Source organism: Lihuaxuella thermophila, from assembly GCF_900110165.1.
In the GTDB taxonomy this organism is placed as follows: Bacteria; Bacillota; Bacilli; order Thermoactinomycetales; family Thermoactinomycetaceae; genus Lihuaxuella; species Lihuaxuella thermophila.
Map to the genome: position 1 here is coordinate 1 of NZ_FOCQ01000019.1, position 57671 is coordinate 57671.

At 49.1% G+C, this 57671-nt stretch carries 55 protein-coding genes, 1 rRNA gene, 2 pseudogenes and 1 riboswitch (1 of these 59 running past the window's edge); of the genes and pseudogenes, 33 read left to right on the plus strand and 25 right to left on the minus strand.

Going from position 1 to position 57671, the window contains the following annotated elements; genetic code table 11:
* The 4 genes from BMW55_RS16915 to treR all read left to right on the plus strand — a co-directional run.
* A 16S ribosomal RNA gene (locus BMW55_RS16915) occupies positions 1-73 on the plus strand; the annotation flags it as partial.
* A 320-nt stretch (positions 74-393) separates the two neighbouring features.
* A complete protein-coding gene (locus tag BMW55_RS16920) occupies positions 394-1971 on the plus strand; it encodes a PTS transporter subunit EIIC (protein ID WP_170839997.1) in 1578 nt (525 codons plus the stop codon).
* Positions 1972-1986: 15 nt separating this feature from the next.
* Entirely contained in the window at positions 1987-3666 is a 1680-nt protein-coding gene (gene treC / locus BMW55_RS16925) for an alpha,alpha-phosphotrehalase (protein ID WP_089972431.1), read from the plus strand.
* Positions 3667-3697: 31 nt separating this feature from the next.
* A complete protein-coding gene (treR, locus tag BMW55_RS16930; RefSeq protein WP_211663687.1) occupies positions 3698-4411 on the plus strand; it encodes a trehalose operon repressor in 714 nt (237 codons plus the stop codon).
* Positions 4412-4503: 92 nt separating this feature from the next.
* Here treR and BMW55_RS16935 read toward each other — a convergent pair whose 3' ends face one another.
* Positions 4504-5130 (minus strand): DUF6630 family protein, encoded by a 627-nt coding sequence (locus BMW55_RS16935; RefSeq protein ID WP_089972438.1) that lies wholly within the window; start codon positions 5128-5130, stop codon positions 4504-4506.
* A gap of 168 nt (positions 5131-5298) precedes the next feature.
* Between BMW55_RS16935 and BMW55_RS16940 the strand changes: the two genes are divergently transcribed.
* The gene (locus BMW55_RS16940; RefSeq protein WP_170839998.1) at positions 5299-5712 is read left to right on the plus strand and encodes a VOC family protein; all 414 of its coding nucleotides are present in this window, start codon (positions 5299-5301) and stop codon (positions 5710-5712) included.
* Between the two features lie 203 nt (positions 5713-5915).
* Here the strand turns inward: BMW55_RS16940 and BMW55_RS19540 are convergent, their stop codons facing one another.
* Both BMW55_RS19540 and BMW55_RS16950 read right to left on the minus strand, forming a co-directional pair.
* Positions 5916-6131, minus strand: a complete 216-nt coding sequence (locus BMW55_RS19540; RefSeq protein WP_089972446.1) for a hypothetical protein — start codon at positions 6129-6131, stop codon at positions 5916-5918.
* Positions 6132-6365: 234 nt separating this feature from the next.
* The gene (locus tag BMW55_RS16950) at positions 6366-7106 is read right to left on the minus strand and encodes a MerR family transcriptional regulator (protein WP_170839999.1); all 741 of its coding nucleotides are present in this window, start codon (positions 7104-7106) and stop codon (positions 6366-6368) included.
* A 256-nt stretch (positions 7107-7362) separates the two neighbouring features.
* Between BMW55_RS16950 and BMW55_RS19545 the strand changes: the two genes are divergently transcribed.
* Positions 7363-7530 (plus strand): hypothetical protein, encoded by a 168-nt coding sequence (locus BMW55_RS19545; RefSeq protein ID WP_170839996.1) that lies wholly within the window; start codon positions 7363-7365, stop codon positions 7528-7530.
* 385 nt (positions 7531-7915) lie between these two features.
* Here the strand turns inward: BMW55_RS19545 and BMW55_RS16955 are convergent, their stop codons facing one another.
* From BMW55_RS16955 to BMW55_RS16965, 3 genes are read right to left on the minus strand one after another with little or no spacing between them, the layout of a single operon-like run.
* Positions 7916-8698, minus strand: a complete 783-nt coding sequence (locus tag BMW55_RS16955) for an undecaprenyl-diphosphate phosphatase (RefSeq protein ID WP_089972455.1) — start codon at positions 8696-8698, stop codon at positions 7916-7918.
* Positions 8699-8722: 24 nt separating this feature from the next.
* Complete coding sequence (locus BMW55_RS16960; RefSeq protein ID WP_089972458.1) at positions 8723-9154, minus strand: TlpA family protein disulfide reductase; 432 nt, start codon at positions 9152-9154, stop codon at positions 8723-8725.
* A 39-nt stretch (positions 9155-9193) separates the two neighbouring features.
* The gene (locus tag BMW55_RS16965; RefSeq protein ID WP_089972461.1) at positions 9194-10042 is read right to left on the minus strand and encodes an EamA family transporter; all 849 of its coding nucleotides are present in this window, start codon (positions 10040-10042) and stop codon (positions 9194-9196) included.
* Between the two features lie 230 nt (positions 10043-10272).
* On the opposite strand from BMW55_RS16965, the gene BMW55_RS16970 reads away from it, so the two are divergent.
* Together BMW55_RS16970 and BMW55_RS16975 are read left to right on the plus strand one after the other, a co-directional pair.
* Entirely contained in the window at positions 10273-10977 is a 705-nt protein-coding gene (locus BMW55_RS16970; protein WP_089972465.1) for a tetratricopeptide repeat protein, read from the plus strand.
* A gap of 35 nt (positions 10978-11012) precedes the next feature.
* Positions 11013-11591 carry a DUF1802 family protein gene (locus tag BMW55_RS16975; protein ID WP_089972468.1) on the plus strand — a complete coding sequence of 193 codons (579 nt, stop codon included), beginning with the start codon at positions 11013-11015 and terminating at the stop codon, positions 11589-11591.
* Between the two features lie 46 nt (positions 11592-11637).
* Here BMW55_RS16975 and BMW55_RS16980 read toward each other — a convergent pair whose 3' ends face one another.
* A complete protein-coding gene (locus tag BMW55_RS16980) occupies positions 11638-11919 on the minus strand; it encodes a hypothetical protein (RefSeq protein ID WP_089972472.1) in 282 nt (93 codons plus the stop codon).
* 226 nt (positions 11920-12145) lie between these two features.
* On the opposite strand from BMW55_RS16980, the gene BMW55_RS16985 reads away from it, so the two are divergent.
* From BMW55_RS16985 to BMW55_RS16995, 3 genes are all read left to right on the plus strand, one after another.
* Positions 12146-13132, plus strand: coding sequence for an NAD(P)H-quinone oxidoreductase (locus tag BMW55_RS16985; protein WP_089972475.1), 987 nt, complete (start codon positions 12146-12148; stop codon positions 13130-13132).
* 185 nt (positions 13133-13317) lie between these two features.
* Positions 13318-15105, plus strand: coding sequence for a M3 family oligoendopeptidase (locus BMW55_RS16990; protein ID WP_089972479.1), 1788 nt, complete (start codon positions 13318-13320; stop codon positions 15103-15105).
* 170 nt (positions 15106-15275) lie between these two features.
* Positions 15276-15415: riboswitch (cyclic di-AMP (ydaO/yuaA leader) on the plus strand.
* A gap of 105 nt (positions 15416-15520) precedes the next feature.
* Entirely contained in the window at positions 15521-15997 is a 477-nt protein-coding gene (locus tag BMW55_RS16995; protein ID WP_089972483.1) for a CBS domain-containing protein, read from the plus strand.
* A 602-nt stretch (positions 15998-16599) separates the two neighbouring features.
* Here the strand turns inward: BMW55_RS16995 and BMW55_RS17000 are convergent.
* Entirely contained in the window at positions 16600-17136 is a 537-nt protein-coding gene (locus BMW55_RS17000; protein ID WP_089972486.1) for a hypothetical protein, read from the minus strand.
* A gap of 548 nt (positions 17137-17684) precedes the next feature.
* Positions 17685-18305, minus strand: a complete 621-nt coding sequence (locus BMW55_RS17005; RefSeq protein WP_089972658.1) for a LysE/ArgO family amino acid transporter — start codon at positions 18303-18305, stop codon at positions 17685-17687.
* 138 nt (positions 18306-18443) lie between these two features.
* Here BMW55_RS17005 and pdxR point away from each other — a divergent pair, with 138 nt between their 5' ends.
* The gene (pdxR, locus tag BMW55_RS17010; RefSeq protein ID WP_089972489.1) at positions 18444-19898 is read left to right on the plus strand and encodes a MocR-like pyridoxine biosynthesis transcription factor PdxR; all 1455 of its coding nucleotides are present in this window, start codon (positions 18444-18446) and stop codon (positions 19896-19898) included.
* Positions 19899-19926: 28 nt separating this feature from the next.
* On the plus strand, positions 19927-20754 hold the full coding sequence (locus BMW55_RS17015; RefSeq protein WP_089972494.1) for a CPBP family intramembrane glutamic endopeptidase: 828 nt from the start codon (positions 19927-19929) through the stop codon (positions 20752-20754).
* Between the two features lie 378 nt (positions 20755-21132).
* On the opposite strand, the gene BMW55_RS17025 is transcribed toward BMW55_RS17015, so the two are convergent.
* Positions 21133-21654: a type 1 glutamine amidotransferase domain-containing protein gene (locus BMW55_RS17025; protein ID WP_089972501.1), complete on the minus strand. Its 522-nt coding sequence runs from the start codon at positions 21652-21654 to the stop codon at positions 21133-21135.
* Between the two features lie 308 nt (positions 21655-21962).
* Here BMW55_RS17025 and sufC point away from each other — a divergent pair, with 308 nt between their 5' ends.
* Genes sufC through sufB form a run of 5 tightly spaced genes read left to right on the plus strand, consistent with a single transcriptional unit; the run spans position 21963 to position 27151 of the window.
* Positions 21963-22751 carry a Fe-S cluster assembly ATPase SufC gene (sufC, locus tag BMW55_RS17030; protein ID WP_089972504.1) on the plus strand — a complete coding sequence of 263 codons (789 nt, stop codon included), beginning with the start codon at positions 21963-21965 and terminating at the stop codon, positions 22749-22751.
* A 15-nt stretch (positions 22752-22766) separates the two neighbouring features.
* On the plus strand, positions 22767-24071 hold the full coding sequence (gene sufD / locus BMW55_RS17035) for a Fe-S cluster assembly protein SufD (protein ID WP_089972507.1): 1305 nt from the start codon (positions 22767-22769) through the stop codon (positions 24069-24071).
* The gene (locus BMW55_RS17040; protein ID WP_089972511.1) at positions 24068-25288 is read left to right on the plus strand and encodes a cysteine desulfurase; all 1221 of its coding nucleotides are present in this window, start codon (positions 24068-24070) and stop codon (positions 25286-25288) included. Before sufD ends, BMW55_RS17040 begins: the two co-directional genes overlap by 4 nt.
* Complete coding sequence (sufU, locus tag BMW55_RS17045; protein WP_089972514.1) at positions 25275-25709, plus strand: Fe-S cluster assembly sulfur transfer protein SufU; 435 nt, start codon at positions 25275-25277, stop codon at positions 25707-25709. Before BMW55_RS17040 ends, sufU begins: the two co-directional genes overlap by 14 nt.
* Positions 25710-25726: 17 nt before the next feature.
* A complete protein-coding gene (sufB, locus tag BMW55_RS17050) occupies positions 25727-27151 on the plus strand; it encodes a Fe-S cluster assembly protein SufB (protein ID WP_089972517.1) in 1425 nt (474 codons plus the stop codon).
* A 744-nt stretch (positions 27152-27895) separates the two neighbouring features.
* Here the strand turns inward: sufB and BMW55_RS17055 are convergent.
* From BMW55_RS17055 to BMW55_RS17065, 3 genes are all read right to left on the minus strand, one after another.
* Complete coding sequence (locus BMW55_RS17055) at positions 27896-28489, minus strand: hypothetical protein (RefSeq protein WP_089972521.1); 594 nt, start codon at positions 28487-28489, stop codon at positions 27896-27898.
* A 53-nt stretch (positions 28490-28542) separates the two neighbouring features.
* On the minus strand, positions 28543-29961 hold the full coding sequence (locus tag BMW55_RS17060) for a multicopper oxidase family protein (protein ID WP_089972524.1): 1419 nt from the start codon (positions 29959-29961) through the stop codon (positions 28543-28545).
* A 163-nt stretch (positions 29962-30124) separates the two neighbouring features.
* The gene (locus BMW55_RS17065) at positions 30125-30646 is read right to left on the minus strand and encodes a hypothetical protein (protein ID WP_089972527.1); all 522 of its coding nucleotides are present in this window, start codon (positions 30644-30646) and stop codon (positions 30125-30127) included.
* Positions 30647-30863: 217 nt separating this feature from the next.
* Here BMW55_RS17065 and BMW55_RS17070 point away from each other — a divergent pair, with 217 nt between their 5' ends.
* From BMW55_RS17070 to BMW55_RS17090, 6 genes and pseudogenes are all read left to right on the plus strand, one after another.
* Positions 30864-31547 carry a response regulator transcription factor gene (locus tag BMW55_RS17070; protein WP_089972531.1) on the plus strand — a complete coding sequence of 228 codons (684 nt, stop codon included), beginning with the start codon at positions 30864-30866 and terminating at the stop codon, positions 31545-31547.
* Entirely contained in the window at positions 31544-32893 is a 1350-nt protein-coding gene (locus tag BMW55_RS17075) for a sensor histidine kinase (protein WP_089972535.1), read from the plus strand. The genes BMW55_RS17070 and BMW55_RS17075 overlap by 4 nt, the downstream gene beginning before the upstream one ends.
* A gap of 81 nt (positions 32894-32974) precedes the next feature.
* Positions 32975-33252, plus strand: a pseudogene (locus tag BMW55_RS17080) (PTS sugar transporter subunit IIB).
* On the plus strand, positions 33234-33578 hold the full coding sequence (locus BMW55_RS17085) for a PTS sugar transporter subunit IIA (protein ID WP_089972539.1): 345 nt from the start codon (positions 33234-33236) through the stop codon (positions 33576-33578). The pseudogene BMW55_RS17080 and the gene BMW55_RS17085 overlap by 19 nt, the downstream one beginning before the upstream one ends.
* A gap of 85 nt (positions 33579-33663) precedes the next feature.
* Positions 33664-33800, plus strand: a pseudogene (locus BMW55_RS19880) (GntR family transcriptional regulator); the annotation flags it as partial.
* 21 nt (positions 33801-33821) lie between these two features.
* On the plus strand, positions 33822-34709 hold the full coding sequence (locus BMW55_RS17090) for an ROK family protein (RefSeq protein WP_089972542.1): 888 nt from the start codon (positions 33822-33824) through the stop codon (positions 34707-34709).
* Positions 34710-35165: 456 nt separating this feature from the next.
* Here BMW55_RS17090 and BMW55_RS17095 read toward each other — a convergent pair whose 3' ends face one another.
* From BMW55_RS17095 to BMW55_RS17115, 4 genes are all read right to left on the minus strand, one after another.
* Entirely contained in the window at positions 35166-36311 is a 1146-nt protein-coding gene (locus tag BMW55_RS17095; protein ID WP_089972660.1) for an N-acetyldiaminopimelate deacetylase, read from the minus strand.
* A 12-nt stretch (positions 36312-36323) separates the two neighbouring features.
* A complete protein-coding gene (locus BMW55_RS17100) occupies positions 36324-37538 on the minus strand; it encodes an aspartate aminotransferase family protein (RefSeq protein WP_089972546.1) in 1215 nt (404 codons plus the stop codon).
* A gap of 82 nt (positions 37539-37620) precedes the next feature.
* Positions 37621-38331: a 2,3,4,5-tetrahydropyridine-2,6-dicarboxylate N-acetyltransferase gene (dapD, locus tag BMW55_RS17105; protein ID WP_089972551.1), complete on the minus strand. Its 711-nt coding sequence runs from the start codon at positions 38329-38331 to the stop codon at positions 37621-37623.
* Positions 38332-38995: 664 nt separating this feature from the next.
* A complete protein-coding gene (locus BMW55_RS17115) occupies positions 38996-39604 on the minus strand; it encodes a DUF4241 domain-containing protein (protein WP_089972559.1) in 609 nt (202 codons plus the stop codon).
* A 223-nt stretch (positions 39605-39827) separates the two neighbouring features.
* On the opposite strand from BMW55_RS17115, the gene BMW55_RS19550 reads away from it, so the two are divergent.
* The 4 genes from BMW55_RS19550 to BMW55_RS19555 all read left to right on the plus strand — a co-directional run bounded on the left by BMW55_RS19550 (position 39828) and on the right by BMW55_RS19555 (position 41949).
* Positions 39828-39992 carry a hypothetical protein gene (locus tag BMW55_RS19550; protein WP_170840000.1) on the plus strand — a complete coding sequence of 55 codons (165 nt, stop codon included), beginning with the start codon at positions 39828-39830 and terminating at the stop codon, positions 39990-39992.
* Positions 39993-40091: 99 nt separating this feature from the next.
* Entirely contained in the window at positions 40092-40283 is a 192-nt protein-coding gene (locus tag BMW55_RS17125; protein ID WP_089972566.1) for a hypothetical protein, read from the plus strand.
* Positions 40284-40613: 330 nt separating this feature from the next.
* Positions 40614-41654: a hypothetical protein gene (locus BMW55_RS17130; RefSeq protein WP_089972569.1), complete on the plus strand. Its 1041-nt coding sequence runs from the start codon at positions 40614-40616 to the stop codon at positions 41652-41654.
* A 145-nt stretch (positions 41655-41799) separates the two neighbouring features.
* On the plus strand, positions 41800-41949 hold the full coding sequence (locus tag BMW55_RS19555; RefSeq protein WP_170840001.1) for a hypothetical protein: 150 nt from the start codon (positions 41800-41802) through the stop codon (positions 41947-41949).
* A gap of 335 nt (positions 41950-42284) precedes the next feature.
* On the opposite strand, the gene BMW55_RS19560 is transcribed toward BMW55_RS19555, so the two are convergent.
* Entirely contained in the window at positions 42285-42431 is a 147-nt protein-coding gene (locus tag BMW55_RS19560; protein ID WP_170840002.1) for a hypothetical protein, read from the minus strand.
* A complete protein-coding gene (locus BMW55_RS17135) occupies positions 42424-43743 on the minus strand; it encodes a helix-turn-helix domain-containing protein (RefSeq protein ID WP_089972572.1) in 1320 nt (439 codons plus the stop codon). The genes BMW55_RS19560 and BMW55_RS17135 overlap by 8 nt, the downstream gene beginning before the upstream one ends.
* 244 nt (positions 43744-43987) lie before the next feature.
* Between BMW55_RS17135 and BMW55_RS17140 the strand changes: the two genes are divergently transcribed.
* Entirely contained in the window at positions 43988-44815 is an 828-nt protein-coding gene (locus tag BMW55_RS17140) for a YihY/virulence factor BrkB family protein (protein WP_170840003.1), read from the plus strand.
* A 63-nt stretch (positions 44816-44878) separates the two neighbouring features.
* Entirely contained in the window at positions 44879-45967 is a 1089-nt protein-coding gene (locus BMW55_RS17145) for an AI-2E family transporter (protein WP_089972578.1), read from the plus strand.
* A 60-nt stretch (positions 45968-46027) separates the two neighbouring features.
* Here BMW55_RS17145 and BMW55_RS17150 read toward each other — a convergent pair whose 3' ends face one another.
* The 4 genes from BMW55_RS17150 to BMW55_RS17165 form a co-directional block, all read right to left on the minus strand.
* The gene (locus BMW55_RS17150) at positions 46028-47533 is read right to left on the minus strand and encodes a solute symporter family protein (protein WP_089972581.1); all 1506 of its coding nucleotides are present in this window, start codon (positions 47531-47533) and stop codon (positions 46028-46030) included.
* Positions 47530-47874, minus strand: coding sequence for a DUF485 domain-containing protein (locus BMW55_RS17155; RefSeq protein WP_244527613.1), 345 nt, complete (start codon positions 47872-47874; stop codon positions 47530-47532). The genes BMW55_RS17150 and BMW55_RS17155 overlap by 4 nt, the downstream gene beginning before the upstream one ends.
* Before the next feature lie 204 nt (positions 47875-48078).
* Positions 48079-49770 carry an MDR family MFS transporter gene (locus BMW55_RS17160; RefSeq protein ID WP_089972585.1) on the minus strand — a complete coding sequence of 564 codons (1692 nt, stop codon included), beginning with the start codon at positions 49768-49770 and terminating at the stop codon, positions 48079-48081.
* A 401-nt stretch (positions 49771-50171) separates the two neighbouring features.
* Positions 50172-50678 carry a GNAT family N-acetyltransferase gene (locus BMW55_RS17165; RefSeq protein ID WP_089972588.1) on the minus strand — a complete coding sequence of 169 codons (507 nt, stop codon included), beginning with the start codon at positions 50676-50678 and terminating at the stop codon, positions 50172-50174.
* Between the two features lie 562 nt (positions 50679-51240).
* Between BMW55_RS17165 and helD the strand changes: the two genes are divergently transcribed.
* Positions 51241-53568, plus strand: coding sequence for an RNA polymerase recycling motor HelD (gene helD, locus BMW55_RS17170; protein WP_089972590.1), 2328 nt, complete (start codon positions 51241-51243; stop codon positions 53566-53568).
* On the opposite strand, the gene BMW55_RS19090 is transcribed toward helD, so the two are convergent.
* Positions 53552-53803 carry a hypothetical protein gene (locus BMW55_RS19090; RefSeq protein WP_139179535.1) on the minus strand — a complete coding sequence of 84 codons (252 nt, stop codon included), beginning with the start codon at positions 53801-53803 and terminating at the stop codon, positions 53552-53554. The genes helD and BMW55_RS19090 overlap by 17 nt on opposite strands.
* A 353-nt stretch (positions 53804-54156) precedes the next feature.
* Between BMW55_RS19090 and aceB the strand changes: the two genes are divergently transcribed.
* Together aceB and aceA are read left to right on the plus strand one after the other, a co-directional pair.
* Entirely contained in the window at positions 54157-55764 is a 1608-nt protein-coding gene (aceB, locus tag BMW55_RS17180) for a malate synthase A (protein ID WP_089972596.1), read from the plus strand.
* 27 nt (positions 55765-55791) lie between these two features.
* Positions 55792-57072 carry an isocitrate lyase gene (gene aceA, locus BMW55_RS17185; protein WP_089972599.1) on the plus strand — a complete coding sequence of 427 codons (1281 nt, stop codon included), beginning with the start codon at positions 55792-55794 and terminating at the stop codon, positions 57070-57072.
* Between the two features lie 50 nt (positions 57073-57122).
* Here the strand turns inward: aceA and BMW55_RS17190 are convergent, their stop codons facing one another.
* On the minus strand, positions 57123-57671 hold the 3' portion of the coding sequence (locus tag BMW55_RS17190) for a L,D-transpeptidase family protein (RefSeq protein ID WP_089972603.1). Its footprint extends 102 nt past the window's final position; 549 of the gene's 651 nt are visible here — the last part of the coding sequence; its start codon lies off the right edge, out of view; the stop codon is at positions 57123-57125.

A 57671-nucleotide genomic window follows, 5' to 3' on the forward strand; every position in this document is an offset into this window, starting at 1 on the left:
GGTGGGGCAAATGATTGGGGTGAAGTCGTAACAAGGTATCCCTACCGGAAGGTGGGGATGGATCACCTCCTTTCTACGGAGTATCTTCGGATACAACAAACGAATTCTCTTCTCAGGTCGTGATGCTACTCACTCTTTAGTTTTCAGGGAATGCGGAAGATCTGGCTTTCACAGCCAGGTCTTTTTTTATTGCGTTTATGGCAGTTTTTGTAAAAATCTAGTTCGTTGACAAACCTGTATATACAGGTTAAAATGCAGGAGAAAATGAAAAGGCTTTCGTTTTTTATTTTTGCCTTTCAGCCTGTATATACAGGTTTGCTCAAGCCATCATTCTTATGCAATTGTTTCCCATGTATCAAGAGAATAATAAAGAAACAGAGGAGTGAACTTACGATGGGGAAAATCTCGTTTGACTTCTTTCAGCGGATCGGCCGGTCCATGATGGCCGTTGTTCTGATTCTTCCGCTGGTATCCATCTTGATGGGGCTCGGCGGAGTTCTTTTGAACCCGAGTGTGCATGAAGTGGTTCCCTTTCTCAGCGGACACGGATGGCAGGTGACCGGCGAACTCATGCAACGGGCGGGGCAGGCCGTTTTTAATAACCTCCCGGTTCTCTTTGCCGTTGCCATTGCCATTACGTGGACAGGCCGGGGCATGGCCGGTTTTTCCGCGTTGATTGCGTTTTTTATTATGCATACCGTCATCGGGGCATTGATCGACATCACGGGAATCCGGCTGAACGAGCGGATGCTCGGAACCGAGCTGGGCATAGAAACCATGCAGACAGGTGTGTTTGGCGGAATTTTGATCGGCTTTTTGACCGCTTATCTGTATAACAAGTTTCACAAAGTGGAGCTGCCCGATGTCATTTCGCTCTTCAGCGGGGAGCGCCTTGTGCCGATTGTCGCTTCCTTTGGTGCAATCATTGCCGCAGTTGCTCTGTTTTTCATCTGGCCGCAGATCAGCAAAGGCGTGCTGGCTCTCGGTGATTTTGTGGCTAAAAACACCAACCCTTTGATCGTCGGTTTGTATGGCGGCATCGAAAAACTGCTGATTCCGTTCGGACTGCATCATATCTACAATACACCCCTGTTGTTTACGGAAATCGGCGGGACTTACGTGACGGTGGATGGCGCTCGCGTTGTCGGTGACCAGAATGTTTACATCGCCCAGGTGATTGACAAATTGAAAAATAGTGCTGTCTCCATTACAGGCGGCCAGTATATCGCAGGGAAATTTATTCCGGTGATGTTCGGGCTCCCGGCTGCGGCTCTCGCCATGTACCGCACCGCCAAAGCGAGCAAGAAAAAGGCCGCGAAGTCGCTCTTGATTGCTGCCGGGATCACTGCATTGCTCACCGGAATTACCGAACCTCTTGAGTTCACGTTTCTTTTTGTGGCCCCTGTGTTGTACGGGGTGCATGTCGTTTTGACCGCTCTTGCTTTTGGTCTCGTGAACGCTCTCGGATACCATGCCGGTTTTGCCGGAGGGTCCGGTTTGATCGATTTTGTTCTCTTCAACGTATTGCCGAACCATTCAAACGCATGGATGGTCATCCTTGGTTTGGGTCTGGTCTTTTCCGTCATTTATTACTTTGTGTTTAAACTATTGATCGTAAAAATGGATCTGAAAACACCGGGACGCGAGGACGAAGATCAGGAAACAAAGCTGTATACCAAAGAAGAGTATCGCAGCAAAAAAGGCCTGGCTCCATCCGCAGAATCCAAAGAGAGCGAGCAGGACAGCCGGGCGGCCAAAATCCTGGCAGCACTCGGAGGCGCCGAAAACATCACAAAGTTGGATGCCTGTATCTCCAGATTGCGGGTAGGTGTCAAAGAGACCGGAAAAGTGGATGAGGCCGAATTGAAACGATTGGGTGCGTCCGGTGTCATCAAGCTGAACGACGGGGTTCAAGCCGTATTCGGAACCAAATCTTCCGTCATCAAGGCAGAAATAGAGGAACTAATGTAGGATGGGGGAGAAACATTGACGGATTGGTGGAGAAAAGCGGTTGTTTATCAAATCTATCCGAAAAGCTTTTATGATGCCACGGGGGATGGCGTGGGCGATCTCCGCGGAATCATTGAAAAGCTGGATTACTTGAAGGAACTCGGGGTGGACGTCCTCTGGCTCACCCCGATCTATCGTTCCCCGCAGCGAGATCACGGCTACGATATCAGCGATTACTTTTCCATCCATGAACCGTATGGGACGATGCAAGATTTTGAGGAGCTGCTTGCACAAGCCCATGCCCGCGGATTGAAAGTGATCCTGGATATGGTGGTCAACCATACATCAACGGAGCATGAGTGGTTTCAACAAGCCCGTTCCTCCAAGGACAGCCCATACCGCGATTTCTATATCTGGAAAGATGGCAAAGAAGGCCGGGAGCCGAACAACTGGCAATCCAAATTTGGCGGTTCCGCCTGGCAATATGATGAAAAAACAGGTCAATATTACCTGCATCTCTTTGATGTGACACAGGCCGACCTCAACTGGGAGAATGTCCGGGTCCGGCAAAAAGTGTACGAGATGATGCGCTGGTGGCTGGATAAAGGGGTGGATGGATTTCGGCTTGATGTGATCAACCTGATTTCCAAAGATCAGCGATTTCCTGATGACGACCCGTCCGTGCCGCCGGGAGACGGGCGGAGATTTTACACGGACGGGCCACGGATTCATGAATTTCTACGGGAAATGAACGAAGAGGTGTTTTCCCGATACGACATCATGACCGTGGGGGAGATGTCCTCGACCACCATTCCCCAGTGCGTGCGGTATACGAATCCCGACAGCCGGGAATTGAATATGGTGTTTAATTTCCATCATTTAAAGGTCGATTATCCGAACGGTGAAAAGTGGGCAGTCGGGGAATTTGATTTTCTCGCCTTAAAAAAAATTCTGGCCTCCTGGCAGACGGGGATGAACAAAGGCGGAGGCTGGAATGCCCTGTTTTGGTGCAACCATGACCAGCCCAGAGTCGTCTCCCGCTACGGTGATGACGGGACCTATCACAGGGAATCGGCCAAAATGCTCGCCACGGCCATTCACATGATGCAGGGAACGCCTTTTATCTATCAGGGTGAGGAAATCGGAATGACCAACCCCGACTTTACATCGATCGACGATTACCGCGATGTGGAAACGCTCAATATGTACCGAATCCTCGGAGAGCGCGGCTTAAGCGAACAGGAAAGAATGAACATCATCCGCCAGAAATCGCGGGATAATTCCCGAACGCCGATGCAGTGGGATGATTCCCCAAACGGCGGGTTTACCACGGGTAAGCCATGGATTGACCCGGCCCCCAACTTTAAGGACATCAATGTCAGGAAAGCCCTTGCCGATCCTCAATCAATCTTTTATCATTACAAGGAATTGGTTCGTCTGCGCAAAACACATGAGATCATCACAACGGGAAATTTTGAGCTGCTGGCGGAAGATCATCCGGATGTATTCGCCTATCTTCGCAGCAGTGACCGGGAGAAACTGCTGGTCGTGAACAACTTCCGCCGCCATGAAACGTCATTTATCCTGCCTGACACGGTAGAGACGGACGGTTGGCATACCGAGGTATTGATTTCCAACTACGAGGATGCGCCCAAGAACTTGACCCGGCTGAAGTTGAGACCCTACGAATCGATTGTGTACCGCCTGACGAAATAGGAAGAATCCCGTTTCATCCGGAGAGGAGACGATCATGGATAACATCTATCTGACGATCTATCATGATCTTGTAAAACAAATTGAGGAGGGCCGGCTTTTGCCCGAGACCAAGCTCCCGTCGGAAAATGAACTGGCAAAAATATACGGAACTTCGCGGGAGACGGTTCGCAAGGCCCTCCATCTCCTCTCTCAAAACGGCTATATTCATAAGATTAAGGGAAAAGGCTCTTTTGTTCTCCATGTGCATAAACTTGATTTTCCCGTTTCCGGTTTGGTCAGTTTCAAAGAACTGGCAAGGAAAATGGATAAAGAATCCAAAACCCATGTCCTCTCGCTTGACTTGACGGACCCGGAACCTTATGTAGCCAGGCAACTGAACACTTCAACCTCGGAACCCATCTGGAAAGTGGTCCGCGTGCGCGAAATCGGCGGAGAAAAAATCATTCTCGATAAAGATCATTTCCTCAAGCATGCGATCCCCCCGTTAACCAGGGAAATCTGTGAGGATTCCATCTACGAATATTTGGAACCGCGCCTGGAAAACAAGATCAGCTTTGCGAAAAAAGTGATCACCGTTGAAGAACCTTCGGCAGAGGACCGCCGTTACCTTGACTGGCGGGATTTTCCCATGATCGTGGTGGTGCGCAACTACGTCTATTTGGATGACAACACCTTGTTCCAATATACCGAATCACGCCATCGACCGGACAAATTCCGCTTCGTCGACTTTGCCCGCCGGCATTAGCATGTGTTCAGGATGAAGTCAACTTAAAATCCCAGGGAGTCGTTCGTTCATAGTTGATGATTGATCCCGGGAACCATGCTGCTTTTCATCCCCTAGGAAAACAGCGAGCATCTGAAGCCGGGATCATTTGCCGGATGAGCAGGGCAGGGCGGAAGGACGGGTTTGGCCGGGTGGGGCAGGATGTTGAGCATGCCGAAGCCGGACTCCCGGGCGAGCTCTTTGCATTGATCGGCTGTCTCCTTTTCCATAATCGTCAGGGTGAATAGATGATAGGAAGGGACCAGCTCGCATAACACATATCCCAATTTGTCCAGGTACACGGCGGCCACCTCGATAAACAGCTCTTTCAAGGCTGTGGACGGATGTTTTTCCTGCTCCCAGGCATATTCGGCAGACCAGCGCCCCTCTTTGATCACCCATGCCCGGCGTTTGGCGCGGATCGGGTGACGCGGTTCTTTCGGTGTGGGCAGATCATCACAGATATCGAAATCGGAAAATTCGAAGATCAGGTTGCGGTCATGCAAACCGTTGATCAAGGCAAGCCAGGGAAGATGGTTGGTCGGCCGGCGAAATTCCTTCCAGTCGCTCCGCTTTTGTTTGTAATATTGCAAATAGACGCGGGGATTTTGTATGCTAAACCGGACTTCCTCCACCAAGCTGGGGTCTTCAGGCAACAGACAACGGGTGAGCTCAATTAATTTTTCAGGATTGTACCTCATAAAAATCCCTCCGTCGGTCTGAATGGCGTCGGTCTATTTCCTGCTGTTCACCTCAAATTCACGAACAAATGTTCTATTATTGATTATATGGAAAGTGCGAACGGAGAGCAAGCTGTATTTTTGCTTGAACTCGGAAATATAGATGACGAGCGGATCGGAGGAGGAGAGATGATTCAAGTCAGCTTTTCCCATCTTGACTACAATGTGGCCGACTTGCAGAAAGCGATGTCGTTCTACGATCCGGTGATGGAGGTACTCGGCTTCGTCAAGGAAGCCCATCAACCCGCCTGGTGTCTGTACAATAACCAGCGATTTAAGCTCTGTTTGGTGGAGTGTGAAGATGCTTTTAAAGGTGCCGGATTTCACAGAAAGAGGCCGGGGCTGAATCATCTGGCTTTTCATGTGGAAAAGAAAGGGGACGTGGATCAGCTGCATCATTTCCTGTTGCAAAGGAAAATCCCCATTCTCTATGGCGGACCGGGACAATTTCATGATGAAATCGAATATTACGCTATCTTTTTTGAAGACCCGTTTCGCTTAAAGTTGGAAGTGGTGTACAGCCCACGGTATTTTTCCATTTAAACCTGATCCATACTGTCAAGTCCGGGTGCTTCCCGTCCATCATGGCTAAAATCGTGCGAAGTGTGATCGATTCCATGGGTCACAGAATGGCAAAAAATGAGCTATCAGACATAGAGAAAACCATATCGGAAATCGTGGCTACGTTCGATTATGCTACAAGGAAAATACCTGATCAGGAGAGGATTAAGTAAGCATTTCTCAATTTAAGCGATTGGATGAAAAAATTGCGGCTGCAAAAAAGATCCATTTTCAATTAACAAGTTTAAATTTATTTCAGTGTATGCAGAAGGGATCTGATAATAGCCTTGTTTATTTCTTTCAACGATATAGCATAAAACATAAACGAAGGCTGTTAAGATGGCCAAGTAAATGGCTTCGCCTTGAATAATGTCAAACAAAGTGCTTTTATTTTTTCGCATATATTCACCTCAATCCTTTTCTATGGTTGTATTATTTAAAACCATCCTATTACGCGCAGAGGGAGCAGTCCGTCGATTTCGGGGCCATCAATCCGGTAAATGGATGATTAACTTAATAAGCTGTCATGTAACTCAAGTCATTCGTGTTGTGAGCATTCCCATAAGAAAACCTCCCTGAATGAATCAGAGGAGGTTCATTGTTTAAATCAAAAATCGATTTTGACTTTGAGGTTTTTAAAACCATTTTAACCCTAGATGTTTTATCGCTTCACCAACATATCGGAAACACTCTTGATCACCGCAAGTTTGCACTGCAACATCTGGACTTTCTTGATATTGCTTTTGGAGAGATTGGAATATTCCTTGATCCCCACCTGTGAACATTTGGACTAACTCATGCCAACGTTTCGCTAGAGCTAGAACAGTTGGGTCAGTGGGAGGAGTCCCTTTTGCCATCTCTGCGCGTACTTTGGCAATCAGCTCAGGCCATTCATTCTCAGCCGAATGAATCGTTTCTTCTCCCAACATTTCTCTTCTTTTTTTCAGATATTCCATCTGTTCTTCGTTAAAGTACTTTTCTGTCATCTTCATCGCTCCTAATAAATGAATGAGTTGCTCTACACTCAGCTCTTGTCGACTCGTAAGGACACGCTCTAAATTCGCCAGTTGTCGATAAAGCTCATGTTGCTCCTGAATTTGCGCTTCTACTCTCTCTCGATGCATGCGGACGAGCTTTAGAGGAATGAGCTGTCCACTTTCAAGGATTTGCTTGATCTCCTCTAATGGAAATCCAAGCTGCCGTAGCGATAAAATTTGTTGTAACCGGAGAAGATCTTGATAAGTGTAAAGACGATGTCCTGTTTCGGTATGTTCAGTAGGCTTCAACAGCCCCAACTGATCATAGTACCGCAACGTTCGTACCGTGATTCCAGTCTGTTTTGCTATCTCTCCCACTTTCCAAACTTGTTTCGCCACTTGGGTACCCTCCTTTTTGAGTGGCCAATTTGAATGTACAACATGACGTAACGTAAGGTTCAAGAGAAAATTATAAAATTAGGCAGGAATCAAAAAACATAACCACTTAATATCGATACGCTCAAACCTTGCGATATCCCTGAGAATACCTGATTTGTCGAATAGTTGATATCTCATGCTTCTTTGATGTTCTCTTCCGGATTGTTCGGATAGACTCGCTCCAAAAAAAGGGCCTCGGTTATTAAAGAGGATGGCCATGGAGATCGGTTATTTCAGCCCAAGAAAGAACTTCTCAAGCTTGGTGAAAAAGCTTTGGGGGGTTACCGATCCGAGTCATGCAATTCCCGGATTAGCCGAAGAAACAGCTGATTCGATCCGCAAGGAAATCGAACTTTATGCGAGGTTATACGATGAGCATGTCTGAAAAATTAACCAGACACCGTCTGCATCCCATTTCCATCCTTTATTTTATTGTTGCTGCTGTTAAAAAATCTTTATCATTTATTTGGGTATTTCCGTTGTTAGTTTTGTTTATACATCAAGAAATAGATAAGCAGATCCCTCCTAAATTTCGTTGAACCACCTTCCGCTTGAAGAGGCAACAAATATTTATCAGTACACGCTTAAAACAAAAGAATCGGTCTGAAGATTACGAAAGGGTCACGGAAAATACCGTGACCCTTCATAAATAAAAATAAGGTTTTTGGAAATGCGAGCGGCAATTCTCCCCATTTCAACGGGCAAGAGGAAAGCGAACGTACCACAGGCACTTCCGTTGGCCGTCGGACGAGGGGCGCCCCCTAAATGCTTTAAAAACCCCCCATCCACTGGGCTCCGAGTACAAGCCCCCCCAAGATCCAAACGTAAACGGCAAAGCCTTTCAGCGAACCTTTTTGCAAGATCGAGATCATCCATTTGACGGCAATATATCCGAATACCGCGGAAAAGGCCGTTCCGATTAACAACGAGCTGAGCGGCAGCATTTCCGGGCCGCCTTCGACCAGCTTCTTTCCTTGCAGAAGAACCGCACCCGCGATTGACGGAATCGAAAGCAAAAAGGAAAAATAGGCCGCCGCCGATTTGTCGATTTTGCGGAAAAGGGCGGCAGCGATCGTCAGGCCGGAACGGGATAAAGCCGGCATGATGGCGGCTCCTTGAAAAATGCCGATCCAAACGGCGTCACTGTAGCGGATCTGTTCTACTGATTTGGTTCCCTCCCGTTTTACGGCATCGGCTGCCCACAACATCACACCCGTCGCCAGGAACTCCCAGCCGATGGTGACGCCTGTTTTTGAGATCTCTTCAAAATAATCTTTAAAGGTCAAGCCGATGATTACGGTAGGGATCGTGCCGGCGATCACCAGCAAACTGATCCGGCTCCAGGGCTTTCGTATGATTTGGAGGATTTCCCGCCAGTACACGGTGAGTACCGCCAACAGGGTTCCCAAATGGAGCATGGTGTCCAGGAAGAGACCGGCTTCATCCAATCCAAACAAATGGCGTCCCAAGTAGAGATGGCCCGTGCTGCTGACGGGCAAAAATTCAGTTAAGCCCTGTATGATGCCGAGAATGGCCGCTTCAATCCAATTCATCCACATCCATCCTGTCTGCTGGAATTAAGCAGACGAGAGAAGCTTTCCGAGTTCCCCGATGACATGAGTCAATGGGACTGTTTCATCGTAGATGCCGTGAATTTCACCCTGTGCATTGATCAGAACACTGGCAGGAACCGATGTGAGACCATATGCGTCATAGGTTTGGCGACCCTTGTCACGCAAAACGGGAAAACCGTATCCCGTCTGCTTCATCACTTCCCATACTTTCTCCGGGTCCGCTTCCCGGCCGGTGACATTTACTGTGAGAAAAACAACTCCGGGATTTTGCAGCGAACGGTAAAGCAAATCTTTTTTCGGCAAAGTTTCCTGACAGGCCGGGCACCAGGTGACCCAAAATTCCAGCCATACCACCTTGCCCCGGTAATCACTCAGGGAATGCAATCGTCCCTCTAAATCGGTTAAATGAAAGATGGGTGCTTTTCTTCCTTTCAAGGTTCAATCCTCCTCAGGCGGCAGTTTGCACCGGTAGGCTTACAGGCGGATGGAAATGAGGCCGGTAAACAACAAAATCAGGCAGATGATTTGCATCAGGGAAAGTCGTTCGCGATAAATCAGGATGGATAAGATGGCGACCACCAGGCTGTTGGTGGCGAAGATGGGAGCGACGATGCTGCCCGGCCCGTCTTCCAGGGCAATGGCGTAGATCTGCATCCCGGCAAAGGAGAAAAGCCCCGCTCCCAGACCCCAAAGCGTTCCGATCCGAATTTCCCTCGGGTGGTGAGTTTCTTTTTTCCTGAAAATCTCCACCGTAAACCAGAGAAGGCCGAACAGATAACTGATAAACAAAATGGTCGCATTCGGCAGATGCATTTCCTCTGTCACTTTTAGGCCGCCGTTGCGGAAGAAGAAAAGCAGTGTGGCCGACAAGACCAGCACGTACCAGCGGATGTCCTTGATGCGCAAACTTTCATTCGGATCGATCGGCAGCAAGGAGACGGCGACCACCAGTAAGAGCACACCGGCCGCTTCCGTGAGGGACAGCCGTTCTCCGTACAGCCACATCGATAAACCGATCGTCAGGACGATATTGCTGTTTACCAGCGGGGAGGTTAAACTGGCGGGCCCGTACTCCAACGCTTTCATAAACAGCAGGTTTCCGACGGCTGATCCAAAGCCGATCATGATTCCGGCGATCATGATGGGGATGTTCAAAACAGCCGCGTCCGTGTGGAACATCCACCATAAAAAACCGAGCGTGCCGGAAAAATAGAGGCTCCACAGCAGATGGTCCGTAGATCCCCGTTCAGCGGAGCTGATTTTCATCATAAACCCGGCCAAACCGAAGGTGAGCGAGCTGAAGAGGGCCAAGATAAACCACATGGAGTTGTTTCGATCCTTTCTGCTTCCAGGTGTGACAACTTAGTTATGATAGCGTGAATGCCTGGTATTCGTCTACCGCTGGTTGTCCGGGGTTACTTTTATATTTATGTGAATGCGGACAAATTATTTGTACAATTCGACTTCAATCGCTTTCGGAAAGTTGACACCGGTGGATGCGACACAGGCATGTTAGAATAAGAGAAGCAGGAAGCCCAAATGGGGGAAAGATGATGCAACAACCGGATCTGTTGAATGAACTGAAAAATACGGCATGGGAGCTGGTCGGCTACCGTTTGCCCAAGGAGACCTTTAACGACTTTTCCCATCCCAACAACCGTTTGCTCATAGGAGTCACCTGTTTGCGTGCCGGATATGCGGATGTGGCCTATCAGCTGTTTGATTCCGTCGCCGGGGAAGGCCCGAAAGAAAACCCCAACCACCACTTCGCTTATGTGCGCAGCCTGGTGGAGATGGCGGAGATCGATGCGGAACGGGGACAATTCGAACGGGCGGAAGAGCTGATGAAGGAAGCTTTGAAAGAGTACCCCGAGTCGATGGGCTACATGATGAGCCGTGTTCACCTGGAGGTCTATCTGGCCTACTATCAGTACCATGCAGGAAAAAAAGAAGCAGCGCATGCTTACATCCAATCGATTTGTGAACGCGAGAAGGAGCGGTTCGCCGGAATGCCCAGGCACGATGCCGTCAGCCTGGTGGGACCCGGGCTCTGTTATGCTATCCATCAATGGGCCCTCTTTTACGCTGTAGAGGGAGACTGGGCACGAGCCGTGGACAAATTCAAAGAGATGTTGCCTTATGCTGCGGCATCCGACGCTGCGGGCATTCAAGAGGCGGACGCCCTGCTGGCCGACGGTGATGCGGAGCAGGCGTTTTACCGTTATGTTGAAGCGGTTCGTTACAAAGACGGTGAATAAGTGAACAAATAAATGGACTCAGGAGGAGATGGACCATGCAAACGGCCACAACGATTGCCTTGAGAGATTGGGCGGTTACGGTGGAGGCGTTAGGAGAGGGCAAGCAAATTCTTTTGATGCGCAAGGGGGGGATTCATGAGGAAACCCGCCACTTTGAAGTGCAAAGCGACCAGTTTTTCCTGTATCCCGCTTATGAGCATCAAAAGGAGGAACTGTTAAAGCCGGAGTTTCAGGGCGAGATCGCCAAGACGCTGATCGGATGGTCGCCCGAGCAAAAAACAGCCACGATCAAATATTATGCCAAGCTTTATGAAGACGTGGAATTGATGGATGAAGAGGCTTTGCACCGTTTATATCCGCACCATATCTGGACCAATAATTTTGCCTCGGAACGGTTGAAGTGGAAGAAAAAATTGCCCCTTCATCTGCTCCTGGTGCGGGTTTACAAGTTGAATACCCCTGTGGACATCGAAATCCGCGAAGAATATACAGGCTGCAAATCATGGTTGAAGTTGCCGGACCACTTGCAAGGTCTTCCGGGCGAGCCAGTGCTCACGGATGATGAATTTTCAGCAGAGGTTCAAAAAATTAAAAAGAAGTTGCAAGGAGAATAGGAAAAAAACCGAATGGACTCCCGCTTCAAGGGAGTCCATTCGGTTTTTACTTTGACGGGATTGAGTTCATATGCCTTTCCATTTCCAACAGCAGCTCATCCGACGTCATCTCGTCTTCGATATAGTGATTCATCAGATCCAGCAAAAGAGGGAATTGATCTTCCGGAATGCGCAAAACCTTTAACATTTCCGAGAAGGGATCAAAATGGCGTGACAGAATGTGGATGCTGTTGGAGTGAAACATCTTTTCCAGCTCGGCGGTCCTTTTGTAAATATCTTTGATCATATGAAGGATGATTGCAGCCAGCTGTTTTTGCTCTTGAGTCATTAGCGCTCCCCCTTCTGATGATTTTAAAAATTTATGTAATGTAGATAATGCCGGATAACGGATATTATATCAGAGTTCGGGGGTCTGTCGCATCTTTTTTCACCGAGAAAGAATCTTGAATGTGATTGAAATCAACCCAAAACAGATTGAACAAATTAAAAAGGAGTCTCTTTTATAAAGATAGAATTTTTATGATATATCTCTAAAAGAACAGGAGGGATCGTCTGTGAGAGCCGTCCTTGTTTCCCGGCCGGGCGGAGCGGAGCAGCTCTATATCGGCGAATATGAGAAACCGCATGGTACGGCGGACGATATATTGGTGAGAGTTAAAGCAACTGCTTTAAACCGCGCAGATATTTTGCAACGGGAGGGAAAATATCCGCCTCCAAAAGGGGCGAGTCCCGTTCTGGGGTTGGAGATGGCCGGCGTGGTGGAAGAGGTGGGAGAAAACTGTCGGGAGATGTGGAAGCCGGGCGACCGGGTTTTCGGGCTATTGCCCGGTGGCGGATATGCCGAATATGCGGTGATTCCGGGCAAAATGGCTATGCCCGTTCCGGATTTTTTTACCTTTGAACAGGCGGCAGCCATTCCCGAAGCCTTTTTAACCGCTTACCAAACGCTGTTTTGGATCGGAAGACTCAGAAGGGGAGAGAAGGTGCTGATTCACGCGGGCGCAAGCGGTGTGGGGACGGCGGCCATTCAACTTGCCAAGGCGGCGGGGGCGAGTGCGGCCGTCACCGCGGGCACGGAAGAAAAAAGGAACGCCTGTCTCCAGTTGGGCGCGGATGTTGCCGTGAATTATAAAGAAGGGCCGTTTCTGGAGAAGGTCAAGGCGGCCACCGACGGGGAAGGTGTCGACCTGATCCTGGATTTTGTAGGAGCTCCGTATTGGGAGCAGAATATTGAGCTTCTCAAACCGGATGGCCGCTTGGTGCTGATCAGCAGCCTGGGGGGCAGCCGGGTGGAACAGGTATCGCTCGCGAAAATTTTGGCGAAGCGCTTGCAAATCACAGGGACCACCCTGCGGTCCAGATCCCTGTATTATAAGACGGACTTAACACAAGAGTTTGCTTCCTTTGCGCTTCCTCGCTTCGCAAACGGGGAGCTTCGTCCGGTCATCGACCGTATTTTCTCCTGGGAGAATGTGCAAGAAGCCCACCGCTATATGGAAGAGAACCGAAATATCGGCAAGATCGTTCTAACGATACCTTGAGTGCAGGAACAGGCACTCAGCCGTACATCATGCGATACATATCGAAATCATACTGTTTCATCTGTCTGAAGTTGTATGTATCGATGGTTGTATCAAATAGGTTGCTGATGCGGAAAGTTTTTACGCGATGATCACTGCGATGAACATAGATCCAAGGCGAAATGAACATCAAAGGGGGATTGTAAGTGTCTCCAAAATATGCGCAGACGTGGAATCTAGATGTATTTTTTGAAGGCGGCAGCGACTCCCCGGGTTTAAAAAAGGAATTAACGGATTTGGAAAAACAAATTCCCCGGTTGAAAGAGAAAATTTTGGCCATCGACACTTCAGGCTCCGAGGTACCGGTTGAAATTTGGAATGAAGCGTTGGAAGAACTGCAACAACTCTCCAACCGGCTGCATGAAGCTTTTTCCTATATCAGCTGTTTGAGTTCGGCAAATATGAGGGACGAACAAGCGCAAATTCTCCGCGGGCAGGCGGCTCAACTGATCGCTTCGCACAGCTCTGTACTCACGGCACTGGACAGTAAAATCACCCAGTGTTCCGAAGAGTATTGGCAACAGTTGATCGAGAGACCGGAAATTCGGCCGATCTCCTTTGCCCTCAGGGAAAAGCGCCAGCGTGCCATGGAAAAGTTGCCCCCGGAACAAGAAGAACTGGTTGGCAATCTAAGTGTGGACGGCTATCACGGATGGGGGCAAATGTATAACACGATCGTCGGCCGCATGCAAATTCCTTGTGAAGAGAATGGAAAAATCCATTATTTATCCGTTGGACAAGCGTTTAATAAATTATCCAACCCCGACCGCAAGATTCGCCGGCAAATCTTTGCAAAATGGGAAGAAGCCTGGAAAAATGAAGCGGACCTTTTTGCGGAAACGCTCAATCACTTAGCGGGCCACCGTCTCCAGCTCTATAAGCACAGGGGCTGGGACAGCGTCTGGAAAGAACCTCTGGACGACAACCGGATGCGGGAAGAAACCCTTCGGGCGATGTGGGAGGCCATTGAGACTGAGAAACATCGACTGGTTAAATATCTCGAGCGGAAGGCGAAGTTATTGCAGATTGAACGGCTCAGCTGGTATGACCTGCACGCTCCGCTGCCGGGAGTGAATAAAACGGTTCCGTATGATGAAGCAGCCGATTTTATTGTGGAGCAATTTCGTCATTTCAGTCGGGATCTGGCGGAATTCGCGCAGCACGCCTTTGAGAATCGGTGGATTGAAGCGGAAGACCGGCCCGGCAAACGGCCCGGAGGCTTTTGCGCCAGTTTTCCGGTGAGTGAACAGACACGGATTTTTATGACTTACTCCGGTACTCCTTCAAACGTTTCCACATTAGCGCATGAGCTCGGTCATGCCTATCACCAGCATGTGATGAAAGGATTGCCTGCGCTCGTTCAGGAGTACGCCATGAACGTGGCTGAGACCGCTTCCACCTTTGCCGAATTGATTGTGACTGATGCCGCGATCAGACATGCGGACAGTCGGGAAGAACGAGTCATCCTGCTTGAGGATAAACTGCAAAGAGCGGTCAGTTTCTTTATGGATGTCCACTCCCGCTTTCTGTTTGAAACCCGTTTTTATGAAGAGCGGAAACAGGGTCCTCTAACCCCTACCCGGCTATGTGAACTGATGGTAGAAGCGCAAAAAGCAGGATTTGCCCACTCGCTGGCTGAGTACCATCCTCATTTCTGGGCTTCCAAACTTCATTTTTATAATACTTATGTACCTTTTTATAATTTTTCCTATACGTTTGGCTATCTGTTCAGTACGGGAATCTACGCCCGCGCACTCGAACAGGGGACGGCTTTTGCACAAAAGTATGTCGATCTGCTGCGCGATACAGGCCGGATGACGGTGGAAGATCTGGCAGAAAAACATCTGGGTGTTGATTTGACAAAACCCGATTTCTGGCAGCAAGCCGTCGATCTGGTCCTTGCTGACGTCGATGAGTTTTTGTCGTTGACTTAAAAAAATAGCTCGAATGACAAATCCCTGGTTCTTTCGCCAGAAAGGGGCCAGGGATTGGTTTTCTTTGAGAATAAGAACTATTACATTTAGATTTTTAATGAAAACTTCGGTTGACAACCCGGATTGGCAGAAGGTAACATGAAAGCGAAACTGAATATTTACAAGACGCCATTCATCATTCGCTGAATCCACCAGGAGCGGGGGAACCAATTATCCGGGGTGAATCCTGCAGTGATATGCAGGTAGGGTCATTTTGTAATCACAGATCCGAATCCGTCAGCTAACCTCGTAAGCGTTAGGAAGAGAGTGGTGGTTATTTGGTATGGCATAAGCCGGCAGAGTAACCACTCTGGTGGTTTTTTTATGCCCGGAAGGACAAATTAACCCTATTTAGGGAGATAGGGAGTTATTGCGCATGTTGAATCGAGACCAGTACAGTTATCTCTTTTCCAGAGAGATTACCCCTCTGATCATTCCGAAAGAACAGGTGGTAGTCATTGATCCGGATTGGTCGCTGGAGCGGGCGCTCTTAGTGCTGACGAGAAAAGGCACCAATTCCGTTCCTGTGATCAACAATGAAGATCAAGTTGAGGGGGTTATCAGCAAAACGGATATTCTCGATTTCATGTTGCGGACCTCAAAAGACAGTAAGATTGACTTTACAGCACTGGCTCATTATAAAGTCAAGGAAGCGATGAACAAAAATCACTCGGGCATTCTGGCCAATTCGATTTTTTCATTTGCCTTCGAAGTGTTAATCAACCGTTCTTACATTCCGATTATCGATATCAAAGGCAAGTTTGTGGGGATCTTGACCCGAAAAGTGATGATGGAAAAAGTGATCGAGTATTTCAAAGAAGAATACATGAAGACATTGGCAGACCGGTCGTAGAGCAAAGAAAGCGGGCCGGACAGACTCCGTTCACTGTCGTGTAGAAGGCGACCAATATTGTTGATCGGGATGTTCCTGCAGGATTAATGCAAAAATATTCGGATTCGTCGGCGGCCTCATCACCATCAGACCCAGCCGCCATAAGAAACCATCGCCGCCCTGGTTTCTGACTCATCAATCCGAAGACCGGAATAAGCCAGCGGACATCGGAATATGATTCAAGGCCGCCTCAATATTCGGGCGGCCCCGGAAAGCATTCCATATGTTAAGTGATGCACAATGACATGTGTAGAAAAGGATTTGCAACCTTATGCTTCGCCTCAAGCGGCTGGGATCATATCCGGAGCTCATTCCTCCGAATCGGGAAGAAATATTCAATAAAGCAGATTCATCAGATGATAAATGCGGTACCTTCCAACACAGTCGTGCAGATCACCAAAGAAATGGGTAACAAATGAAATGTTTCACAAGAAAGGATAAGTCCAACTGAATAAACCGGATTCTTTGGGGCTTTGCATCGTTCCCGGGTGTAAGAGGGGACTCTATTGGAGATCAAAGCTGCTATTTACATTACACCGGTCACGGCAGATCGAGATGGGTTCTCATTCGCTGTACAAATCGTGGAGCAGCTCTTTTTTGGAGCACTGATGAATGAAGTTCGTCAATTCGTCCCAGTAAACAGCATCCATTTGCTTTCCGACGATTTGCGCAGTTATTTTGGAGTACTGCAACCAGCCCAATAAAGTGAACGGCATGAGAGGCAGATCAAAATCCTCGGCGTAAGACATGGAGATTAACGGTTTAAGTTTTTGGCACACATCCCGGTAAACGGTCGTTTCCAACAGCTCAGGCAACGTGGGGGCGGCTTTTACCAAGGGTCGCTGCTGTTTCCAAATGCTTATGATTTTCTTCTTCAAAAAACTGTTTAAGTACCGTTCTCGATCTTCCTTGTCCAATTTGATGCTAAAGTTGGAAGGCTGTTCGGAAATATGGGATGTGTTTCGTCGGTAGGAGGGATAGGAATGTGCTGTCCTTGAATAGTAATGGCGAAGCGACAAATTTTCCAATATTCCGAGAGGTGAACATCTTTTGGAAATAGCGGTGAGAGCCCCGGAGAGTGAATAGAGATTCTTTTTCATAGAAAACGCCTCCTACAAGATCTTGGTCCATGTTGCTGGATCTATTGGCGCTTCTGTGCTGCATGAAAAGATATATAGTTGTGATGGGTTTTTGGGTGATTGCAGTTGCGGGGATGAAAAACCTGGTAAATAGGTCTGCAAAGTCTGTTTATATGAAATGTTTAATAAAACCCATATATGAATATTCTGCCTTAAATAATAGTTAAAAGCAAGCTAATTTTAGTCATTTGATGCGAAAAAACTTGTTTAAAAAAGAATTTTTTGTGAACAGAAAAGCAATTGTCTGATTTCCGGAAGATTACATTCATCTCAAGTAAAAATTAGGGAGTCGAGCATGACTGAGAAGATAAATGTTTGCAACTGATGTTGAAAATGATTATAATTATCACTAGTTAACCCGGGTGTGTGGTGTTTAATCCGGTTGTAAGTTCACTTCCCATTTCTCTCGCAACCTCTCTGTTTTTTTCATCAGACATATCTTTCAAGAGCGTTAACACGACGGAAAATGGATCTCCCTTGCCCTGGCAAGGGAGATTTTTTTGCCACATTCATCTGAATGCTGACCAGCCTATATACACGGCTGATCCCCACATGATCAAGGCGGATATTTTACTTATCACAGCGAGAGTCCGGCCGGATGGATCGAGTGACCCGGTCAGGCGCCCGGCTAAGGCCAGCCCCGTGAACCAAAGCCAGGAGACCAGAATGCATGATAGGGAAAAAACCAGTTTTTCCACACCGTTGTAGCTGAGTGAACTTGTCCCGATCACGCCGACGGTATCCAGAATGGCGTGAGGATTGAACAGGGAGACGGAAGCAGCAAAGGCAATTTGTTTGCGCGGAGTGAAAATGTCACCCGCTTTTTTTGTTTTGTTCTCCTGGAGGGGTTCACTCTTCCAGGTGATCCAGCCCATATATAACAAAAATAAGATACCCGCCCCAACGAGAACGGTTTTGATCCAAAAGGAAGCCAGGACGACGACGGAGACGCCGAGAACAGCCAGACTGATCAATAGGGTGTCGCAAAGGGATGCGGTCAAAACAACCGGTAATGCATCGATGAAACGTTTTTGCGCAGCTCCCTGGTTAAATACGAACACATTTTGCACACCGAGGGGAAGAATCAGTCCAAAGGCGAGAATCCAGCCATGAATAAATGCTTCGGTCAACATTTAAGCCCCCCAAACACTTTGCATTTACCTCCAATCATACTCGGATTTTGCCGATTGTCTTCAACCAATTGGTTGGATTTAGAACCAACCAATTATACAATGGAGATAAAACCAGCGTGGAACGGGGGAACAGGAATGAATTGCGATTTGGGATGGAAGCCGGATCCCCGCTCTGCTGTTCCGTTATTTCTGCAGATCAAAGAGTTTATCAAAGGAAAAATTGAAAGCGGGGAGTGGCCGGTCGGGACCCAAATTCCCACTCAACGCGCCCTGGCCCGTTCGTTTGAAGTGAATCGCAGCACGGTGGTTGCGGCTTTAGAGGAATTAAAAGCGGATGGTCTTATTCAGGGGAAAAGCGGAAGCGGTACGCGGGTGGTCAATCATTCCTGGTCCCTGTTATCATCGTCTGCTCCCCCCGACTGGAATGCCTATGTCCGGGCGGGCATTCATCCCCCCAATCTGCCTGCCATTCAGGAAATCAATCGGGCCGAATTTGATCCCCATGTGATCCGGTTGGGAACGGGGGAGCTTTCTCCGCAATTATATCCACGCGAAATGATGAAACAGGTGATGGGCAGCGTCTCTGACCGCATTCACTCGCTGGGTTACGAGGAGCCGAAAGGGTTGCTTCCGCTTCGGGAACAACTGAGCGAATATTTGCGCACAATCGGGATTGAAGCTTCCCCATCGTCCATTTTGATCGTTTCGGGAGCATTGCAAGCGTTGCAGTTAATTGCGTTCGGTCTCTTACAGCAGGGATCTTCCGTTTTTTTGGAACGGCCTTCTTATCTCTATTCACTCAACGTTTTCCAATCGGCCGGGGTCCGGTTATTCGGGGTGCCCATGGATGAATCCGGAATGACAACCACAGTGATCACAGAGCAAAAAAAACGCCGGAATGCGGCTTTGCTTTATACCATTTCTTCTTTTCACAATCCGACGGGCATCACCATGTCAGCAGAAAGGCGGCAGGAGCTGCTTCGGATGTGTGAACAGGAACAATTGCCCATCATTGAAGATGATGTTTACCGGGAATTATGGCTGGATGAGCCGCCTCCTCCGCCGTTGAAAGCGCTTGATAAAAACGGTCTCGTTCTTTATCTCGGCAGCATCTCCAAAACTTTGAGCCCCGGTCTGAGGATCGGCTGGGTAACCGGGCCTGAGTCAGTGATTGACCGCCTGGCTGATATTAAAATGCAAACCGACTACGGTTCCAGTTCGCTCTCGCAATGGGTCGCAACTGAATGGCTTGCGTCGGGGAAATATTTTGAACATCTGGATCAGATTCGGCGGGAGCTGAGGATTCGAAGGGATATCGCGCTTGAAGCGTTGGAAGACCATTTGTCCGGTCTCGCCGAGTGGCCGATTCCAAAGGGGGGCTTTTATATCTGGATGCGGCTCTTTCCTTCCCTTTCCCTGCGTGAACTATTTGAACAAGCGCTCAAAGAGGGGATTTTAATCAATCCGGGAAATGTATATGACGGGAACGATTCCTGTCATCTCCGGCTTTCTTATTCTTATGCTTCCCCGGGCGATCTGCAAAACGGAATCCGGCGTCTGTCAAAGCTGATTCAAAAGCTGAGCCGTTGAGCCCATATCGGTTGAAAGGTGAACAAGAATGAAAATACTTGAAGTAGCCGGCAAAACCTTGTTGCTCATCACTTTGATCTTTATCCTTTCACTTCCGGGAATCTTTTTGATCCATCTGCCCGCAGCGGGCTTTGTCTTGCAATCTGCGGCGCTCCTCCTGGCCTCTTTCTTCCTGTATGCGCTGTTCGAACGAAACAGGAAGTGGCCGTTCGGTTTCAAACAAGCAGAGTGGCAGCGCCAGTTTCTTGAGGGGGCAGGTTTTGGGGCTGTGTTGATCAGCGTTGTATTTCTGTTGATTCTGGTGACTGGCGGAGTTCAAATTGCCGGAGTCAACAGCCCGGCCTCTTTTTGGCGTTCGGCCGTTACTTCGGCGGCGTTGTTTATCCTGGTGGCCGTCTCGGAGGAAACCCTGGCGCGGGGATATGTGCAGGGATTGATGGCCTACCGTTTTTCCGCAAGAACGGCCTGGATTGCTTCTTCCGTTTTTTTCGCCCTTTTGCACGGGTTGAATCCGGGAGTCTGGGATCAGCCGTTTTCGATGCTGAACATCTTTCTTGCTGGGATGCTGCTCGCCATTTACCGGACTGGATCCGGTGGGTTATGGGGACCGATCGGGTTGCATTTCACCTGGAACTTCTTTCAAGGAACGGTATTTGGCTTTCAAGTGTCGGGGATTCCGATCACCTCATTGTTCCGGCTGGAACCCGTTGGTGATGCGGTCATTTCGGGAGGGGAGTTTGGCGCGGAGGGGAGTCTCTTTTCGACAATGGTTTTAATCGCGGGAATTTATTACACCCACCGCAGATCCCTTCGCTCAGCCGAAGATCCGGGGGAATCCGGGCGCGGGAAAGACTGACCTTCCCTCGCCCGGAGTTGTTTCCGGCGAATTTTTGGGCGAAGTTTCTCTGTATACAGGGTGTCCGGTGGCTGCGCACTGCAAGCTTATTCTCTTTCACGCACATGCTATATGAATGAACCGTCTCTGACAGCAGTCGTTGTCTGTGGAAGGGAACAAGGAGTTCGGCTGGTCAATTCCCCTTTATAGGGAATGGACGTCAGTTGTTCTCTTCATCATCGGTGAGGTCTTGTTTGGGATCGGGCTGTTCGACCCGGATATACCATCCGTTTCCGATGTCTTTATATAGCCTGCGATTTTTCTTGTGAAGGGGACACCATTCGCAACGTCCGCCCGGACGCTGTTTATAGCACTCAATACAGCGGACGGGGGGCATGATCATTTACCGGCCAGCACGTCGCAGAATGCCTTGGCGTAAGCGGGCAGGTCGGGGGGACGGCGGCTGGAAACGAGATGGCCATCCACGACGACGGGTTCATCCACCCAGACGGCTCCTGCGTTTTCCATGTCATCACGGATGCCGGGGGTGGAGGTAACCCGTTTTCCATTTAAGATTTTGGCGGAGATGAGCACCCAGCCTGCATGGCAGATCTGCCCGATCGGTTTCCCCGCTTCATCGGCGTGGCGGATGGCGGAGAGAACTTCCGGGTAGCGGCGCAACTTATCGGGAGCCCAGCCGCCGGGCACCAGAAATCCGTCATAGGCTTCCGGGTTCAATTGCTCCAGACTGAGGTCGGCTTGAGCGGGTACCCCGTATTTTCCTTTGTAACTTTCAGCTTTGGGGCCGACGAGATGAACTTCCGCCCCTTCCTCGCGCAAGCGCAGGACCGGATACCATAATTCCAGATCTTCAAATTCGGCTTCCACAAAGCAAGCCACTTTTTTCCCTGCGAGTCGCATGCGTGATCCCTCCTTGATTTGTAAGCGGTTGGCGATTCACATCATTTGGAATGGATGGATGAGACAGGGGATAATATGAACATCTGATGAAACGTGACTTGATATAGATACCTAACTGAAGTAAAATGAAATGAGAATCACATGATAATCAATCTAAATTACTCAAAAGCGTCATGGGAAGGTCAGCATCATCGTATCATGATTGTTTGGCCCTGTAAATCAACAGGGTTGGCTTGCATATCCCCGATGATGTTTCCGGCATCTTCGGTTGATATATATGACGCACAAAATCATGGAGGAATGCAGTTATGTCAACATCACCAAAACTGACGATCAAAGATCTGCGGGTTTCGATTGATGATAGAGAAATCCTCAAAGGGGTTAACCTGGAAGTCAAAGGCGGCGAGGTTCACGCCATCATGGGTCCCAACGGAACCGGTAAGAGCACACTGGCATCCGCACTGATGGGACACCCGAGATATGAAGTCACCGGCGGCGAAGTGACTTTGGACGGCCAAGACGTCCTCGAGATGGAAGTGGATGAAAGAGCCCGCGCAGGATTGTTCCTGGCGATGCAATATCCGAGCGAAGTGAGCGGAGTGACCAACTCCGATTTTCTGCGCAGCGCGATCAATGCCAAACGGGGGGAAGGGAACGAGATTTCCCTCATGAAGTTCATCCGTCAATTGGATGAAAAGATGGCCCTGTTGGAAATGGATGAAAAATTTGCCCATCGTTATCTGAATGAAGGTTTCTCCGGCGGGGAGAAAAAGCGCAACGAAATTCTGCAGATGATGATGCTCCAACCCAGAATCGCCATTCTGGACGAAATCGACTCCGGTCTGGACATCGACGCTCTCAAAGTGGTGGCCAAAGGGGTCAACTCCATGCTCAGCCCTGAACTTGGCGTACTCATCATTACTCACTATCAGCGTCTGTTAAATTACATCAAACCTGATTTCGTCCATGTCTTTATGCAGGGGCGGATTGTAAAATCCGGAGGTCCCGAGTTGGCAGAGCGTCTGGAAGCGGAAGGCTACGACTGGGTAAAAGAAGAGTTGGGCATCGAAGACGAAACTGTGGGCCTGAAGGCGTAAAGGGGGATGGCCAAGATGAGTGTGGAAACCCTCCTTTTTGACCCGAAGGTAGTCACTGAGTTCTCCCGAAAACAACAAGAACCGGAATGGATGCTCCAATTTCGCCTTCAAGCTTTACAAGACGCTGCCAAACTTCCTTTGCCCAAAGTGGAAAAAACAAATATCAACCGCTGGAACTTTACCAACTTTATTCCATATACCGAAGAAGCACCGGTTGAAGGTTTAAGCCAATTGCCCGAAGAAATCCGGGAATTGATCTTTGACGGAGAAGAGGCCAACGTGTTGGTGCAAAAAAATTCCAGTGTCATTTTCCGTCAAGCTGCGGAACAATTGGCTGAAAAAGGAGTTATTTTCACTGATTTGGCAACCGCTGCCCGAGAGCATGAAGAGCTGGTCAAAAAGTATTTCATGACCGAAGCCGTGAAAAAAGATGAGCACAAGCTGACCGCTCTGCATGCGGCTCTCTTCAGCGGCGGTGTATTTCTTTATGTTCCCCGGAACGTTGAGCTTGAAATGCCGCTGCAAAGCTTGTTCTGGTTGTCCGGTGCGGAAACGGGGATGCTCCCGCACATTCTGATCGTCGCGGAGACGAGCAGCCGTGTGGATTTTGTCGCCAATTACGTCGCCGAGCGTGACTCTCAAGCTGCCGTCAGCAACAGTGTGATTGAGGTGTTTGTCGGCCAGAACGCCCAGGTACGTGTCGCAACGATCAACAATTTGAGCCAATCCGCCGTGGACGTTACTTACCGGCGTTCAATTGTGCATAAAGACGGTCGTTTAGAGTGGATCGTTGCCGATTTGAGCGATGGCCGGGTCATTTCGGATAACACCACTCACCTGCAAGGCGAAGGCGGTAACGTCAATGTAAAAACCGTGGCTGTCGGTACAGGCGAGATGCGGGCCAACATCACCTCCTCCATCCACCATTGGGGCCGGCATACCGCCAGTGACATTAATGCCCGTTCCGTCATGACGGACGAAGCTTCCAGCATTTTAAACAGTATTACCAAAATCGAAAAAGGCGCCAGCAAATCAGACGGACAGCAATCCGGCAAAGTCTTGATGTTGAATCCAAAAGCACGCGGGGATGCCAACCCGATTCTGTTGATTGACGAGAATGACGTGAGTGCCGGGCACGCTGCGAGCGTAGGCCGGATTGATCCACTTCAGCTGTATTATCTCATGTCCAGAGGAATTCCCAGGAAACAAGCGGAAAAGCTGATCATCTTCGGTTTCCTCGATGCCGTCATCTCCGAGATCCCGTCTGATACTTTGCAAAAGCGTATCCACCGTGTGATTGAAAGGAAATTTCAATCATGAACAGATACTGGAATGACTTCCCGATTCTCAATCAGGAAGTGAACGGGCACCCATTGGTATATCTCGACAGCTCGGCGACTTCCCAAAAGCCGTTTCAAGTGATTGAAACGGTGGAAGCCTATTATAAGGGGTACAACTCCAATGTTCACCGCGGGGTGCATACGCTGGGAACGAAAGCCACCGATGCCTACGAAGGCGCCAGGGAAAAGGTTCGCCGGTTTATTAACGCCCGCTCGATCAAAGAGATCGTCTTTACCCGTGGCACGACCACAGCGATCAATCTGGTGGCTGCAAGTTATGCCCTGCCCCGCCTTCAGCAAGGTGACGAGATTCTCCTTACACCTGCGGAACATCACAGCAACCTGATTCCATGGCAACAAGCGGCCAAAAGAACGGGCGCAGCCTTGAAATATCTTCCTCTTGAAGAAGATGGAACATTAGATCTTGAAAAGGTCAAGGAAACCGTCACGCCAAAGACGAAAATCATCGCTATTCAACATGTTTCCAACGTGTTGGGTACCGTCCACCCGATTAAGGAGATTGCGGAATTGGTTCACAAACACGGCGGTGTGATTGTGGTGGACGGCGCGCAAAGCGTTCCGCACATGAAAGTGGATGTCCGCGATCTGGATGTGGATTTCCTCGCCTTCTCCGGGCATAAGATGTGCGGCCCTACAGGAATCGGCGTATTATACGGCAGGGAAGAGCTGCTGGAAGCGATGGAGCCGATTGAATTTGGCGGTGAGATGATCGATCATGTCGATCTGTTTGAATCGACATGGAAAGAACTCCCCTGGAAATTTGAGGGCGGAACCCCGATCATTGCCGGAGCGATTGGCCTGGGAGCGGCGATTGATTATCTGGAATCCATCGGCATGGATCAGATCGAGGAGCATGACCGCAAACTGGCCCGCTATGCGGTCGAACAGCTCAGCAAAATGGACGGAATCACCATTTACGGGCCGAAAGAAAATCGTACCGGTTTAGTGACATTTAACCTGGACGGAGTTCATCCCCATGACGTGGCGACGGTATTGGACGCCGAAGGAATTGCAGTACGGGCAGGACATCATTGCTGCCAACCGCTGATGAGATGGCTGAACGTGACTGCAACGGCACGGGCAAGTTTTTACCTGTACAATGACGAAACGGATATTGACCGATTGATCAAAGGTCTACAAAAAACGAAGGAGTATTTCGGCCATGTCTTTAGATGATCTGTACCAGCGCGTCATTATGGATCATTATCAGCGTCCGCGCAACAAAGGCCGGATCGAGGAAGGTGCGGTCACGGTGGATCTGAACAATCCCACCTGCGGTGACCGCATTTCCTTACAAATGCGCGTCGAAGATGGTAAAATAGACGAAGCAAGGTTTTTGGGTGAAGGCTGTTCCATCAGTTTGGCCTCCGCTTCGATGATGACAGAAGCGGTGAAGGGTTTAACTGTGGATCAGGCATTGGAACTGGTTGATCTTTTTTCGAAAATGATGCAGGGCGAAGCGATTGATATAGAAAAATTTCCGGTCGAGGATATCGAGGCACTTTCCGGCGTAGCCAAATTCCCGGCCCGAATCAAGTGTGCCACCCTGGCATGGAAAGCGCTCGAAAAAGGGATCAAACAACAAAAACGAGCTTAAAGAAGGGGGAGTAAACCGTGGCCAAACAACTGCCCGAAATCTCGGAGTACAAGTACGGATTTCGCGATAAAGACGTTTCGGTCTATCGTGCCAAGCGCGGTTTGAGCCGGGAAGTCGTGGAAGAGATTTCCCGCATGAAAGGCGAGCCGGAATGGATGCTGGAATTCCGGTTAAAAGCGCTGGAGCAATTTTATAAAATGCCGATGCCCAATTCCCTTAACAGCAAATGGTTCTCCATTCTGCCGGGGAAATTGGACGATCTCAACTTCGACGATATCACCTATTATGTAAAACCCTCCGAGCGCCAAGGAAAAACCTGGGAAGAAGTGCCGGAAGAGATCAAACAAACCTTTGACAAGCTCGGAATTCCGGAAGCTGAGCAAAAATTCCTGGCCGGTGTCTCTGCTCAGTATGAATCGGAAGTCGTTTACCACAACATGCAAAAAGAGCTGGAAGAGCAGGGTGTCATCTTCTGCGATACAGATACCGCGGTGCGTGAATACCCGGAGCTGTTACGGGAATACTTCGGTACGGTGGTTCCGCCGACAGATAACAAGTTTGCGGCACTCAACAGCGCCGTATGGAGCGGAGGAAGCTTCATTTACGTGCCAAAAGGAGTCAAATGCGAAGTGCCTCTGCAAGCTTATTTCCGCATTAACTCCGAAAACATGGGACAATTTGAGCGTACCTTGATCATTGCTGATGAAGACAGTTTTGTCCACTATGTAGAAGGGTGCACCGCACCGATCTACAGTACCGACTCGCTGCACAGCGCGGTGGTGGAAATCATCGTGAAGGATCGTGCCCGCTGCCGTTACACCACGATCCAGAACTGGGCACCGAATATCTACAATCTGGTGACCAAACGGGCCGTCGCATACGCCGGCGCGCACATGGAATGGGTAGACGGCAACATCGGAAGCAAATTGACCATGAAATATCCGGCTGTTGTGATGAAAGGGGAAGGAGCCAAAGCCGATGTCCTCTCCATCGCCGTAGCCGGCAAAGACCAACACCAGGATGCCGGTGCGAAAGTCACCGCTCTTGCTCCTAACTGCACGGCTACCATCATCTCCAAGTCGATCGCCAAACAAGGCGGTAAGGTCACCTATCGCGGATTGACCTCCTTCGGACGCAATTCTGCGGGATCAAAAGCCAATGTTAAGTGCGACACCTTGATTCTGGACAACAAGTCCACTTCCGACACCATCCCGTACAATGAAATTAAAAACGATAACATCACGTTGGAGCATGAGGCGACCGTCTCCAAAGTGAGCGAGGAACAACTCTTCTATCTGATGAGCCGCGGTCTCTCGGAAAACGAAGCAACCCAAATGATCATCATGGGCTTCATCGAGCCGTTTACCAAGGAATTGCCCATGGAATACGCCGTAGAGATGAACCGACTCATCAAGTTCGAGATGGAAGGTTCGATCGGTTAAGCAATTAAACCCCCGTCATGTGGTACCTTGACGGGGGTTTCTTATGAGTTGAATTGAACCGGTTTGCCTCTGAAGTTTTTTATTTATGACAAAAGAATCATCTATTCGGGCCATTCGTTCATTATCGGAGTACGTGATTGTAAAAACTTCATTCTGATATGATATAGGAGTTAGCAAACAGGTTTGAATCCAACGTCGGAACAGAAAGAGGGGCTGTACCATGAGATGGATCGGCAAATACTTTTACTTTATTTTATTGGCTCTTTTGGCGGTTCTGTTTTTTGTGGTGATTGGTTCCAGATTTCTTTCATTCACCGATGGAGATGAATATGGCCGGCTTACATTCAGATGAATCGTTCGCTCTCATCTTCTCTTGTTACGCCGGACTCGTTTGAGCGATCTCGATGATGTTTTGAAAACCGAACAGCATGTAAAGAACAGACCTTAGATTACCCGATGGGCCAGGGACCAGCATGAAGAGATACCGACTGACGCGGACAAGGCTCCTCTGATGACCGAGAGCAGCGAAGACGGGCGACATCCAGGTTATATCAGAACGAGGGTTTTGTCGAAGAAGGGAGCTGAAGGGAGTGTCTGAAGGCAGGTGATCAGTATGAAACACTGATCGTCATGTCGATCTTAAGGCCATGAGTCATACATATAAACAGAAAAGCCGATTCCCGTGAACCCAAATTACAGGAATCGGTGATTGGCTTTGTTTTAAGGGAGGAAATCGTTTACCATTCACCCTTTTGATGCGTCGATCTTCCATTTCTTTCTTTTTCCCCATGGCTTTACATAGGAGATCACTGTTAAAAAGATCGCATTGGTTAAAACGAGTAAAAATCCGATGATCATCTTCTGGTTGTGATGGGAGTCGGGATTGTGCACGGGTTGAATGCTGTTTGCAGAAATGGCGGTAAAAGATTCGTGAATCCACGTATCCATGATTGTGCTTCCGAAGAGAATCGCCGTGATCGTACCCACCCATTTGACAATGACCCAATAATGCCGGGTAATTCCCCAGGCTCCCACAGCCAGCCAAAATCCAGTCATCAAACTGCCCATCATACCGGGGATAATCAAAAACCAATCGAAGTACTCGATAAACAAATGTGCGGAATGAATCACCGCGTGATCGGTCTTCCATCGTGTAAATAAGGCCAGCAGCAACGATCCCAAAATACCGCTGAAATACAGGATGACAAAAAGAATATGAAGGATCAGCCACCATTTCTTCTGTTTGGCATTCAGCTTGATGGACAACTTTTTTCCGATGGCAATCGGAATGGCACTCGCGATCCCGATAACGATTAAAATTCCCAATACGGTAATCAAGAGTCAGTCTTCCTTTCTCTAAGTTTGCCATGCCCTGTGTTCCGGATTGACTCCTAATCCGGTACATTTCCCGGTTTGGTTCCCACGCGGTACGGAGTGGTGATTCCTTCGTAATTCAGCATCATCCCCATTCCCAGCCGGGCATGAATCAGATTATGACAATGCAGCATCCAAAGGCCGGGATTGTCTGCCCGAAAGGCGATTTCATACGTTTCGTTTACATCAACGGGCAGGGTATCCATATAGATGGAACTTTTTAATGGCTTCCCATTCTTGGTTAACACCTGAAACACATGTCCATGCAGATGCATGGGATGTGTCCCTCCTCCTTCATTTACTAACCGCAATTTGACCCAGTCCCCTTTTTTAACCATCAGCGGCTGGTTGTGATGCATCACTTTGTCATTGATCGTGAATTGATCCGGCCAACTCCAATCCAATGTCAGCGTATAGACCCGGTCAAATTTGGATGGCAGCGACACCCCATCATGAGTGGGAGTGCCATATCGGGTGAAGTCAAACTCAGGCTGCCTGTCTAAGTCCGTTATTTTCCCAACCTCTCTTCCGTCTCCCAGGGTGATGGTTGTGGAAGTATTCTGTTCCTCTCCATCCAGGGTAACCAGCTTCACTTGCCCGTTTTCCGGTATTTGAAACAAAATATCATAGCGCTGCCCTGCTCCAACAGGAATGAGTTGATTTTTGACCGGTGACGGCCCGTGAATATCGTTGCCGTCGATGGAGATGACCTGGTATGGAATCCCGGCGACCGCCAGTTTTTGCGTCGTATTTCTGGCATTCACGATTCGCAAACGCACTTTTTCGCCAGGTTCTGCTTTGAGATACAGGTCCTTTTTTTGGTCAATCAACGGATGTCCATCCAAGTTGTGAAGAGTAACAGCGTAATCCTTGTCATAATCCCAATCTTTTTTCTTCGTTTCGACAATCAATCTGCCAATCAGTCCTTTTCTGGCCTGGATGGAGCTTTGTTGATGAGAATGGTACCAAAAGCTCCCTGCCTGCTTGGCGATAAACTGATACGTAAACGCTTCTCCGGGTTTGACGGCATCTTGGGTGATCCCTGGAACGCCATCCTGCGAGCAAGGAAGAATCACCCCATGCCAATGAATGGTCACTCCTGCTTGAATATTTTCGTTTTCTAAAGTGACAACGACACGATCCCCTTGCTGGACACGGATCTCCGGTCCCGGGGTGGTCCCGTTATACGTCCATGCATCCAGAGTTTTCCCGTTCTCCAGTTTCAAGGTTTCCGCTTTCGCCGTAAGATGAAACTTTTTGACCGGGGCGGTCGTAGTTGGCTCCTTGAGATCCGCACAAGAGGTAGTACCTCCTGGATGGGAAGTGCCGTGACCATGCCCCGATACATCCATCTCTTCTGGCAATTCCATTCCACATGCGGTCAGGAAAATGGATAGACTCACGCAAAAACTTGCCCAAATCCAGCCTTTTTTCACTCTTCTCCCTCCTCTTACTCAGTCTTACGTATCCCTCCGTTTTTGTGGCGTAACATCCGGCCAAACAGGTTCTTGAGTCGGGTTCATACAATTATCGCCGCTTGGATCGAAGCGGCTCATTGCGATACAGGCGGCCGTAGTGCCGTTAAAACGGGAACAGAAGTCAGCTCTCCGGATGGACATGCCGGAGTGTGATTCTGTAACGGTAGATATTCAAGAATCCTTTGAAGGAACATGCCGAAGCCGCTGCGCACCCGGCAACCCGGAACCAATGTCCTGTCTGAAATGCTTGGGCCGTCTGTTTTAGAAACACAACCGAATGGACGGTTGTGCCCTCTTCAAACATGATCGTGTTTTTGGGCCAGAAATAAGCCATCGAAAACAGATACTCGCCGATAAAAATGATCAACACACTGGACAAGATCCAGTAGCGGGCTGGCTTCACACGCCAATTCATGATCAAGGACCCTATGCCGGTAAGGAGGGCAAGTGTACCGACAGGTGGAAAGAAGTCGTGGGGACCCTTGACCACCATAAATGCCATACCGGTTTCAAAGGAGCGCGGGATATCATGAAAAATATTGGGATAGATGATTAACGTCTCAAAAAAGATGGCGCCAAAAAGGATCATTAACACCCACAGGTTCATCAGGCTGAACGCAAAGGAGATCGGTTGTTTCCGCATCTGTTTGCCTCCTCTTTGCCAATTTTTCGTATATCACACCTGTCTGCCCCTGTTTTGCTTCGGGGGATTTGCTCATAGCGGATTATGTTCATACTAACAGCGAGATGTTGTGAACTTATGACGGACGTTTACGGGTCCGATGAATGTTTGCGGGAACAGGCGGTGACGGGTTTATAATGTGTGAGAGGAGATATGCAGAAAGGGAGGGAATCACAGAGTGGCACATACATTGCTGCTGGTGGATGACGAAGAAAAAGTGCTCGAATTTATGGAAACCTTTTTGCGTCAGGAAGGATTCCGGATCATCACGGCAAAAACGGGCACAGAAGCACTGCAGAAGGCCAGAGAGAAGAATCCTTCCCTCGTTGTGCTCGACTGGATGCTCCCGGAAATGAGCGGAATAGAAGTATGCCGGGAGCTTCGCAAAATGAGCCGGATGGGAATCATTATGGTGACGGCAAAAACGGACGAAACCGACAAAATTATCGGATTGGAAGTCGGGGCCGATGACTACATCACCAAACCTTTTTCCTTGCGGGAGCTGGCCGCCCGAATCCGTTCCGTGCTCCGCCGCATAGAAGGACAGGAACACTCTGAACAGCAAATCAGGCGCGGCGAACTTCTTATTTCGGAATCACAGTGCCGTGTATGGAAACGTGACCGGGAAATTCCGCTGACGCCGACGGAGTTCAAACTCTTACTCACGCTGGCGGCTAAGCCGGGGATTGTATACAGCCGGTTGCAGCTGTTGGAAACATTGGAAGACGGAATACTGAATGACGAGCGGACAGTGGATGCCCATATCAGCCGCGTCCGCAAAAAAATTGAAGACGACCCCTCTAACCCCGTTTACATACAAACGGTCTACGGATTCGGCTATCGGTTCGGTGAACGCTTATGAGCGTCAGCCGGAAACTGTTTGTTACCTTGGCATTGTTTATCGTCGGGATGAGTTTGATATTCGCTTTTGTAACTCAGATTATTTTGAGGGATGCGCTTGTACTCATGGTGGAAGCAACCAGAAAAAAAGAGATTGAAGAACTGTCCAATCTGTTTGGCCGCTACTACCAAAAAAACAACCGCTCCTGGGAAGGGGTCGAGAAGCTCCGTGTGAGACGGGAAATTCGGGACAACGGCCGGGATGCCAGTTTTATGTTATTTTCAAGAGAACATAAACAGCTGTATGTTTCCGGAGATGCCGGCTATCCAGCAGTCACGAGGTTTGGCATTCGGAGCACGGTGCGGATCGACGGGGAAACGATCGCATTCCTGTACTACTACGATCCCGAGACCGCTTACATTTCCAAATTGCGGATGGGTATTCTCGATTCGTTGACGGTCTTGTTGATTGCAGGTGCCATCGTCTTCATTCTGATCTCTCTTGTGGTCGCATATTGGCTGTCGAAGCGGTTGACCGCACCGCTCAGGCTGCTCGTTCCCGCGATCGATCGTCTGGGACAAGGGGAATTCGGGATACAGGCCCCCGTCGTCAGCGAAGATGAATACGGGAAAGTGGCCAAAGCGTTCAACGGGATGTCCATACAGTTGCAGCGCGCCGAGGATGTGAGGAGAAATCTGGTTGCCGATGTGGCGCATGAACTGAGGACACCATTGACGATCATCCGGGGCAAGCTGGATCTTCTTCAGCAGGGGGGACGTTCGATCGAGCCGGAGAACTTGCTCCCGCTGCAGGATGAATTGATCCGCTTAACCCGTCTTGTGGACGACCTTCACCAATTATCGTTGGCGGAGGCGAAAAAACTGCCGCTCGAACGAAAGCCGACTCAGATTCCGGAACTGCTAAGGCAGATCGTCGACCGAATCACGCCCGATGCGGAGCGTAAAGGAATTGAAATCACACTTACTTGCGAAAGCAACACACCCCTTGTTCATGTGGACCCCAACCGAATGACCCAAGTGTTTCTCAATCTGCTCATCAATGCCATCCGTTATACCCCTTCGGGCGGAACCGTGAACATTACGGTTGAGCAGGAACCGGAGCGAAATGGGGAAAACGGCATACTTAGCATTACGATCGCCGACAATGGAATCGGCATCGAACCCGAGCATCTCCCCTTTCTCTTTAACCGGTTTTATCGGACGGATGAAGCGCGTACCCGCAACACTGGGGGAACCGGACTCGGACTCGCAATCGCGAAGGAATTTGTGTTGGCACATAACGGAACCATTGAAGTTGAAAGCTGCCCGGGACGGGGGACCACCTTCTTTGTGAAATTACCGGTTTAAACACAACAATTCGACTGGCGTATTAGGTCCTCCGGGGAGGCGGGTGATCAGGAATGAATTTTATTGACATGCAGTTCGGGAATGTCTACCAGTCTATGGCGACAAAGATGTTGGAATACGCCAAATCCATCGGGGATGAAGTCGAAGTTTGGGCAGTGGGCAAGACCAGGCGAAAAAAGAAATGGCCAAAGCAGATGTTGTAACAGTCGGGCTGCAGATGAGATGATTAAAAAGTACACTGGAAAAGGAAGCGCAAAAATACGGCATTCCCGTAGACGTCGAAGGAATGGCTGAGGGAAAAAAGCATATGAGCAAGCGGTAGTTTAATGGGGGATCGCGGATGGACAAGCTTCAATTAGAAAAATTAACTCCGGAGCAGATCGGGTTTCATTTGGTGCTTCACAGCGGAAATGCACGCAGTAAAATTATTCAATCCTTGCGTGAGTACCGTGCCGGAAATCTTTCACGATCGGAAACTCTCTTGGACGAAGCAGAAGAGGATCTGAGTCACGCGCAACAGATTCATTTTCATCTGATCCAAAAAGAAGCGAACGGGGATAAGGCAGCATTCTCATTGTTGCTCATGCACGCGGAAGATCATCTGATGTCCACCTTGACGATGAAAGATCTGGTGAAGGAGCTTCTTGAAGTGTTCAAAGCCAAAGATCAATCAGAAGAAAAATAGTCATGGGGAATTAAATGATGATAAACTGGGCACTGAGCAGGATTCCGGTGTCGGTTGCCGTCGTTCTTATGAGTTAGAAGCGAGATTGAAATGTGCTCCGGATGAGACTGCTCCCGAAGTCGAAAAGTGGCGTTGATCGATTCGGGCATCCCGTTTGAATACTCTTCTTCACGGCACCGTTACGACAGATTTGTGATTACAACTGTAAATATTAGACGATAGACACGGTGGGAGGGAATCGATATGTTATACGGCGGGATCGAAGCCGGGGGTACAAAATTTGTTTGTGCTGTTGGGGACGGAGACGGGAAAATCATCGACAGGATTCAAATCCCGACGACTGTCCCGGCGGAAACCATGCCAAAGGTGATTCAATTTTTCAGCAAGTTTGAACTACAGGCGGTTGGAATCGGCTCGTTCGGACCGGTTGACATCAATCTTGACAGCCCCACCTATGGGATGATTACATCCACTCCGAAGACGGCTTGGAGAGATTACCCGATTGTTCAGAAGGTCGAAGAATCATTGGGAGTTCCCGTTGGGTTTCATACGGATGTGAATGCTGCCGCCTTAGGAGAAGCGACTTTCGGTGCGGCTAAAGGGCTTGACAGCTGTCTGTATATGACAGTAGGAACGGGGATTGGCGCGGGCGCTGTCGTGCACGGAAAGCTCCTTCAGGGTCTGTCCCATCCGGAAATGGGACACATTTTTGTTCGGCGCCATCCCAGTGACACGTATAAAGGAAGCTGCCCCTATCATCAAGATTGCCTTGAAGGTCTGGCGGCAGGTCCTGCCATTGAAAAACGGTGGGGAAAAAAAGGGAACCTACTGAAAGACAGGGCGGAAGTTTGGGAACTGGAAGGCTACTACCTGGCGCAGGCATTGATGAATTATATCCTGATCCTCTCACCCAAAAAAATTATTCTGGGCGGAGGAGTGATGAAGCAGAGACAAATATTTCCCTATCTGTTTGAGTATTTAAAAAAAGCATGGAACGGGTATGTGCCGCTTCCGGAATTGACGAGCAAAATAGACGAATATATCGTCCCGCCTGCATTGGAAGATGATGCCGGCATCACCGGTGCACTTCTTCTTGCCAAACAAGCGGGTTGGGAAGGGACCCGAACCTAATCAACGAAATCTCCGTTTGAACCCATATCATGAAGTACCGTAAACAACCTGAGCCTGACCAGTTGACGTGAAGAGCTTTAATTTACTGAGTACTCCCAGCTCTGGAATCAAGGTTTATTTCATCCTTGATAACCAATTTCCAACCCCAATCTTGTTAAACAGGATGGATTCAGATAAATGGCTCACCAGCATGTGCGCTGCGGATCATCCTTTGATCAAAGATTGCAATTCCCTTGAAAGGATTCTTGTCACAGGGCCCGTTTCGGCCCATTTTTTAACTTCAACGTACAACTTATTTTCGTGCCTATTTCTGGGCCAAAACAGAACCCATAGTATGGTAGGCAAATCCTTCGATACGTGAGAGCTTTTCTTCTGATGGTAAAACTCCCACTTGCGCTGACACTAGCAAGTGGGAGTTTTACATATGATCCATCCCATTTAGGGAAAGATTGAAAATTACGGCTGAGCGGGGCGATGGTTACCTGATAAATGATGAAAGTACCTGGTCATCACATCAATGGCTACCGGAATGGCATTTTCGTTCGGTTCTATTTTCGGGTGATGTAATCCGTAGGGAGTTTCCACGCCCAGCCAGAACATCATGCCGGGAATTTCGCTTAAGAAATAGCCGAAGTCTTCCCCGGTCATCGCTTCCCGGCACTTGATGAGCTGGTATCCGGTCTCTGAAGGGAACCATTCCATAAAGGCCCGCGTGATGTCGGGATGGTTGTAGACCTGACAGTAGTTTGCCCCCCAGTCGATGGAAGCCTCACAGCCAAAGCCCACCTCGATCCCGCGGACGATGCTCTTAATTCGGTCTTTTACTTTTTCCATCGCTTCGGCCGACAAGGTGCGGATCGTACCCTCTAAACGCGCTGTTCCGGCAATGACATTCTGTTTCGTCCCCGCTTCCATTTTGCCGATGGTAAGAACAACCGAGTCGAGGGGGTCGATGTTGCGAGAGACGATGCTTTGTAATTGGATGGCGAGTTGCGAAGCGGCGATCACCATATCGTTTGCGCGATGGGGAAGGGCGGCGTGTCCGCTTGTGCCGGTCAGGTCGATGAACAGTTCGGAGGTGTTGGCAAATAAAATTCCCGGGCGGGTGGCGATGGTGCCGACGGGATATTCCGGGGCGATGTGCAGGGCGAAGATGAGATCCGGTTTCCACGCCCGAAATGGTTCACTCTCAAGCATCGGCAACGCCCCGCCCGGACCTTCTTCCGCCGGTTGAAAGACGAACAGCAGGTCGTCATCGATGGGATGGTGGACAAAATGGGTTAAAATCCCGAGCGCGATCGCCATGTGCATGTCGTGACCGCAGGCATGCATATAGCCCTCATGCCGGGATTGAAACCCGTAGGAGGTCTCTTCCCGGATAGGCAACCCGTCCATATCCGCCCGGTAGCCGATACATCGTCTCGGATTACGACCCGGGACTTTTACCAGGATTCCGGTGCGCCATGTTTTGATTTGCAAACGATGGGAGGGAAGCGAGGCCAGGTACGAAAGGATGAGTTGCTGTGTTTTCACCTCGGCAAAGCCGGGCTCCGGAATCTGATGAAATTGGCGCCGCAGCTCGATAAACGTTTCCGCAGTCATCAGCGACAAGGATTAATCCTCCTTCACCAGAAATTTTTCCGCGATATAACTGTCAAGTGTTTGAATAAAAAACTCGATATCACCAGCGGTGAGGGTGAGCGGCGGAAGCAGACGGATCACTGTCTTGGCGGTTACATTGACCAGGATGCCTTTCTTCAGCAAATCGCTTTGCAACCGGCTGACTTTTTCCGGGTTCAAATGGGTGCGAATGCCGACCATCATGCCCCGTCCGTCCATATGGCTGATCACGTGCGGGTATTTTTCCTGCAGGTGGCGTAGTTGGCTCCATAACTCATCCGCCGCTTTTTTGCCTTGCTCCAACACGCCTTCTTCCAGCAAAACGTCCAACACGGCATTTCCCATTGCCGCACTGAGCGGGGATGGGGCAAAAGTCGTCCCGTGATCGCCGGGCTGAAAAACATCCGCCGCTTTTTTGCCGGCGATGATTCCTCCGAGCGGCAAACCGCCGCCGATTCCCTTGGCAAATAAAATCACATCCGGTTGCAGCCCGAAATGCTGGTACGCAAACAGAGTCCCGGTCCGTCCGATTCCGGTCTGGATTTCATCCATGCAGAAGAGCATTCCATTTTCTTTGCAAATCTGTGCGATCGCTGTCAAAAATTCTTCGCGAAGAGAAACTACGCCGCCAGCCCCCAAAATAGGTTCTGCAAGTACGGCCGCCGGCTGGTGGTTGCGGCAGATTTCTCGCAACGCATCTTTATCGTTGGGTTCAATTTCATACACCGGAATGTCCAGTTGAGGAAAATCCTGGTAAACGCCCGGTTGGCGGGTTAATCGAAGCGCTCCGAGCGTACGGCCGTGAAAGCTGTTCTTCAGGACAACGATTCCGCTTTTCCCGTTCCGCTCTTTCACCGTCCATTTGTAAATCAGTTTCATCGCCGCTTCGGTAGCCTCAGCACCGGAATTGCCAAAATAGACTTTTCCCTCTCCCACCGTATGTTTAACCAGCCGTTCCGCCAGCCGGATCGCGGGCGGGTTGAGAAACAGATTGGAAATGTGAAGAAACTTGTGTCCCTGATCGTCCAGGGCTTGCATCAAGCGCGGATGGGAATGGCCCAGCACATTGACGGCCAAACCGGTGAACAGATCCAGGTAGCGGTTTCCTTCGGTATCGAACAGATAATTTCCCTCTGCTCTGGCAATGGCAATGGGTAAACGCTTGACCGTATGCATCAGGTAGGTTTGATCCAATGTCTGCCAGTCCATGATTGAACAACCCTCTCTTTATGTTAAAAAATGAGGCCCCACAGGGCCCTGGTGTTCGGTATATAAAATTGTTGTCCCTTGTTTATAATTGGCGCAGTTCCTGCTTGATTTCCGTTTTGGAGCGGGTTTTTTCGTCGATTTGCTTGATGATGCGGGCAGGGACACCGGCGACGACCACATTTTCCGGCACGTCTTCCACGACGATCGCACCGGCGGCCACGACAGAACCCTTTCCGACACGCACACCTTCCAAAATGACGGCGTTGGCGCCCACAACCACATCGTCCTCAATGATGACAGGAGTAGCGGAAGGCGGTTCAATGACACCGGCAATCACTGCGCCGGCACCGATATGGCAGTTTTTTCCGATCGTTCCGCGACCTCCGATCACCGCATTCATATCGATCATGGTGCCTTCACCGATGACGGCTCCAATATTGATCACTGCCCCCATCATGATGACGGCATTCTTGCCGATCTCTACGTTTTCGCGGATGATGGCTCCCGGTTCGATCCGGGCTTGAATGTTTTTCAGATCCAAGAGGGGGATGGCTGAGTTACGGCGGTCATGTTCGATCTCCATATCGTCAATCTTGTCTTGATTGGCTTCCAGAACAGGCTGGAGAACTTTCCAATCGCCAAACAGAACCCCGACGTTCCCTGAGATAAAAGTTTTTACTTCGGGGCCGAAATCAATCTCGTCCAACTTTCCTTTTATATGTACCTTCACGGGAGTTTTCTTTTCGCTTTTTTGAATGAACTCGATAATCTGGTTGGCATCCATCATTTTCATCTGGCAGCATCCTTTCTGGCAAGGTTCCTGTTCGCTACAAAGTATATCACAATAAAGAGGAACACAGCTACTTTTCAATGGACGACAAGGAATCACCCCGTGAAGAACCGCAATCGTCTAACCAGGACGTTTTCTACCCGATGAATGCTATGATTGGACGGATCTCGGAGAGCGAAAGCAGTGGGGGATTTACTCTCCCAAGATCGCCTGCCATTTTTTTGCTTCGGATTCAAAGGGTCTACACTTGGTTTCACTCCTTCAGGCAAGTCTAAGTGATAGTCATCTATTCCATCCCACTCACAGCTTCCTCCATTTGGTAAGCACGGTTCGGCGTCCGTCAGTTCTTCCGTCGTCTATGGTGATCCATTGACCAAAGTAAGAATCCGGGTACAAATTGGCGGGGTCAGAATATTTTTTTGCCCACTCTTCTTGAATCCCAACTACATCATCAACAATTTTGTCAAACCTGTGGCGCGGAACCATCCCCATGCCGAATGAAAACAATGAAAGCAATTTGAATCGCTTTGGCTCTCATCATTGTGGGTAATTTCATTTCAAAAAAATACTCTCTCCTAACCGGTATGGTAACTCTGAAAATCCATCGGAACCAAAAAAGAACAGCTAGGTGCTTCGTGCATCTAGCTGTTACTCTTCCTATTGCATTTTATACTTCACCCAAGACAGCAAAATCCGTTACCAGACATGCTACTTCGCCGTTCTTGTCAAAACCCCAGTAAGAAGCATAAAATCCATCGCCCCAACCCGATGTGAAGAGGATCACATTCAAGCCGTCTTCATTTAGTGGAATATCTGCCCAATCGTCATAAACAGGTTCAATCACTTGTTCATAGAAATCATAACCATCTTCCATGCCAACTAATATTTTCGCCGCTTCTACATCCATAAAGCAGCCTGTTCCCGCATCTACCCCGTAACCAAAGATTTCATTTTCTTTCAACGTGTTCACATCTTGCCCATGGAGTGTTGCCATTTCCCACCTAACAGGCAGGTTGTTATTAAACCGTAGAATGGCATATGCAACTCGGTAATGCTCAGGATTAAAATGGACAATGTTTAAATAAACCGGATATTGTCCTGGTTTTACTTTTAATGAAAAAGGCTCACGCTCAGGAAAAACAAGTGGGTCGCATGCGACAATCTCACCAGAGGGTACGGAAAGAATGCCGATTTGAGTGACTTCCGTAGTATATGCACCAAAGTCCTTATCCTGTCCTTCGGTACTTTGGAAAATTTGATTTGAAATTGGAATCATAACACAGCCTCCTGATGTTTGCGAATATACGTTCCCTCACCTATTATCAAATGATTACGAAGTGAATGCAATGCTTAAATTAAAAATCAGATTTACTCCAAAGTTGCCTTCCGGACGAGTGAACATCTGGCTGTCATTCGCCTTCATGAAAATTGCCTCGTCCTGAACATCATTCATTATCCGGCAGAAATAAGGGCTGAGTGAAGAAGTGGCGGGCATTGCGGTGAATGATGCTGAACTGGAAATGGCGGCCAAACTGATTGAAGAAATCAGCGGCGCATTTCGTGACGATTACAAGAGTAACTACGAGGAAGCGCTGAAAGAACTGATTGAGCCAAAGTCCAGAACAGAGAGATGGAAGCACAGGGTCAACCACGTGTCAATGTAGTCGGTTTGATGGAAGCTCTCCAACGTAGCTTGGATGTCACGAAAGACACACAGCCAGATGAGCCGGCTGAACCGGAAGCGATGGCGGCAGGAGGAGAGGATGCAACTGCAAAGACGGAGCCTGATCCCGTACCGGAGCCAAGAAAACGACACAGGAGGAGAGTATATAGGACAGCAAGTTGCTGTCCTTTTATTCTTTAAAGTCAATTTAGAATTGATCTTTATGCAAAATCCGATCGTAAGCTACCATGCACCGAGCCAGCGTCCATGTGTGTTGGAAGTATTTGAATAATACCGCAAAACCCAGTTGGGACTTAACATACTTCGCTTCAATCAATTGCTTTTCTGGTTCCAATAAAATAAAGTAGTTAATAAGTTCTTCGTTCGACCATTGTTGTTTCAACTAAGATGCAATCCTTTCTAAAGTTCCTAGAATGTATAGAGTCGGTACTTTATCGCCCACCTTAAGAAATACCAATTCCAAGGCAAAACTCAGAACAATCAATGAAATAGAGGAACGATTAGCACAAGTCAAAAAGTGCCCCTGAGAGAAACCGGGGAAAGGAGTTTATATTAGCATGTATAAAAAGGTACTGGACGAGAAGTTTGGAGAATGGTGTCCATGAGAGTTGGGTCTGCACGTGCTGCAGCGATTAACTGGGTTATGCAGTACGCCAGCCGGGAAGATGGGTTCCGGGGGGCGTTTTTCAGCGGCTCGACGATAGGGATGCCTGATGACGCGGAGTTGCCGGCCGCCTCTGATATCGATGTCGTGATCGTCACCGCACATGCCGAGCCACCGCTCAAACTTGGGAAGTTTCTCTACCATGGTGCGCTGTTGGAGGTCACGTATCTGTCTTGGAACCAGCTTACCTCGGTCGAGGAAGTTTTGACTTCCTATCACCTGGCAGGCAGCTTCCGAGTCGACACGATCATTGCCGACCCCACCGGACATCTGCGCAGACTGCAAGCACAGGTGGCTAACCACTTTGCTGAGCGGGTGTGGGTACGTCGCCGATGCGAGAGCGCTCGGCGGAAGATCGAGAACAGGCTACGGGCGATCGACACCTCGGCACCATTGCACGAACAAGTAATGGCGTGGCTGTTCCCAACCGGCGTGACCACGCACGTCCTCCTCGTGGCTGCACTCCGCAACCCAACCGTGCGGCTCCGCTACCTCGCCGCACGTGACGTGCTTATAGAATACGGCCACGCCGACCTCTACCCGGATCTGCTGAAATTGCTCGGCAGTGCTCATCTGGCCCCCCAACGCATCGAACAGCATCTCGATGAGCTCGCCCGAACATTCGACGCCGCTGCGGCCGTGGCCAAGACACCATTCTTCTTCAGCACCGACATCACCGCCACAGCGCGACCGATCGCAATCGACGGAAGCCGTGAACTCATCCGGGCCGGCTACCACCACGAAGCGGTCTTCTGGATCGTCGCGACCTTTGCACGCTGCCACACAATTCTGGCCGCAGACGCCCAAGACCTGCAACGTGCACTCGCTCCAGCCTTTGACTCCATCCTCGCTGACCTCAGCATCACCTCTACTGACGACCTTATCCGCCGAGCCGAGAACGTCATCCAGTTCCTACCTAGGCTCTGGGAGACCACCGAGGCAATTCTGTGCGCCAACCCCAGCATCGTGGCCAAGTAAGCATATTGTTACAATTAATGCTCAGCCATGTTGTGTGTATAGAGTGGGAAGTGGTACAGGAAGATAAGTGAAGGCTCAAATCCGCTTTCGCACCCTCTTCCACCACTTTTTACTTCAAATATAGGAGAGAAGGAGTTTCTATTGCATGACCGGTATCAAAAGTGAAATTATGAGTGCTGTGGACCAACTGAATGAACAAGATATGAGATTTCTTTTCGCCTTAGTGATAGGTTACATCGATGACGAAAAAATATTACAAGCAATTCTGGAACGTGCCGAGTCTATGGAGCGATGAAGAATCAAGTATCAGCGATCATAGAGGCAAACATGCTATCACCCCATTGCCATCAAGCTAAGAAAATGAGTCCCCCCAAAACGAAAATGATGTAAATGTGGATCAGTTCATTTTACTTTTCAGGAATACCTGTGAAACCAGCAAAGCAAGGAATGAACGATGCAAGGCATAAAATATTATGTAAAAAGATACACTGAAAATTGAAAAAGCGCCATTCCTTCTTGGTGTCTAAAGAAAGTATGGCATTTTGTTATGAAATTAAGGAGGGTGAACGAACCCCGGAACATGGGCATAAAAAAAGCAGGGCCTTCGAGAGAGACCCCGCTTTGATTGCCTCAGACTCCGCCCGGTTGGCTGCTGGTCGGTGCCGTGGCGAGTTGGCTACTGGATTGAACTGCTGGAGAAGAGTAGGTGACAGCAGCTAAAAATGCAAAGGCCAGCGCAACAGACATCAGTAGAATTTTGCTTGTCTTTTTAAGCATACTCTACCTCCTGGTCACTAAATTCTTTTTTCGCATTATACATATTCCTCATGCACTTCTGGAATTCCTGCTCACTTTTACCGTCCCAGCAACGGGCGAGGCTGAACCAGATCTCAAATTCTTTGTCTTTGTATTCATGTTTTCTGGCCAATTGCAGCGCTTTTTCGTAACAGAAAATCGCTTCATCCGTTTTATCAATCATTTGACACAAATCTCCCATGATCAACAGGCTGGAGCTGAGTCTCGGGGAATCATCGAATTTTTCTGCATATTTAACTGCTTTTTGAAGCGCTTTGTAAGCTTCTTCATACTTCTCTTGTTTCATATACATGATGCCCATTCGCGTATAAGCCGTGGTCAGGCGCGGGTCTTCCGGGAATTTTCCTTCCAGTTTGAGAGCCATGGTGAATGAGGTTTCGGCGAGTTCCCAATCTCCTTGGGAAGTATAGATGCTGCCCAAAACGGTCCAAAGATCGCACATGCTATCGTAAATCTGGTTGCGGCTGGCAATATCGATTCCTTCCATCGAGTATTTAATGGCTTCTTCAGTCAGACCCGATAATCTGGAAAATTCGGCTCTCAGCCAATAGAAACTGAGTGCGGTTGTTACATCGTCGATCATCGGAATGGAATCCCAGATGTCTTGAACCAGGCGCATCCCTTCCGTCACCCGGCCGAGGCGCTGGAGATAGACACCCTTGTTGCGGTATAGCAAATACTTGATGTGCTGGTTTTCTCCTTCATCGACAAAGGCTTCGATTCCGCTGTTGGTGTACTCGAGTGCCCGTTCCAGATTGTTCTGATAATAGCTGATATAGCCGAGCAGCAAATAACTGGCCGCTTCCATGTTGTTTTCTTTATACGGATTTTGTTGCGAAATTCTGAGTGCGTTGTATAGGGCTCTCTCGGCCTGTTTCCATTTTCTTTTGTCGATGTAGCACTTTCCTTTGTAGTAGTAGGCATGAGCGATATAAGGATGTGAGTCGTCCAGTCTCAATTCTTCCAGCTTATCCAGAGCCTCATCGGTATCGCCGATTTTGCGCAAGGTAGCGATCGTCAACAGTTTGAACTTCACTCGTTTTAGCTCTTCCTGCTCTTTGACCAGCATTTCCGGCAGCTTGTGCATGGGGAGGTCCAGTTTTTCCAGAAGATATGAAATTTTCTCCGGGCTGACATGAGCCACTCCGCGCTCAATATTGCTGACCGTAGCAGGCGAAATATTTTCATCAGCCAGATCTTCCAGACGCAGACCACGTTCTTTCCGAACTTTGCGGATTACTTCACCAATCTCGTGCAAAGCCAGTGTTTTCATCTCGTTCACCTCTTGTCCAATCTAATTAATATGTGAATAATATTAATATTATATTACACCTTTTTAAAAAAATTGGGAATGGCTATTTTTTAATTTTCTTAAAGCTAAAGCGGGTTTTTTGGGTGGCGAAGCCGATCCTGGCGGCACTTCGGTATAAATGAGAGTGTTTGATGATATTTTGTTTAAAATAGGCAATAAAAATAGTAGGGTACATAGAATAGAAAACACTTTCACTGGAGGAAGTATGGTCATTTTCCCTTTTATCAAAGAGTTGAAAAGACGGGCGGTCGAGGGCAGGCTGTTCGATCTTTCGGCACAACTTGCTTATTATCTGCTCATGTCCTTGTTTCCGTTTCTCTTGTTGACGGTTACCCTGTTAGGGTTTTTACCGGTTTCCAGTCAAAGCGTACTGGACATGATCCGCCCATACGCGCCGCCGGCCACTTATGAACTGTTAAAAGACAATCTGGCCGTGATTCTGGATGAACAGCGAAGCGGTGTCCTGTCTTTCAGCGTTGTTGTCACGGTTTATTTGTCTTTTGTGGTTTTTCTGTCCCTCATACGCATCATGGACGAGGCGTATCAAGTGAAAGAAGACCGCCCTTTCTGGAAAGAAGCGGTTTTGGGGCTTTTTTTAATGTTTGGTTTGCTCGTCGCGCTGGTCATTTCTTTGATGTTGCCTGTGTTCGGCCAGGTAATTGCGGAAAATGTTTTTCAGCTCTTTGGGGCCACCAGCGGGTTTTATGAAGTATGGAACTGGATTCGCTGGCTGTTCAGCAGCTTTATTTTATTCCTGGTATTTCTCAGTTTGTATAAGTTTGCCCCCAATACAAAAGTGAAGCTCCGACAGGCGTTGCCCGGAGCCGTCTTTGCCACGCTCGGCTGGCAGTTCGGCTCGCTCGGCTTTTCGTATTATGTATCACTGGACAACTATACTCTGATCTACGGTAACTTGGGTGCCATCATCATTTTGGTGGGCTGGTTTTACCTTTCCTCGCTGATTCTGATCCTGGGCGGCCTGATCAATGCCGTCTTATGCAAACTGAGAGCGGAAGCGGCCGAGAAAAGATGAGCATTGTCCATACAGATGTGTTAAGCTGGTTACGTAACGATTTAGCATAAGACGGGTGATGGTATGCCGCAAACGAGATTGTTCCGGATTGGCTACGGGATGATCGTCATCTTGTTGATCATTTTGCTTTCCAAACAAGTAAGCTTTATCTTTCAGCCTTTGGTAGTGTTTGTGCAAACGCTGTTTTTTCCGTTTCTTGTATCCGGTGTACTTTTTTATTTGTTTCGCCCTGTTGTGGGCGCCTTGCAAAAGATGGGAATTCCCAAAACACTGTCGATTTTGTTGATTTATCTGGTGTTTATCGGTCTGTTGGTCCTGCTGGGCGTGATTGCGGGCCCGCTGTTAAAAGAGCAGTTTGAGCGCCTGGTGGAAAACTTTCCGCAGATCATGGACAAGGCGAGACAGAAGTTTGTGGAGCTGAACCGCCAGCCTTGGGTCAGCCGCTATGTGGACTGGAATGAAATCTCCATCCAGGTGACCAATTATTTAAAAAACAGTTTAACGAAAATCGGAACCAATATCGCCAACTTTTTCGGGATTCTCACGAATATTCTGGTGGTGTTTGTTACGGTCCCTTTTATCCTGTATTACATGTTGAAAGAAGGGGAAAAGGCTCCTCAATACCTGTTGCGCCTGTTGCCGGACCGGGAGAGGGAACAGGGACGCCGGATTTTGTCGGACATGGATGCGGCGCTCAGCTCCTATATTAAAGGGCAGGTACTCATTAGCGTATTTGTGGGCGTGATTGTCTATATCGGCTATCTGATGATCGGCATCGATTATTCGCTCATCCTCGCCCTGGTCACCATGTTTACCAATGTGATTCCGTTCATCGGACCGCTGATCGGCACGATTCCCGCCCTGGTGGTCGGTTTTACCGATACGCCGATGATGGCGGTCAAAGTGCTGGTCGTGGCCGTGATTGCCCAACAGTTGGAAGGGAACGTGATTTCTCCGCTCGTCATGGGGAAAAACCTGAATATCCATCCGTTGACTATTATCCTTCTCCTATTGGTGGCCGGAAGTTTGGCCGGTTTTCTCGGACTGTTGCTCGCAGTTCCCACGTATGCCGTGCTGAAAGTGGTGGTCAGCCACTTCTACCGCTTGCTCCGGTTGAGAAGCGAAATGAAACGGCAAGCGCAGGAAGCATAGGATTTATGGCTAAACAAAGCCCACTCTCTGCAAGAGTGGGCTTTGTTGGCGATAGAATAACTATTCTGCACCAATTCCCGTATTGGAACGGACGTACAGTTCGGTGAATTTTTGTTCCGCTTCAGGTTCGCGGGAGAGCAGAGTTCCCAACCAGGCACCGGCAAACCCGAGCGGAACCGATACGATGGCAGGGTTTTTCAGCGGGAAGATGGCACTTTCGGGGTCCATCAGATTGGGGCTGATCAACACCAGCAAGATGGAGCTGATCAGACCGGTTAAGATTCCCGCAACTGCTCCTGCCGTATTAAACCGCTTCCAAAACAGACTGAACAGGATGACGGGCAGGTTGGCGCTGGCGGCCACAGCAAACGCCAGGGCGACCAGAAAAGCGACGTTTTGGTCTTTGGAGAGAAGGGCCAGGATGATGGAGACGATGCCCACTCCCACAGAAGCCCATTTGGCCACCCGCATTTGCTCTTTTTCCGTGGCTTTTCCTCCCCGCAAGACGTTGGAGTAAAAATCGTGGGCAAAAGCCCCGGCGGCTGAGATCACCAGCCCGGCCACCACCGCCAGGATGGTCGCAAAGGCCACGGCGGCGATAAATGCGAGGAATAAGTTGCCTCCCAATGCTTCGGCCAGCAGCGGGGCCGCCATGTTTCCTGCTTTGTCGGCCGCTTTTATTTTATCTTGCCCCACGAGGATGGCCGAACCAAAACCGAGGAAGGTGGTCATGATATAGAACGATCCGATGATAAACATGGCCCAGACGACGGATGTACGCGCTTCTCTGGCATTGGGCACCGTGTAGAAACGGATCAAAATGTGCGGAAGGCCGGCTGTTCCGGCAAGCAGCGCCAAACCGAGCGAGATGTTGTCCAGCGGGTTTTTGTATAAGAGGCCCGGTTCCAGAAACCTTTGTCCGAGCTGGGCTGAAACCTGGTTAAACATTTCCACGATACTGAAGCCGAACTGGGCGAGCACCAGTAAACTGAGCAAAATCGTCCCTGCCATCAGGAGGACGGCTTTGACGATTTGCACCCAGGTGGTGGCGAGCATGCCGCCGAACACCACGTACAAAATCATCAAGATGCCGATGATGATGATGGACAACTCAAAGTTCAGCCCGAGCAACAACTTGATAATGCCGCCTGCCCCGACCAGCTGGGCGATCATGTAAAAGGTGGAGATGGCCAGCGTGCTGAGCGCGGCCGCTGAACGCACCGGTTTCGCCCTCATCCGGTATGCCAGCATATCGGCCAGGGTGTACCGCCCGGAGTTTCTGAGGGGTTCCGCTACGATAATCAGTACGACCAGATAGGCGACCAGCCAGCCGACGGAGTAGAGGAAACCGTCAAAACCGCCCAGCGAGATCAGGCCGGCGATCCCGAGAAAAGAGGCGGCGCTCATGTAGTCACCGGCAATGGCAATTCCGTTTTGCCAGCCGCTGATGGCCCGGCCGGCGGCATAGAAGTCGGTGGTTGTCTGTGTTCTCTTGGCGGCCCAATAGGTGATCGCCAGTGTTAAGAATACGATGATCAGAAAGAGGGTGAAGGCGGTTGAGTTCATGAAGCTGTCCTCCTCTGCTGTTCCATGATCTGCTCCACTAATTTGTCCGTTTTGTTGGCATGCCGCACATATAAAATGGCGAGAACCCAGGCCATAAAAAATTGCGATAAGGCAAACAGATAAGCTCCGTTGATCGAGCCGATCACCGGGGTGTTAAGGAATTTGAAATAACCGGTGAAAAAGGGCAGGGCAAAATAATAGACGACGAAAAAGACGGATGCCCAGATGGTAAATCGTTTCTTTTGTTGCATCAGCTTGCGAAATTCCGGAGACTGAGCAATTTCTTCCCAATCGGGATGGGCCTGGTTGATTTTGCGAACCTGATCCCTGGTTCCTGTCACGGTAGAAGCCTCCTTACGAAAGTTGATGAATCGGTCCACTAATCGGACTATTATGTGAATATATTATATTAAAAATATATCACAGACCATTCAAAAAAGTTTACTTAATTATCAGCAAGACCCTTTGTTTTTTACAGAAAAAATCCGGCTTTCCCAAGCGGTTTTGGAAGCCGGATTTTTGGTTGATCAACAAAGGCAGGGGGGTTATTGCCAGAAGAGATTTGTATTTTTTAACCATGAAGGGAATATATGGATGTCATTTGGCTTGCTGACCGTCTCGCAGCCTTTGCTGCAATCGCTTTTCGACAGGACGAACAGGACATCTTTTATTTTCATTGAAGGGGAAATCTGGTAAACTCCCGGTTGAATCGACTCGTTTTTCAGCGTGTTGTAACCCCAATAGTAAAGGAGAAAGACAGATTCATTTCGGATGATTTTTTTCTGTTCCAACTCCCGGGCGACTTCCCGGATCGATGCGCCTTTGGAGATATTCACTTCCACCATTTTCGTTCGCGGCGGTGAAGATAATCCGCTGTGAATATAATGGTAGATGCCGAAAACGAAGCCGCAGGTGAGTGAAGCAACCGGGATCATTTTTAACGTAAATCGAATCACCGGAGCCAGATGCAGGTCATAAAAGATGCGTTGAATGATCTGGAGAATCCCGATCCCCAGCCTCTCTGCATATTTTCGGTAACCGACGGCGAAGAACCAGATGATGTGAAGTGAGATAATGGTCATGATCCACCACATCATCTCTCCACTTGTAATTTTTAACAGCCAGCCACCCAAAATCGGGCCGATGAAGAGGCCGATCTGAGAGAAATTGAATGCCCCGTAATACGTTCCCCTGAGCCGCTCATCGGCGAGTTGGTCGATAAACCGGTTCGAAACGGGGAACACCAATATTTCCCCAAGCGTGAGAAGGATGATCCCCAACACATAACTCAGTTCATTGCCGCCGACCGCAAAGGCGGAGAATCCCGCCGAAAATAACAGGCTCCCCAATAGCAAGCTGCTCAGTATATTTTTTTTCTGGGCCCAATTAGCAGCAAACCCTTGCAAAAGGATCACCAACACCGCGTTCATGGCCAGGAGGAATGGAAACAGGGTTTTGCCGCTTTCGAGCTCCTTGGATAAGTGAAGCGGCAGATTGGATTCGATTTGCGCGTAGACCGCAAAAAACAGAATTCCTCCCGACACGAAATACGCGAGAGCCCTGTCTTTCAGGATCACGCTCACACAATCCCGTAACCGTACCTTTCCTTTTGGTTGACACATTTGGATTTGTTTGTCATAGCGGATGAACTGGAGAATTAAGATCACGGTATACGCGAGAAAAGCGATTCCGGTATAAAAGAAAGTCTGGATTCCCGCCACGGGGAACAGGACAGCACCTAACAGGGGGCCCAGCACCAACCCGATATTCAGGGATGTGTACCGGTACCCGAAGATTTTCATCCGCTTCGTTTCCGGTGTCAAATCAGCCATCATCGCCTGGGAGGTGGGATCAAAAAACGACCGGCACAAACCGTGCATGAAATTCAGCAACATAAAGTGCAGATAGGTTTGTGCGAACAGAAAGCAGAAAAACATCGCGGTCCATGTGATCATCGAACTGAGCAGGACCAGGCGGCGGCCAAGCAAATCGGATAAATAACCGCCGATAAATCCTCCCAACGCTCCCCCCAGTCCGCTCATACTGAGCACCAATCCGATTTGAAAGGGATTGAGACCGGTCTGGCTGTCCAAATAGATCGCCAAAAAAGGCAGGCTCATAAATGCAGCCGTACGCGTAAAAGCCGTGCCCAAAATGAGGGACCATATCAACGGGTGGTAACTCGCTTGCTTGTGTCGCTCTCTCCGTGGAGGCAAAGATGCTATTTCGGCACCCATAATATTGCTCCTCTTCTGAAATATGCGAATGATTTGTCATTTTCCGGCTTCATGATCAACAAATGGTGAATCCGAACCGAGGGTAACGTTTATATTAGAGGCTTTATATAATTTCTCCTGCCAGAAAAAAATTTATTTTAGTTGTTTGATCTCAGTAGAGGATTCATTGGCGCGGACAAAATAAGTCTTTGATAAATATAGAACTATTCCACCCGCGAACACGGTATCTTGAAAAATCATTATATAACGAAATTATTTTATTAAAATATTATAATTGTTTTATTTGAATTCACTTTCATGCCGCATCGCTGATTTTAAATCTGAAAGCCAATTGAAGGATCCGAAAGAGGTAAAAAGTGTCCATCTCCGATTCCGGACCCGTCTTCCCAGGAGAGCCCGGGTCAAGCTTGCCCGGGTTCACGTAAAATCAGCTGATAAAAATGTACGTCTTGCCATTCGCCAAACTTAAAACCGACCTCTTTAAAAATCCCGGCCAGCTGAAAACCAAATTTCCGGTGCAAGCGCACACTGGCTTCATTGCCTCCCGTGATCCCCGCAATGATCACATGGTAATCCAGTTCCCCGGCCCGCTTCAAAATCTCTGTCATCAGAATGGTGCCAATCCCTTTACCGAAGTGATCCGGGTCGATATAGATGGACACCTCTGCCGTCTTTTCATAAGCAGGTTTGCTGCGGAAGGGAGAAAGGCAGCAATAGCCGGTAACTTGTCCGTTTTCTTCCGCCACGATGAGCGGGTATTTTCCTCCGTAGTGGGAAAACCACGTTTTTCTCTGTTCCAGCGTCTGTTCTTCCAAATCAAAGGTGGCTGTGGATGTGAGAACCGCGTGGTTGTAGATCCGCAAGATGGCTGGCAAATCCTCCAATTGTGCTTCTCTTACCGTAACCATATCATCTCACCTATTTCTGTGAAGTCTGTTTTAACTTCCATTATCCTATTTTTTTGCCGATTCGGGGACAAGTTTCTGACGCTTTTTTGGCTATGGGGATCACCGTATCATTTCGGGTAAAACGTACGCTAAGGCACAATTCAGGCACAAATCAACCGGCATCCCGTACGCTGAGCATATGTAAGCAAGCGAAAAAGCCTATTCCCCTCATATCGAGAATAGGCTTTGCAATCACTCTCAACATCTTTGAAGGCCTTGTAAAATGAGTTCTTGTTCAGACCGGCAACTGCATTTTTCCCCCGAGAGTTGCTTCCATTCTTGGATCATTCCCTTGTCATCCTTGCTTCGGCTAATGTGTTGGAATAAGTTTCATCGCGAATATACCAATCAGAGACCCTGATGGTCGTAGAAATACATTGATCAGATAAAAAAACTGTGATAAATTAGTGTAGAAACACAAAATTAGATTCGATTTAATTAATAGTATCCCTAATATAATGTTATAACAAAATCCCCGTTAAGTCAACCACCCTTTTTATTTTTTATTGGAGAGTGATCTGATATGAACACAGAGCTTCGGCAAGAACAAGAACGATTGGACAAGGTAATGGAGATCATCACGGAGCAAGTCGTCAAGTTGGAGGCCGAAACGGCCCGGCACCGGGAAGAAGTGATTGATTTCCGTAAAAACTTTTGGGATGACGTCAAAGTTAATACAGATACTTTCGACGATTATCTTGAGACGATCATCAGCTTGAGGCAACAGGCACAAGTCCTTTCTTTAATCCAAGGCACGCACAGACAAGCCTTCAAGAGATTATCCACGCTACGTCGCATGCGGGAAGTGCCTTATTTCGGTCGAATCGATTTTACCGAAGAAGGAACTCCAATTACGGAACAAATCTATATCGGAATCTCCAGTCTCACGGATCCAAGCGGAGAAAATATTCTTATCTACGACTGGAGGGCACCTGTATCAAGTGTCTATTATGATTATTCGCCCGGCCCGGCCAAATACGTTACGCCGGGAGGTGAAATCCGTGGGATGCTGGAGAAAAAGTGGCAATATCTTATCCGTGGCGGCGTTATCCGATCGATGTTCGATACCAGCATTACCATTGGCGACGAGATTTTACAGCAGGTGCTCAGCAAAGGTACGGACAAGCATATGCATAGTATAGTGGCTACCATTCAGCGGGAGCAAAACCGGATTATTCGACACGATCGCGGGCGACTGCTCATTGTTCACGGCGCGGCCGGCAGTGGTAAGACATCAGCGGCTCTGCAGAGGATTGCCTATTTGCTCTACAAGTACAGAGATAAGTTGAAAGCTGATCAAATCATTTTATTCTCGCCTAACCCGATGTTTAACAGCTATGTATCCAATGTGTTGCCTGAGCTTGGTGAAGAGAATATGCAACAAGTCACGTTTCAGGAATACCTGGACCATCGACTGGGTAACGAATTTGAGCTGGAGGGTCCTTACGAGCAATTGGAATATGTGTTGACTGCAGAGGGTGATCCTTCCTACCGGACCAGAATTGCGAGCATCCGATTTAAGGCATCGAAGCAATTTTTCGAGATGATCACAGCATACAGGCGGTCGCTGGAGTTATCGGGCATGTTATTCAAAGGAATCAAATTCAAAGGAAAACCGATCGTCACCGCCAAACAAATCGAGGAATGGTTTTATAGCAGTGATCCCTCGCTCCGCTTTCACAACAGGCTTGAGAAATTGACGGAGCGGCTGCTCGAGCGATTGGATGAAGTTGAAAAACTCGAACGGACCAAACCGTGGGTACAGGAAGAAATGGAGCTGCTTAGCAATGAGGAATACTACAAGGCTTCCGCCTACTTAAGGAAGAAAAGAGGCCTCAAAGGAGAGCTGTTTGACGATGATGAGATCGAGCCCGAAGCGCTCGGCCGATTGATCGTTCGCCGGAAGTTGAAGCCGTTGCGCAAATGGATCCGGAAGCTGCGTTTTGTCGACTTTAAGGGATTATATAAGCAACTTTTCGCCGATCCAACGCAGATCAAGAAGCTGGGGATGGAGGGGAAAACACCCGGGGAGTGGGCGGACATTTGCCTATTGACCGTGAAAATGCTGGACGAAGGGAAACTGTTCTACGAAGATGCCACCCCGTTTTTACTTTTAAAAGAGCTGATTCTGGGTTTTCAGACGAACATCTCAATCAAACACGTACTTGTAGACGAAGCGCAAGATTATTCTCCGTTTCAATTCGAGTTTTTGAAACGTTTGTTCCCTGCGGCGAGGATGACCGTACTGGGCGACTTTAATCAGGCAATTTTTGCCCATGCCAGCGAAATGAGCGATTTCCACACACTTACCAGCTTATACGGGCCGGATGAAACGGATGCGATCACATTGACCACAAGCTACAGATCCACCAAACCGATTGTCGAATTTACACGCGAACTCGTGCCTGGAGGTGATCAAATTATCGCCTTTGAACGCGATGGAGAGAGACCTGTGTTGACGCAGTTATCCAATCGCGCCGAACTGCACCGTTGTATTGTTTCCAAAGTCGCGGACTTACGGAATCGGCAGTATAACACGATTGCGATTATATGCAAATCCGCTGCGGAAAGCATCGCTGCATATAACGCTCTGAGCAATATGGAAGGAATTAAGCTTGTGAAGAGCAGCTCGATGGAATATGAACAAGGTGTTGTCGTCATACCGTCGTATTTGGCCAAAGGCATCGAATTCGACGCCGTCATCATTTATGACGCATCAGCGCAGGTATACGGCGATGAGAGTCTGCGCAGATTGTTCTACACCGCCTGTACCAGGGCCATGCATGATTTGCAGATATATAGCGTAGGCGAACCGAGTCCCTTTTTGCGAAATGTTACACCGGAGAGTTAATGGCCGGGGAGTTCTCCCCGACTATACGCACAGGTTGCAAGTGTTTATCCTCGTCATGATCAGTCAGGGCGTCATCGCCAACGAGAATGATCTGAATCTCGAGAAGCCGATCGACAATCCAGTTCCGTTCCCGCCGGACGAAGACAAGATCCGGGACGGCGTCCGGAAGATCACCACCACAGAGGAACAGGAACAAGCGCAAATACTGTTCGGCCACGATCCGGCGCAGTGACATGACCTTATCTTGGTCTGTTTGCGGATAATGACACGTTCGCTGGTATTACGCCGATAAATAGGATTGATTTGCAAAATCTTTCTCCGCTGCTTCGTGCAAAATGTTAATGAAACAGAATGCCAACCGACTCCTTCGCGTACAGGGAGTCGGTTAAATTGTGCCTAAACGTGCGATTTTCCCGAATGATATGGTTACCCTGTAGGAAGAGAAATGTTGCATCAGCAGCGGAAAAGAAAAATTTAAAAAAGTGAAAACCGGCTATTGTTATATAACAGTATCTGTGTTAATATAGTGGTCGATAAGGTTAATTGTTATATAATAAAGCCGGCGTACGGTGAAGGAGGAACAACGGGATGGACTCGGGGACACAAACGTTTCCAAAGGGAGTGCAAGTGGATGCGCCGATGCATTCCGGCTACGAAGAAATCTTGACCTTTGAGGCGTTGGAATTTGTCAGCAAGCTTTCCAGGCGTTTTTCACACAAGCGGGATGAACTGATGTATAACAGGAAGAAGCGGCAGAGTGAAATCGACAATGGAAAATTGCCCGATTTTTTGCCGGAAACCAAACCGATCCGCGAAGGGGACTGGACGATCGCCCCGCTACCCGAAGACCTGCAGGATCGGCGGGTCGAAATTACCGGCCCGGCCGGCGATCGTAAGATGGTGATCAATGCACTCAATTCGGGAGCCAAAATTTTCATGGCGGATTTTGAAGACTCCAACTCGCCGACCTGGGAGAACACCATCCAGGGACAGATCAATCTCCGGGACGCGATCCGGCGCACGATCCGCTTCGTCAACGAGCAGGGGAAAGTTTATGAATTGAAGGAAAAGACCGCTGTCTTGATCGTTCGCCCCCGGGGGTGGCATCTGGATGAAAAACATGTGAAGGTGGATGGTAAAGCGGTACCGGGAGGGCTCTTCGACTTTGGGCTTTACTTTTTCCATAATGCGCGGGAGTTGCTGGAGCGGGGAACGGGACCCTATTTTTATCTGCCAAAGATGGAGAGCCATCTGGAAGCCAGATTGTGGAATGAGGTGTTTGATTTCGCCGAGCAAGAACTGGGGCTGAAGCGCGGAACCATCAAAGCGACGGTGTTGATCGAAACCATTCTGGCGGCGTTCGAGATGGATGAGATTTTATACGAGCTGAGGGAGCATTCCGCTGGGCTCAATTGCGGCCGTTGGGACTACATCTTCAGTTATTTGAAAAAGCTGCGCAATCAGCCGGATGTCATCTTGCCGGACCGCTCCGTCGTAACGATGACCGTTCCCTTTATGAGGGCATACACGCTGCTCACCATTCAAACTTGCCATAAGCGGAACGCCCCGGCGATCGGCGGGATGGCGGCGCAAATCCCGATCAAAGGCGACCCGGAAGCGAATGAAGAAGCGCTGGCCAAAGTGCGTGCAGATAAAGAGCGGGAAGCGATGGACGGCCATGACGGCACCTGGGTGGCGCATCCCGGATTGGTTCCGGTGGCGATGGAAGTTTTTGACCGGATCATGCCCACGCCCAACCAGATCGGCAAGAAACGGGAAGATGTCCGCGTGACGGCGGAAGATTTGCTGCGCGTTCCCGAAGGAGCGATTACAGAAGAGGGGCTTCGGACCAACATCCGCGTCGGAATCCAATATCTCGAGGCCTGGATGCGCGGGACGGGAGCAGTGGCCATCAACCACCTGATGGAAGATGCAGCCACGGCAGAAATTTCGCGGGCCCAGGTCTGGCAGTGGATTCGGCATCCCAAGGGGATTCTGGAAGACGGGCGGAAAGTGACGTCGGAGCTGTTTCAGCAGGTATTGGAAGAGGAGATGCGTTCCATCGAACAGGAAGTGGGGGCCGACGCCTTTGCCGGAGGAAAATACAAAGAAGCAGCCCGGTTGTTTTCCGAATTGATTCTAAGTGATGAATTCGCCGAGTTTTTAACCATTCCGGGATATGAACATCTCACGTAAAAAGAACATCATGAAAGGATGATCCGTATGATCAACCAAGCAGAAGTTCAAGAATTGAAAAAAGAGTGGGAAACCCATCCGCGTTGGCAGGGGATCGAGCGTCCGTATACAGCGGAAGATGTGCTCAGACTCCGGGGATCGCTGAAAATCGAGTATACGCTGGCTGAAAGAGGGGCGCAGCGGTTGTGGGATTTGCTTCACCAGGAACCATTTGTGAGAGCGCTGGGGGCATTGACCGGAAACCAGGCTGTACAACAAGTGAAAGCCGGTTTGAAAGCCATTTATCTGAGTGGCTGGCAAGTGGCGGCGGATGCCAATCTGGCCGGGCATATGTATCCGGATCAAAGCCTGTATCCGTCAAACAGCGTCCCCCATGTGGTCAAACGCATTAATCAGGCCTTGCAACGGGCGGATCAGATTGAGCATGCGGAAGGGAAACGGAAGCGCGACTGGTTTGCCCCGATCGTTGCCGATGCGGAAGCGGGATTCGGCGGACCGCTAAATGTGTTTGAATTGATGAAAGCCATGATCGAGGCCGGCGCTGCGGGCGTACATTTTGAAGATCAATTGGCTTCGGAGAAAAAGTGCGGCCATCTGGGAGGAAAAGTATTGATTCCCACCTCTCATGCGGTTCGCAATCTGATCGCGGCCCGCTTGGCGGCGGATGTCATGGGCGTGCCCACCATCCTGATCGCCCGTACCGATGCCAATGCGGCTGAGTTGATCACCAGTGATATCGACCCGCGCGATCATGAGTTCCTGACAGGAGAACGGACGCCGGAAGGCTTTTTCCGAATCCGAAACGGCTTGAAAACGGCGATTGCCAGAGGATTGGCTTACGCCCCGTACGCCGACCTGATCTGGTGCGAAACTTCCGAACCCAATCTGGAAGAAGCACGGCAATTCGCGGAAGCGATTCACGCCAAGTATCCGGGCAAGTTGCTTGCATATAATTGCTCGCCGTCTTTCAACTGGAAAAAGAAGCTGGATGATGAGACGATTGCCAAATTTCAAGATGAGCTGGGCAAAATGGGATACAAATTCCAGTTTGTCACGCTGGCGGGCTTCCATTCGCTCAATCACAGCATGTTCAAGCTGGCCAAAGGATACAGCGAACGGGGAATGGCCGCGTACTCGGAACTCCAGCAGGCGGAATTTGCGGAAGAAGTACATGGCTATACGGCAACGCGTCACCAACGGGAAGTGGGCACAGGCTACTTTGACGAAGTATCCATCGTGATCTCCGGGGGCACTTCTTCGACGACGGCCCTGGCCGGATCGACCGAGACAGAACAGTTTACCGTTTGATCTTTACAGGCGAAACAAACGTCAGGCATGGTTGCTTGACGTTTGTTGTTTTATTCGATGAGTCCCAGTTCCACGTATTCCCGAAACTGTATTTGTCCCGTCACCGGCAGACGGTGATCCTGTTGAAATTTTTTGACGGCATCTTCCAAACCTTTGCCGAAGATTCCGTCTGGTTGACCTTGATAATAACCTGCGGATAAAAGGCGATGTTGAATCAACATCACCAATGTGCCGCGATCGCCCCGCACCAGCTTTTTCAATTGCCATTCATCCCGGCCAAGCATCGGACCGACGACTTCTACTCTCGTTCCGACCGGCACCATTTGATAGAGCTGAACGATATCCGTATTTAGCAATCGAATGCAGCCGTGGCTGGAATCTTTCCCGACGGATCCGGGGCGGTTGGTTCCGTGAATCCCGTATCTTCCCCAGGGAATATTGAGTCCGAGCCAACAGGGCCCGAAGCCTCCGCCCCAATTTCTCGATTTATCCGATATTCTCCATTTTCCAATCGGGGTCGGAGTTTGTTCTTTTCCTACTCCAATGATAAATTCTTTTTTTACCTGGCTGCCTTCCATGACGTAAAGACGGCGCTTCCA

What these genes read in the sequence shown, in the direction of transcription:
- dapD (WP_089972551.1), bottom strand. Translation starts at nt 38,331, where the DNA reads ATGAAAATGATGGATGCCAACCAGATTATCGAGTTCATTCAAAAAAGC.
- BMW55_RS17135 (WP_089972572.1), bottom strand. Translation starts at nt 43,743, where the DNA reads ATGAAAACACTGGCTTTGCACGAGATTGGTGAAGTAATCCGCAAAGTT.
- sufD (WP_089972507.1), top strand. Translation starts at nt 22,767, where the DNA reads ATGAGTGTGGAAACCCTCCTTTTTGACCCGAAGGTAGTCACTGAGTTC.
- aceA (WP_089972599.1), top strand. Translation starts at nt 55,792, where the DNA reads ATGATCAACCAAGCAGAAGTTCAAGAATTGAAAAAAGAGTGGGAAACC.
- BMW55_RS17130 (WP_089972569.1), top strand. Translation starts at nt 40,614, where the DNA reads ATGAGAGTTGGGTCTGCACGTGCTGCAGCGATTAACTGGGTTATGCAG.
- BMW55_RS16980 (WP_089972472.1), bottom strand. Translation starts at nt 11,919, where the DNA reads ATGACTCAAGAGCAAAAACAGCTGGCTGCAATCATCCTTCATATGATC.
- BMW55_RS17145 (WP_089972578.1), top strand. Translation starts at nt 44,879, where the DNA reads ATGCCGCAAACGAGATTGTTCCGGATTGGCTACGGGATGATCGTCATC.
- BMW55_RS17125 (WP_089972566.1), top strand. Translation starts at nt 40,092, where the DNA reads ATGCAACTGCAAAGACGGAGCCTGATCCCGTACCGGAGCCAAGAAAAC.
- BMW55_RS19090 (WP_139179535.1), bottom strand. Translation starts at nt 53,803, where the DNA reads ATGTCACTGCGCCGGATCGTGGCCGAACAGTATTTGCGCTTGTTCCTG.
- BMW55_RS16955 (WP_089972455.1), bottom strand. Translation starts at nt 8,698, where the DNA reads ATGAATTGGATTGAAGCGGCCATTCTCGGCATCATACAGGGCTTAACT.
- BMW55_RS17165 (WP_089972588.1), bottom strand. Translation starts at nt 50,678, where the DNA reads ATGGTTACGGTAAGAGAAGCACAATTGGAGGATTTGCCAGCCATCTTG.
- BMW55_RS19545 (WP_170839996.1), top strand. Translation starts at nt 7,363, where the DNA reads ATGGAGATCGGTTATTTCAGCCCAAGAAAGAACTTCTCAAGCTTGGTG.
- BMW55_RS16920 (WP_170839997.1), top strand. Translation starts at nt 394, where the DNA reads ATGGGGAAAATCTCGTTTGACTTCTTTCAGCGGATCGGCCGGTCCATG.
- BMW55_RS17040 (WP_089972511.1), top strand. Translation starts at nt 24,068, where the DNA reads ATGAACAGATACTGGAATGACTTCCCGATTCTCAATCAGGAAGTGAAC.
- BMW55_RS16965 (WP_089972461.1), bottom strand. Translation starts at nt 10,042, where the DNA reads ATGTGGTTTATCTTGGCCCTCTTCAGCTCGCTCACCTTCGGTTTGGCC.
- BMW55_RS16975 (WP_089972468.1), top strand. Translation starts at nt 11,013, where the DNA reads ATGCAAACGGCCACAACGATTGCCTTGAGAGATTGGGCGGTTACGGTG.
- BMW55_RS17160 (WP_089972585.1), bottom strand. Translation starts at nt 49,770, where the DNA reads ATGGGTGCCGAAATAGCATCTTTGCCTCCACGGAGAGAGCGACACAAG.
- BMW55_RS17065 (WP_089972527.1), bottom strand. Translation starts at nt 30,646, where the DNA reads ATGCGGAAACAACCGATCTCCTTTGCGTTCAGCCTGATGAACCTGTGG.
- BMW55_RS17085 (WP_089972539.1), top strand. Translation starts at nt 33,234, where the DNA reads ATGGACAAGCTTCAATTAGAAAAATTAACTCCGGAGCAGATCGGGTTT.
- BMW55_RS17115 (WP_089972559.1), bottom strand. Translation starts at nt 39,604, where the DNA reads ATGATTCCAATTTCAAATCAAATTTTCCAAAGTACCGAAGGACAGGAT.
- pdxR (WP_089972489.1), top strand. Translation starts at nt 18,444, where the DNA reads ATGAATTGCGATTTGGGATGGAAGCCGGATCCCCGCTCTGCTGTTCCG.
- BMW55_RS16940 (WP_170839998.1), top strand. Translation starts at nt 5,299, where the DNA reads ATGATTCAAGTCAGCTTTTCCCATCTTGACTACAATGTGGCCGACTTG.
- BMW55_RS19540 (WP_089972446.1), bottom strand. Translation starts at nt 6,131, where the DNA reads ATGCGAAAAAATAAAAGCACTTTGTTTGACATTATTCAAGGCGAAGCC.
- BMW55_RS17150 (WP_089972581.1), bottom strand. Translation starts at nt 47,533, where the DNA reads ATGAACTCAACCGCCTTCACCCTCTTTCTGATCATCGTATTCTTAACA.
- BMW55_RS17000 (WP_089972486.1), bottom strand. Translation starts at nt 17,136, where the DNA reads ATGAAAAAGAATCTCTATTCACTCTCCGGGGCTCTCACCGCTATTTCC.
- BMW55_RS16935 (WP_089972438.1), bottom strand. Translation starts at nt 5,130, where the DNA reads ATGAGGTACAATCCTGAAAAATTAATTGAGCTCACCCGTTGTCTGTTG.
- BMW55_RS17075 (WP_089972535.1), top strand. Translation starts at nt 31,544, where the DNA reads ATGAGCGTCAGCCGGAAACTGTTTGTTACCTTGGCATTGTTTATCGTC.
- BMW55_RS17100 (WP_089972546.1), bottom strand. Translation starts at nt 37,538, where the DNA reads ATGGACTGGCAGACATTGGATCAAACCTACCTGATGCATACGGTCAAG.
- BMW55_RS17090 (WP_089972542.1), top strand. Translation starts at nt 33,822, where the DNA reads ATGTTATACGGCGGGATCGAAGCCGGGGGTACAAAATTTGTTTGTGCT.
- BMW55_RS16995 (WP_089972483.1), top strand. Translation starts at nt 15,521, where the DNA reads ATGTTGAATCGAGACCAGTACAGTTATCTCTTTTCCAGAGAGATTACC.
- BMW55_RS17025 (WP_089972501.1), bottom strand. Translation starts at nt 21,654, where the DNA reads ATGCGACTCGCAGGGAAAAAAGTGGCTTGCTTTGTGGAAGCCGAATTT.
- aceB (WP_089972596.1), top strand. Translation starts at nt 54,157, where the DNA reads ATGGACTCGGGGACACAAACGTTTCCAAAGGGAGTGCAAGTGGATGCG.
- BMW55_RS19560 (WP_170840002.1), bottom strand. Translation starts at nt 42,431, where the DNA reads ATGCTTAAAAAGACAAGCAAAATTCTACTGATGTCTGTTGCGCTGGCC.
- BMW55_RS17095 (WP_089972660.1), bottom strand. Translation starts at nt 36,311, where the DNA reads ATGACTGCGGAAACGTTTATCGAGCTGCGGCGCCAATTTCATCAGATT.
- sufC (WP_089972504.1), top strand. Translation starts at nt 21,963, where the DNA reads ATGTCAACATCACCAAAACTGACGATCAAAGATCTGCGGGTTTCGATT.
- BMW55_RS17140 (WP_170840003.1), top strand. Translation starts at nt 43,988, where the DNA reads ATGGTCATTTTCCCTTTTATCAAAGAGTTGAAAAGACGGGCGGTCGAG.
- sufU (WP_089972514.1), top strand. Translation starts at nt 25,275, where the DNA reads ATGTCTTTAGATGATCTGTACCAGCGCGTCATTATGGATCATTATCAG.
- BMW55_RS17015 (WP_089972494.1), top strand. Translation starts at nt 19,927, where the DNA reads ATGAAAATACTTGAAGTAGCCGGCAAAACCTTGTTGCTCATCACTTTG.
- BMW55_RS19555 (WP_170840001.1), top strand. Translation starts at nt 41,800, where the DNA reads ATGACCGGTATCAAAAGTGAAATTATGAGTGCTGTGGACCAACTGAAT.
- BMW55_RS16970 (WP_089972465.1), top strand. Translation starts at nt 10,273, where the DNA reads ATGCAACAACCGGATCTGTTGAATGAACTGAAAAATACGGCATGGGAG.
- helD (WP_089972590.1), top strand. Translation starts at nt 51,241, where the DNA reads ATGAACACAGAGCTTCGGCAAGAACAAGAACGATTGGACAAGGTAATG.